The sequence below is a fragment of the Cribrihabitans pelagius genome, assembly GCF_048820915.1.
Classification (GTDB): domain Bacteria; phylum Pseudomonadota; class Alphaproteobacteria; order Rhodobacterales; family Rhodobacteraceae; genus Cribrihabitans_A; species Cribrihabitans_A pelagius.
Window position 1 is genome coordinate 101,407 of sequence record NZ_JBMERR010000004.1, and the last position, 55,705, is coordinate 157,111.

Here is a 55,705-nt window from a genome sequence, read left to right on the forward strand (position 1 = left end):
TTGCTGCCGCTGCCGGTGAGCTGGTCATCGCCGTCGCCGCCGTAAGCCCTGCCGCCATCCGCACCGGTGAGGATCACGTCATCGCCAGCCTCACCGTAGAGGTAGTCAAACCCCGCGCCGCCGTCGATCTGATCAGCGGCAGGCCCGCCGTGGATAGTATCATTTCCGGCGCCACCGGAGATTGTATCTCCCCCGATCGTGCCTTCAAGATTTTCGGAGGCGTTGGTACCAGTGATCACGGTCCCGGCGGGAACGGACCCGTCCGGCGGATACGGCGGATCAAAATTAGCGGCTGTAAAGTCAGCGGTATTCGTATTCTCGAACCTGACCAGCCCGAGATAATTGTCGCCGCCGCCATTCAGGTCGGCTTCCAGCAGCACGTCGGCGCCGTCTTGGACCAGGCGCATGAAGCCCGCCCCGAAGGGGTTGGAGGCGCCGTCCCAGCCACTGAGGCGCTGGTTGACGAAATAGTCGATGTCGACGCTGTCTTCCGCCGTTGAGAAGTCGGTGACCAGCAGCTCGCTGATCGAGCTTGGGGTAGAGTATTGCAGACGCAGGACATCGGCGCCGGCGCCCAGCGTGATGCTGGTCACCTCGGGGATATAAGTGCCGGTTCCGCTGTCGTAGACTTGGCTGCCATTGAAATAGGCCTCGACGGTGTCGTTACCGGCCCCCGCGTCGATCAGATCCGCGGACCTGTAGCCTGCATTCCTGATGTAGTCGTCGCCGTCTCCGGCCGTGACTGTGTCGTTGAAGTTTGCATCCGTCGAAACATCAATTCTGTCGTTGCCATCGCCTCCGGACATGCTGTTGGCGCCACTGCCGCCAGAAATGAAGTCGTTCCCGCCGCCGCCTTCAATCGTATCGGCGCCGTTGCCGCCCTGAAGGTAGTCGTTGCCCAAGTCACCTGCAAGCTGGTCATTGCCGTCCCCGCCATAAAGCGAGTCGTTGCTGCCGCTGCCGGTGAGCTGGTCATCGCCGTCGCCGCCGTAAGCCCTGCCGCCATCCGCACCGGTGAGGATCACGTCATCGCCAGCCTCACCGTAGAGGTAGTCAAACCCCGCGCCGCCGTCGATCACATCGGCTCCTGGGAGGCCCGTAATTGTATCGTTGCCCTCCAAGCCTGAAATCAGATCTCCCTGTATGGTGCCCGTCAAGTTATCGTTGCCGGATGTACCGAGGATCAAAGACCCATCCAGAACCGTTAGGCTGAACGTGGCCGAATTTGATTGGCCATCGTCTTCCGTCGCCGTCACCCGCAGATTGTAGAGGCCGACATCACCTGCTTGCGGTGCATTTGCATCGAACCCGATTGTCCGGCTCGCGGCGTCATAGCTCATGAAGGACGGCAGGGGAGATCCGTCAGCCAATGAAACAGTATAGCTGATCGTGCCGCCTTCATCGTGATCCGAAAACAGATCCCCGGGAATCTGATAGCTGAAGTCTTGGTTGGTGAAGCCGGACTGAGCAGAGACAGCCCCCGTTAGGACTGGCGGATCTCCCACACCTGACACGCTCATTGTTACCGTTGCCGTATCAAACAGGCCTGTTCCATCTGAGACCGTATAGGTAAAGGTATCCTCAAGTGTCTCTCCACCAGCCATTTCATCCAAAGTGGTGGAGGAGGTGGGATCATAGATGACCGAACCGTCTGAATTGAGCGTCACGGTGGCTCCGAGCGCACTGGTGGCCGAGACACTACTGATCGACAGCGGATCGCCGCTGCCATCTGTGTCATTGGCAAGCAGGTCAGCAGCCGGAATCACGTAGATTGTGTTCTCATCCCCGGTGAGGATATCATCATTTGCATCGGGGCCCGGATTGTCGGTAGATCCGCTGACAGTCACGGTAATGTTGTTGACCGCGGTCGCTCCATGCTTGTCAGACGCGGTGACTTCGATCGTGACATCCCGTGTTTCTCCATCATCCAGGTCCTGGAAGTCTGTGCCGGGATCAAAGCTCAGTGTGGTGCCGCTGATCGAGGCCGAGCCCTCGGACAGCGCGCCGGTGATCGCATATGTCAGCGTCTTTCCGTCATCGTCGCTGTCGATGTCATCGCCCAGAGCGGCGAGATCCACATCGATGCTCGGGCCGTCTTCTTCGGCCGCGCCAATGCCAGTCGCCAGAGTTGGCCCATCATTGGTGCCGGTCACCGTGATCACCACATCGTTCACGGCAGTGGCGCCGTGGCTGTCGGTGGCCTCGACGGTGATCGGCACGTCCCGGGTCTCGCCTTCAGCCAGATCCTGGAAGTCAGCGCCGGGATCAAAGCTTAGGGTGGTGACGTTGATTGAGGCTGTGCCTTCGGACGGCGCGCCAGTGATCGCATAGATGAGCGTCGTTCCATCATCATCGCTGTCGATGTCATCGCCCAAACTGCCGAGATCCACATCGATGCTTGGGCCGTCTTCTTCGGCCGCTCCCATGCCAGCCGCCAGAGTGGGCTCATCATTGGTGCCGGTCACCGTGATCACCACATCGTTCACGGCGGTGGAGCCGTGGCTGTCGGTGGCCTCGACGGTGATCGTCACGTCCTGGGTCTCGCCTTCAGCCAAATCCTGGAAGTCGGCACCGGGATCAAAGCTCAGCGTGGTGCCGCTGATTGAGGCCGCGCCCACGTAAGGTGCGCCAGTGATCGCATAGGTAAGCGTCGTTTCGTCATCATCGCTGTCGATGTCAGCGCCCAGAGCAGCGAGATCCAGATCGATGCTTGAACCATCTTCTGCGGCCGCCCCCATGCCAGCCGCCAGCGTGGGTCCATCATTGATTCCGGTCACGGTGCCGCCCACAATAGCGGTGGCCGTCGATCCACCAGGGGCTTGGCTGGTATAGGAGAATGCAAAATTCACCGCAGCCCCTTGGGCAAGCCCGTCCACGTCAGCGCCGTCGGCGGTCAAGCTTACGGTGCCATCAGATGCTACAACCAGGGTTGCCAACTGGGCGCCGCCAATCACGACACTCGCGCTGTCGCCTGCCGCATAGCTCGTGCCGTTCAGCTCAAAGCTGATGACAGAACTGGCAGGGTCAGCTTCGTCGTTGGCAAGCGCATTGATGCTCGCGCTGCTATTCTCAGCAACTGAGATGAGATCGTTCTGCGCCACGCCGCTGGCAGCTCCTCCGATTTTGGTTGAATCAGACCGGGTGCCATCCCACTCTCCAACCGACGTATACCTCAGCCCCATGTTGGAAAAGCTGAGCATATCCAGAGTAAGTAAGTCGCTTTCATGCGAAAGGATGAAGCTTGTCGACTGGATGTCATCATCACCGATCCCGGAAGTTCCGAAGGACACAGCGGCATCGAATTTTCCGAGTGTTTTAACTACGTCGCCATTGATGTTCACGTCCTTGACGACACGTTCAATGGAATCCTCGCCGTAGTTTTCGCCGGTCACGTCAGCTCCGGTGGCGGTTAAACCGCCGTCCACGGTATAGCCATCAAGGTTAAAGAAGAGCCCGCGCAAGTCGCCAATACTGCCGGTTCCCAGAACTTCGATGTCAAATTTCAAAGTGCCATCGCTGAGTTCTGTAACGGTGATTTCAGTGTCGACCACACCTTCGATGATAAAGATTACGCTGCGTTCCATCTTTTCCCCACCCTGACGCTATTAGCCCATTGCCCGGGCATTGTCCCAAAGGGGAAAGCAGGCGGGTAGGTGAAGATATTTTAACCTTCACAGGGTGATCAGCCGCTCACGAATCGCCATCGCCACTGCCTGAGCGGTGGTATGTGCTCCCAACTTCTTTCGGGCGTGATATATGTGCTTAGACACCATATTGTCCGAAATACTCAGAGCCTCGGATATCTGCCCGTTTTGCAGGCCTGAGGCCAGATAGCATAGAACGTCGCGCTCCCGTGGCGAAAGTATACGCTTGTTGATGTGAGTGAAATCTTTGGCGGACTTAATGCCTTGCCAGCTGAGCCAGGGAAGAAAGATCTTGCATGATTGCAATATCCTGGCTTTACTCTCATCCGACAGGACTCTGTTGATTGAGTAATTGGAGCAATAGGTTACCGCGTAGCGAGAGTGTCCCGAGCTGTCTGAAATGGACGAGCTGACGATGGATCGAAAACCGGATTCGGAGACAAAGCCTGCAAAACCAGCATTGTCAGTTACGTCTTCCGCTTCCCATCCGTCCTGCGGGCGCCAGACCAGATCCTGGGGCTTGCAGGCAGCGTGGCGCGCAATCAAGTCGTGGTTCATAAACCCTTCTGACAAATAGTCGAGAATGACCCTTTGAGGGAGATTGCTTTGCATCCAGTCAATGATGCCAGAAGACTTTCTTACTTTTGCTGCGATTACTGCACTTGCTCCGAGGTCGCCGAGTGTTTCCTTCACTGTTGTCCATCGTTGCTCGGAACATGAACACTCGGCGAGCCGGAAAACGAACTTCTTGACAAAATCTCCATTGGAGCCTGACATAACTCCCCTCCCCCGCGGCGAGACCAAATGTACCTCGCAGAACTTCATACCACACAAAGCAGTTTTAATTAAGTTTTACTGTCCGCCCCGGCTCGGTTGCACCGATCACGTGAGGGTTTTGTCTCCTGAAGCCATGAACCGCACCGGGTTTGCTGGAGGCTGATTGCAGTTAGTTACGCGGCTCGTTCCTCAGTTTCCATAGCCGCATAGAAATTGGCCTCTGCTTCGGCCGGCGGAATGTTCCCGATGGGCTCAAGCAGACGGCGGTTGTTAAACCAGTCCACCCATTCGAGTGTTGCGTATTCCACTGCCTCGAAGTTGCGCCAAGGGCCGCGGCGGTGAATGACCTCGGCCTTGAACAAGCCGTTGATCGTCTCGGCCAGGGCATTGTCGTAACTGTCCCCGACGCTGCCGACAGAGGGCTCGATACCAGCTTCTCCCAACCGCTCTGTGTACTTGATCGACAGGTATTGGGCGGATTCAAACGGTCGTCGCAACGGTTACGAATTGGAGGTTGTGATGACAAAACGCAAACGCGCATCAGAGCGCAGTACACGAGGTAAACTGCATTCACCGGGGCGGCCACGGGCGGCACTGCGCACCCAGCAAGTCATGTTTTGGCAACTCATCAAGCAAGGCGTTTCCAGCGAAGAAGCTGGCGTGCAAGCTGGCGCGTCTGCCCCAGTTGGCAGTCGTTGGTTTCGGGAGGCCGGAGGCATGCCGCCATCCAAGTTTGCAAATGCATCTCAGCCGCTTTCCGGCCGGTATCTGTGTTTTGCTGAGCGCGAAGAGATCGCCTTGTACAGAGCGCAAGGCTTCGGTGTCTGTGCGATTGCAAGGGAGATTGGACGATCCGCCTCGACCGTTTCCCGGGAACTTCGGCGGAATGCAGCGACACGCTCAGGGGGCTTTGAATATCGCGCGACAACAGCGCAATGGCATGCAGATCGCGCGGCACGTCGGCCAAAGCTAACAAAACTGGCGCAGAACGACGCCTTGCGGCAGTATGTTGAAGATCGGCTCTCAGGTCAGCTCTCTGGTCCAAACGGGGACATCGTGGCCGGTCCTGACGTGTCTTGGACGAAGAGACGGTCTGTGCGCCGGCAACATCGCAGATGGGCAACGGCCTGGAGCCCTGTGCAAATCGCCCGCCGTTTGCTTCTTGATTATCCGGATGACCCGATGATGCGTATCAGCCATGAGGCCATCTATCAGTCCTTGTTCATTCAAGGCCGTGGTGCGCTGCGGCGGAAGTTGGTTGCCTGCTTGCGTTCCGGACGGGCGCTACGTGTCCCGCGAGCGCGGCGAAAGGGCAAAGGCAAACCGTTTGTGTCCGATCAGATCATGATCAGCGAACGCCCCGCCGAAGCAGAAGACCGCGCTGTGCCGGGTCACTGGGAAGGCGATCTGATCCTCGGCCTGAAGAGCTCGGCGATCGGCACTCTGGTGGAACGCAAAACACGGTTCACGCTCCTGCTGCATCTGCCCCCGATGCCCGGCCATGGTGCAGGCCCGCGCAAAAAGAACGGTCCCGCGCTTGCAGGTCACGGTGCTGAGGCTGTTCGAGATGCCATTACCAAATCAATTCAGAGCCTTCCAAGCCACTTGTGCAAATCACTCACATGGGACCAGGGGGCTGAGATGGCACAACATGCGAAGCTGAAGACAGATACCGGCATCCAGGTGTTCTTCTGTGAGCCTCAAAGCCCCTGGCAGCGCGGTAGCAACGAGAACACCAATGGCCTACTGCGTCAGTACTTTCCCAAGGGCACGGATCTCAGTGTACATGATGAGAATACCCTCGATGCCGTCGCATACACCCTGAACAATCGGCCTCGAAAAACGGCTCTGAAGCAGGTTTGGTGCAGCCCAACCTGCTAAGCGCTATATATCGGTAGGTTTTGGAGGAGGTTGCCGATGGCGTCACAGTTTTCACGGCGGGATTTCCTGCCAGCAGGTCTCAAGGCCAGCCAGGTTGAGCTTGTCGGGAACACGGTCCGGATCCACTCGCGTTCCGCCAAAGCCACGGCGGCGTGCCCGCGCTGCGGCACGGCTTCACGCCATGTTCACAGCAGGTACCGCCGACGGCCTGCCGATCTTCCTGCGCATGGCCGGAAGGTGGAACTGGTCCTGCTGGTTCGCCGCTTTCGCTGCCGTGCTCTGCGTTGCCCAGCCAAGATATTTGCGGAGCATTTCCACCGGACGTGACCCGGCCGCATGCGCGGCGTACCTCCCGTCTGCAAGGACTGGTCCGGCACCTCGGCCTGGCACTCGGCGGGCGTCCGGCACAGGCGCTCGCCGCACGGCTCCTGCTGCCAGTCAGCAAGGATACTTTCCTCCGAAGCATCCGGGACACGGCCGAGGCCTCAAGCAGTGATCTCCGCGTTATAGGCATTGACGATTGGGCTTGGCGGAAGGGGCAGCGATACGGCACTTTGATCTGCGATCTGGAGCGGCGCCGGGTTATTGACCTCCTGCCAGACCGGGAACCGGCCACGGTCGAGGCCTGGCTGCGGGCCCGTCCGGGGATTGAGGTCGTCGCCCGCGACCGCAACGGAGGCTATGGCGGTGCCGTCTCACGGGCCTTGCCAAAAGCGGTTCAGGTTGCCGACCGCTGGCACCTGTTAGAAAACGCGAGCGCGGCTTTTCTGGCCGCCGTACAACGTAACATGCCTGCCATCCGCAAAGCGATCGGAGCAAAGACACTGGATCCAAAGCTGCTGACGGCCGCTGAAAAGCTGCAATACGAAGGCTATCTCCGCCGCCAGCAAACCAACCGGATGGTTCGCCAAATGGCTGATGATGGCGTGCCGATCCGGCGGATCGTTCGCCAGACAGGGCTCAGCCGCCAGCTCGTCCGGCAGATTTTGCGTGGGGAACGCGAGGATGTTTTCCGCATCCGTGAGAGCAGTCTGACCCCTTGGCTGCCGCGACTGGAGCGGGATTGGGCGGGCGGCTGCAGGAACGGTGCCGAACTCTGGCGCCGGCTGCGGGCCGATGGTTTCCAGGGCAGCCTCTGTGTCGTCGGGGAATGGGCCACGCGCCAGCGCCGTGCCGAGCGGGCTGCGCCATCAGGCACAGAAAAATCGCCGCCCGCGCGCAAGATTGCCGGCCTCATGACCTTGGGCCGGGATCATCTGTGCCAGGCGGATGCCATCCAGGTCGCAAGGATCGAAGCTTCTTTGCCTGCTCTCGCCACAGCCCGAAGGCTGACCGACCGGTTTACGGACATGGTACGCAATGCTCGCGAAGACGAGCTGGAAGGATGGCGGAATGAAGCGGAAGACGGGCTGCTCGGTGCCTTTGCCCGCGGGCTGCGGCGCGATCAGGCAGCCGTCGCCGCGGCGCTTCGGGAACCATGGTCGAACGGGCAGACTGAAGGGCAGATTAACCGCCTCAAGACGCTCAAACGCCAGATGTATGGAAGGGCGAACATCGACCTGCTCAAAGCGCGGCTCGTTCAAGCGCTCTGATCTGAGGGAGGCCGAAGTTGCACCAAAACTGAGTCAGAGCCCAAAAACCATCCTGCGGGTCAGTTGGTCAGGCGCCCCATCCGAGATTCTTCCGGCTCGATCCGTCTGACGATCAGCCGACACTGCTGGCGCCGCACCAACCGGACGCGCGAGGAAGCCCGGCGGAACGTGTTCGACTACAACAAGATGTTTTACGACCCGAAGCGCAAGCACGCGCGGAACGGAATGCTGTCGCCCGTCGACCTCGAGTGGCAGCAGAAACTGAGGCACGAGGGCGTCGAACAAACTCGAGGCTATTCAAAGAGTAAGCTTCAGCACTGCCGCGATTGATAGCTATTTCTTCGGCCGCGCGTGGATCAGCCTGCCCTCGTCATCGAGGCCGACACCCAATCCCAGCTTGCGGCGACGAGCAAAGAAGGCCTCTTCCTCAGGGCCTGGTTCGCCCATGAGGTTGTTGAAGGCCTTCACCCAAGCGGCGTGTTCTTCATCAGTCAGCTCGCAGGGATCCAGCCGACCTTCCAAGGCGTCGGTGAGGCGATCCTCTTTTTGCATCCTGCAGGTCCTCCTACGATTGCTCCAGCCCCCTTCCGTTCCACTGATTACAGATCAGTCGTTCTGACACGAGGTAGACGCTGAAACGGCGCCCGCGCTCGGACATCCGTTCTCCTGGTCCTATCGGCCCATATCCTCGAGCAAGTGTAGGGCGCGTCACGCACGCGTTTCTCTACATCAATGTTGGCTTAACCTGGCACCGCGGCCGCATGGCACAGTTGACCGTGATGACGACGATTAAGCTTGGTCCGATCCGGTCTACGTCGGCGATCACTTCTCTGGTGATGGTGGCGAGCATCGTGTTTCCTTGTCAGGACGGCGCTTCAACGCGTCATAGGGCGCATTCGCTATGAAACGGCGCAGACGCTCCGGATCATGGGGGCGGTCACGGCCCGAGATCTTGCCAAGGTGGCTCATATACGCGATCACGACCGCACTGACGATCACAGCAGTGATCGAGAAGATGGCTTCGAAGGTGGTCATGGACTGAGGGGACCGGTCAGTTGGTCCAAACGGGATCCCGTCGTCGCCTTGGGACCACCAGTGCATCCTGTGGTTACAGTCTATGGTGATGGCGTAACCTTCCTTCTGGGACAAGCGGATACCTTTGGGATGAGCATGGTCTACCGCCCGGAAGCTGCGCTCTCCAAATTACGGAGCTAAATCACCTGTTGCGACCGGGGGGGCTTGTTTTGATGCCTCGGCGAGGCTCTTTTTTTCAAGCCACCTGAGAGATTCATCTCGTAAAGCCAGCACGGTAACCGGGTTCCATGAGCAGGCCGAAATACCCAACTGACAGTGCCAGTCTTTGCCAGCCTACAACGAATCGCTAAGGCGCTGAGGTTCTCTGAAGAGCTGATTCGAACCCGAGATGATCTGGGAAGCTGCCCCGACTGGTAGGCATGGCAGCCCCCCACGGCTGCCAACGCAAAAGGAGCGCGCTCCCGGCGGGCGGAATGCCAGCGGCCCGCAGCGGGTTGAAAGACTGTATTGATGAGGCTGCCAACCCGGAAGGCCCACAGGCGCGGCAACAGCCTCAGCTCAGCCGCACAAGCCGCGGGCCCGCCCTGCACGGTGCCCCGGATCGTCTGACGCGGCAAGGGGCCTTAGGGTTATGCACCGCCCGAAATCTCACCACGGCACGTTAGGCCCTTCGACAGGCTGAAGCGCGGGGCCGGACCGCCAGGGCACGGATTGGCGCTGCGGCCCCGGCCTTGCCGCGCTGGCAGTTCCGTGTGGCACCTGCAAACAAGGTCCGAAGGATCTTTCGCCCGGCACAAAGAGCGGCAATGCAGCCGCCCCACCAACTGCCCCGCGCACTGCCTCTCCCGCTTCGTCCCCTCTTTTGCCCGGCGCCCCCTCGTCCGCCCTGAGCGCCCCTTCTGCCCGGTCCGCAGGCGGAAATGCCGCCGGCCGGGCTGACGGGTGCGCAGCGGCGCACGGGAGCGCACATCGGTGAACAAGGGTGCGCAGGGGCGCATGCCGGCGCACCAGGCGCTGACGGAAGCGCACCGGAAGGCACTGGAAGGCGCGGGGCGGAAAGAAGGCGGTCCCGTTATGCAAAAGCCGCGGACAGAACGCGGTGCGCGATCGAGCCGGATAGCGGCTTGCCCTGCGCTTCAGCCGCGCAAGCCGTTGCGGCGCACTCACAGAGCTGGAACCTCCAAGACGCCCCTCCGGCCCCTCCGCCCGCGCCGCCGAGACCGCGGGTTCAGCCGGCGGCGGCCTGGCTGCCGCTGCCGTCCTTCTCCATGCCGCCGCGGTAGAAGCAATGCTGCGCCCGGCCCGCCCGCTTTGCGGCATAAAGCGCCAGGTCGGCCTGGTTCAGGAGCGTCGCCGCATCCGGGTATTTGTGCCAGGTGGAGAGCGTGGTGCCGGCGCTGGCCGAGATCCGGCAGGTCTTGCCGGCAAAGGGAATCGGCTCCTCCAGGCGGCGGATCAGCCGCTGTGCCACCGCCTCCAGCTTGGCCTGGTCCAGCACGCCTTCGAGAATCATTACAAACTCATCGCCGCCGACGCGCGCGATGGTGTCGGTCTGCCGGGTGCACTCCACCATGATCCGCGCCGCCTGCTGCAGCACCGCGTCGCCCGCGGCATGGCCGAGCGTGTCGTTCACTTCCTTGAAGAAGTCGAGATCCACATGCATCAGCGCAAAATCCCGGCCGCTGCCGATCAGCCGGGCCAGCACGTGATCCATCGCGCGGCGGTTCTTCAGTCCGGTCAGCGTGTCGGTGAAGGCCTGCTCCTCGGCCGCGATCTTGGCCCCCTGCAGGCGCAGGTTCAGCTGGCGCGAAGCCTCCATCGCGGCGGATTTCGCCTCCACCAGATAGAGCATCTCGATGGTGAGGTCGGTGGGCGCAAAATCGGCGCCGGTGAGGTCGTAGTCGCGCACTGCCTCCAGCACGGAAATACCAAAGGAGAGGTTGATGAAGGCGCCCTGCCCGTGCGGCAGCGGCGCAAAAACACCCTTGAGGCTGGTCTGCGGCGTGTCGCGGAAATGCAGGTGCAGCTTGCTGCCCGCAGTGCGTTCCAGATCCTCCATCGAGCGCACCCAGCGCGGCCGCGACAGGTCGAAGATGCGGAAGAACCGCCGCCCTTCCCACCGCAGGTCCGGGCGCAGCTTGCGCAGCGTCGGCCCGGCCCGGGTGATGCGCCCCTTGGCGTCCACCATCGCATGCATCGGGCACACGGTATCGGCCAGAACGCCGAGCTCGTGCATGTCAGTCATAACGAGTGCGCCCCCAGGTCGAAGGCCCGCCCGGCGGTGAACTCGGTTTCCACCAGGCTGATCGAGATCACCTCGGCACCGTCCTGGCTGCCGCTGTGGTCGAGGAAGACCAGATCACCGTAATCATCGGCCATGGCACGCAAAACTCCCATCATCACCCGGGCATAGCCGGGCAGGCCAGGCTGACAGATCAGTTCGAACTGCCCCGGCGCCTGCTCCACCAGCTCCAGCCCCGGCAGCTCCAGATCGGAAACCGCCAGCCGGGCGCGGTCCGGCAGGTCGTCCAAGGAATGCAAAAAATCAACGTAGTTCACCCCGCCAAAGCGGAGCAGGCGCCGAAGCGCCTCAAGCTGCGGGTTGGAGACCAGAAAGGTGCCAAGATCCTCCAGCATGCCGGGCAGCGGGCGCAGCAGCACCGCTTCCATCGCCGCCAGCATGCGGTTGGACTGATCATCGCTGTAATACAGCATCGCCTCGAAGTCGGTGAAGCCAAGTCCCGCCGTTTCCATCACCGCCTTCCAGCGGTCCGCGCCATAGGTACTGGTCACAAAAGCCTGGATCGCCCTGTTGATCAGACCGTGCATGTTCTGGCCCCTCTTTACCCATGCCGCAGTTTTGGCGCGCGTCTCTTAAAAAAGGCCCAACAAAACGTCTTTGCCAGCGAATTTATTCGCTTTTTGCAGAGCGTCCCGCAACACGCCGCCGCCGCTTGGCCTCTTGGGCGGCGGCATCTTGCTTGCAGGCCGGGGCTCTAGTGCACCGGACGGCGCAAAGACGCAAGCCCGCGGCAGGCCGCAGGCTTGCAGGGCCGTCCCCGCGGACGCCGGCCGGAAGGCAGCCGGAAACCGCTCAGAAGTCGGTGGGCGCGCCGCCTTCGGCTTTGCGGCGGGCCACGAATTCACCCAGCTCGTCGCGGATGCCTGCGTCGATCGGCGGCGCTTCGAACTCGTTGATGATCGCCTTGAACAGCTTGTGCGCGCGCTCCGCGGTCCAGGTCGCGCCCGCCGCCTCCCAGGCCTCGTAGTTGCGCCAGTCGCTCAGGAAGGGCTGGTAGAAGGCCTCGGTGTAGCGGTCCTGGGTGTGCTGGATGCCGAAGAAATGCCCCTCGTTGCCGACCTCGCGGATTGCATCCAGCGCAATCTCGTCGGGACCCGCTGCAGTGATCTGCGGCTGCATGTAGCGCTCGATCTGCTGCAGGATCTCGCAGTCCATGATGAACTTCTCCGGGCTGGCGATCAGCCCGCCCTCCAGCCAGCCGGCCGCATGGTAGACCATGTTGGTGCCCGATTGCACCGCCGCCCAGAGCGAGTTTGACGTCTCCCAGACCGCCTGCCCGTCCGGCACATTGGCAGCACAGACCCCCGAGGCGCGCATCGGCAGGCCATAAAAGCGCGCCATCTGCCCCGTCATCTGGGTCGACCGCATGTATTCCGGCGTGCCGAAGGCGGGCGCCCCGGTCTTCATGTCGACGTTGGAGGTGAACGTGCCGATCACGCAAGGGGTGCCGGGGCGGACGTATTGAAACAGCGCAATTGCACAAAGGCTTTCGGCAATCGACTGCGCCACCGCGCCCGCCATCGTCACCGGCGCCATCGCGCCTGCGAGGGTGAAGGGCGAGACAACAATGGCCTGCCCGCGCCGCGCCATGCGCAAACACCCGTCGATCATCGGGAAGTCGTGCTTCAGCGGCGAGGTGGAGTTGATGTTGGTATACATGTGCGGGCGCGCCTCGAACTCCGCGTGGCTGAGCCCGCCCGCGATGCGCACCATTTCCATCACGTCCTCGACCCGCTCCTTGCCGAGCGAGTAGGCATGCATCACCTTGTCGGTGAGGGTCAGCTTGTCAAAGAGCACATCCAGATGCCGGGTCGAGGCATGCAGGTCCACCGGCTCCACCGGGTAGCCGCCGGCGAAATGGATGCAGTTGAAATACTGCGTCAGCTTCAGCAGGTTGGCGCAATGCTCGCGGGTGCCCGGAACCTTCTTGCCCAGCGCCATATCCCAGTAGTTCGGCGGCGAGGAAACGTTGCCGAACAGCATGTGCTTGCCGCCGAACGGCAGCTCGCGGGCCGGGTTGCGCGGCGTGATCGAGAATTCGCGCGGCGCCTTGCCCACCATCTCCATCACGAAGCCGCGGTCCATCTTGACCAGCTCGCCCTCGACCTTCACGCCCGCCTGCTTGAAGATCTGGATCGCCTCGGGGTTCAGGAACAGGACGCCGATCTCCTCCAGAATGCGCATGGCACCGTCGTGGATCGCCTGCACCGCCTCCTCGCTCAAAGGTTCGGTCGGCCGGTCGGCGTTGACCGGTATCTGCCAAGGCATCTGCTCCAGCACCGCGCTGCCGCGCCGCGCCGCTGCCCCTGCCCGGCCGCCGCCGCGCTTTCTGCGAAGGCCTGTCTCTGTCATGGTCCCCTCCCGCTGGTCCAATCTGGGTGTTCTAGACGCCCCACGTTGGACCGGGCGGGAGCCGGACTAGCTGTCCGTTCCCGACGTCTTCTGTCGTTTTTCTTTCAAGAAGCGGCGGAATTTTCCGATCCCGCCCGCGCCCTCTCAGAGCTCCGGACCGCGGCCTTCCCGGCTCCGGACCCGCGCCCTGCCCTCAGCGGTCGAGCCAGGCCGGGATATGGCCGATATCGGGCAGCACCGTATCGGCATGCGGCGCCAGCTCGTCGTGCAGCGCCATGCCGGTCAGCACAGCAATCCGGAGCATTCCGGCCGCCGCCCCGGCCTCCAGGTCGTGACAGCTGTCGCCCACCATCGCGGTGCGCCCCGGCGCAACCCCGGCGGCAGCGCAGAACGCCAGCAGCGGCTCCGGCGCGGGTTTGGCGCCGTGGCCGCTGTCACAGCCCGCGATGAAGGCAAAGCGGTCCATGATACCGGCCCGCTCCAGCTGGCTGCGCGCCGAAAGCTCGGCATCATTGGTCATCACCCCAAGCTTGAGCCCGCGCGCCAGCAGGCCGTCGAGGAACTCCGCCAGCGGCACCGCGGGCGCAAGCTCCGCCTCTGCCGCGCTGTGTGCAAGGAACTCCGCCAGCTCCGGCGCTTCCATTCCGGGCACGAAGGGCGCCAGCACCGCCGCGACCTCGTCATTCGTACCGGCAATCACCAGACTGTCGGGGTTGAAGGCCCGGCGGTCCAGATCATAGCTGATCGCAGCCGCCATCGCCTCCTTGCGGTCCCGGTCGCCGCCCGAGAGGCGCTCCAGCACCCCCGCGGCCCAGCCGTTCCAGGTGGCGGCGAAATCGAACAGGGTTCCGTCCTTGTCGAACAGGAAGGCATCAACGGGCATGGGGTGTCCTTTGGCAGAAATGTGTCCGGCGCGGGCCCGCGCCGTCAGGCGCCACGCTACCCGCGGATTGCCGTCAGGTCCAGTTCACCTGCGCGCCGCCCGGCAGCGCCATCCGCGCCTGCATCGGCATCTCGTAGGCCAGCCCCTGCGCGTCGCAAAAAGCCATCACCCAGGCGTCGTCCATCGTTAAGAAATCGAGCACCGAGCCGAGGAACTCCGGCTCCGCGGCACGCGCCCTGAGGTCGGCCTCGCTGGCGCCGGTTGCGCCCAGAAACACCGGCAGCAATTCATCATTTGCGGCCAGCCAGGCCAGCGCGGTCAGTGCCAGGGTCTCTGCTTTGTCGGCGGAAAGCTGCATCTTCACCTTATTCCCGGCACATTGCTGCCAAATTAGTAAAAATCCGAAAGAGTTTCTTAACCAGTCTCAGAAAGACTTCCAAGCAGAGGAATTGCAAGGGGCGAAAGGATACCGCGTGCAAGGCACCATCCTGCTCATCGGCGCAGCCGGCACCAGCCGCATCATGCTGAAGGCTCAGCTTGCCGCAGCCTATTACGACGTCGTGCAGGCAGACACCGCGGCCGCGGCGCTTGAGGCCGCCCGCCGCTGCCGCCCCGACCTGGTGATCTCCGCGCTTGAGCTGCCCGACGGCAGCGCGGTCTCCCTCAAACAGGCGCTGAGCCACGAGGACGCGCTGGCCGGTCTGCCCGTCATCGCCGTCACCTGCACCGCTGCCCCGCAGGCGCGGATCGCAGCGCTGACGGCAGGCATCGACGACGTGCTGCAGCTGCCGGTCGACGAAGGGCTGCTGCAGGCCCGCCTGCGCGGCCTGATGCGCAGCGCCAGCAGCAGCGAGGAGCTGACCTTGCAGCGCGCCGCCTCGCAGGACTGGCTGCCGCCCCTGCCGGAGGGCGACCCGGCCGCGGCCTCCCCGGACTTGATCGCGCCTGCGCTCACCGCGGTGGTGACCAGCAGCAGCGCCAAGGCAGAAGACTGGAAGGCGGCGCTGGCGCAGGCCCTGCCGCACGCGATCCGCTGCCACCCCTTCGGCGACATCCAGCCGCTGATGGACGCGCCGGTGCCGGAGGTCTTCGTGATCGGTCTCGATGCCGCCACCGCCGCCCCCGGCCTGCGCCTTCTGGCCGAGCTGCGCGCCCGCGCCGCCACCCGCCGCTCGGTGGTGATCGCCGTCACTGCCCCCGAGGACGCCCAGACCGCCGCAGAAGCGCTGGACCGCGGGGCCCATGATGTGCTGCACGCGGGCTTCGACGCTGCCGAGCTGGCGCTGCGCCTCTCCGCCCGGCTCACCCGCAAGCGCCACGACGACTGGCTGCGCGACAGCGTCCGCAACGGCTTGCGCGCCGCGGTGGAGGACCCGATGACCGGGCTCTACAACCGCCGCTACGCTACGCCCTTCCTGGACCGCGTCGCCCGCGGCGCCGAGGCGAGCGGCAGCAAGTTCGCGGTGATGCTCGCCGATCTCGACCATTTCAAGCGGATCAACGATCTCTACGGCCACCCGGCGGGCGATGCGGTGCTGGTGGAAACAGCGCGCCGCCTTACCGCGGAGCTTGGGCCGCAGGACATGCTGGCGCGGATCGGCGGCGAGGAATTCATGATCGTCCTGCCCGGGGCGGCCGAGGCCGAGGCGAGCCTTGCCGCGCTGGCGCTCTGCAACGCGATCAACGCCACCCCCTTCGAGGTGCCCGGCGCCGATGCCCGGGTGGAGATCACCATCAGCATCGGCGCGGTGATCGGCGGCGGCCCCAAGGGGCGGCGCCACCCGGCCGCGCGGCTGATCGAGGAAGCCGACCAGGCGCTTTATGACGCCAAACATGCCGGCCGCAACCAGGTGACACTCAGCCCTGCAGGCCCCGGCTGCACCGCAGCGGCCTGACCTGACGGCAGAAGGCGGCGCAATAACCTTCGCAATCAGGCGCGGGGAAAGCCGCCGTCCAGGCGGCTTTCCCCGCGGCGGCCTCACCAGCCGGCATCAACTGCGCCGCAAGGGCGGGCCTCAGCCCCCGCCCTCGCCCGCCTTGCCGCCTTTCCTGCCGCGCCGCTCCAGCCGCTCCTGCATCCGCCCGGCAAAGGCTGCGCGCTCTTCCGGCGTCATCGCGCGCACCTGCTCCACCCAGGCCTCCTGCATCGTCAAATGGAACCGGTGCCGCACCGCGGCCTGCTCCTGCAGCAGCCGCAACAGCTCCGCCGCTCCGAACGGCTCGCTGCGCAGCGCCGCGATCACCGCCTCCGCCTCGGCCCGGCGCCGCGCCGGGAAGCTGCCGTGTCCGCCGCCCGCCTCGCGGCGCAGCGCCGCCCGGGTGTCCCGGTCCAGCTCGCGGAAAATCATCGCCCCGACCGAGGGCGGCCTGTGCCAGCCCCGCTGGTGGCCCGCAAAGCGGATCGCCGTCCCGGCCGCCAGGCCGATCACCGCCAGGTTCAGCGCCAGCGACAGCGCCAGCAGCCACTTCTGCCAGGGTTTCATGCCGGTCTTTCCTTTCTCGCTCATTGCAGATCCCCGTCAAGCACGATGGCGAGGTCGAAGCCGTCGTAAGGCAGATCCGCCTCCGTTTCCGCGCTGCCGAGCCCTGCCAGCGCCACCGGGTCGGGCACGAAACCGGGCGGCGACAGCCCCAGCCACAGCCCCGCCACGCCTGCCGCCGCCAGCCCGCCCATCGCGGGCCAGCCGCCGACCGCGGCCGCAAGCTGGCGCCAGCCGGGCCGCCGGGACGCGGGCCGCGCCCGTGGGCCCGCAGAGTCACAGCTGTCTCGCGCCCGGCGCTCCTGCGCCCAGCTTTCCTGCACCCGCGCGGCATCGCCCAATATCGCCGCCTCAAGATCCCGGGGCAGCCCGGGCCGCTGTGCGCGCGCCGCGGCGAACAGGCCGTCGAGCTCCCGCTGGCCCGTGCCGGACCCTGCGTCAGCACCCTTGCCGCTCCCCTTGTCCATGTCAGCCATCGCCATACCCCAACTCTTCGCGCCGCCCGGCCAGAGCCGCCGCCAGCGCGCGTTTGCCCCGGGCAGTGAGACTCTCCACCGCCTCGGTGCTGATGTCCATGATCCCGGCAATCTCCGGGTTCGAAAGCTCCTCCAGATGCCGCAGCACCACCGCCTGCCGCTGCCGCTCCGGCAGCTGCATCAGCGCCGCCTGCAGCGCGTCCCGGCGGGCGCCCTCCTGCAACTGCTCCGCCGCCGGGAGGCCCGGGTCCGGCGGTTCCGGCACCGCGTCGAGGTCGACATGGCCGCCGCGCGCGCGCCGCTTGCGGTCGATGCAGAGGTTCATCGCCACCCGGTAGAGCCAGGTCGAGACCTGCGCCTGACCCTCCTGCCACCGCGGCGCAATCTTCCAAAGCCGCAGCATCGCCTCCTGGGTGATGTCCTCGGCCTCGGCCCGGTTGCCCAGCACCCGCATCGCGACCCCGAAGACCCGCGGCCCCAGGCGCCGGGTCAGCTCCGCCGCCGCGGCGCCGTCCCCGCCGGCAAAGCGCGCCAGCAGCGCCGCGTCGTCCAGCTCCCCCGGCGGCGCGCTCATCGCAGCCGGCCTCCGCGGGGGAGGCCGGCGCGTGTCGGGATTTGCCTTTTGCAGCACGTCCGGCCGATCAGTTCTGCTCCGTCTCCATCTCACCCGCCTTTTCGTGGCCGGGCTTGCTGCCCCCGCCGCTGCGGTCCGCATGACGCTCGCGCGCCGCATCGAACTCCGCCTTCGACAGGCCGCCGCTGTTATCCTTATCAGCCCGGTCGAACATCTTGCCCGCCCGGCGCGGCGACGGCAGCTCGGCTTCAGTCAACGCGCCATCGCCGTCGCTGTCAAAGCGTTCCAGCATCCGCGCGGCGCGGGTATCGGCCATCTGGCGTGCCTGGGCCTGCATCTCCGCAAGGGTCAGCTTGCCGTCGCCATCGGCATCGGCCTTGGCAAAATGCGCCTGTTTCAGCGCCTGCATCTCGGCCTTGGTGATCTCGCCATCGCCGTCGGCGTCGATCTCCCCGAAGCTCATCCCGGCGCCGTGGCCATGCCCATGATGGCCCGCGCCGGCCATCCCGGCGCCCGCGCCGATGGTTCCGGCAGCGGCAAGGATCATCGCGATGAATGCGGTATGTTTCATGTGCTCTTTCCTCTCGTCCTGCGGCAGCCCCGTGCTGCCCGTTACAAGAAGACAAACGCGCAGGACCCGCAAATCCGTCGCAGGCGGAAAGAAAAAAATCCGCCCTCCTTGCGGCATCCCGCCGCTGCGCCGCTGCGCGCCGTTTGCGCAGCGGGCCTCTGGCTGCGATGATCCGGGCGCAGCCCGCGCGAAGGAGCCCGCCGAATGACCGCACCCCAGCCCCCTTCGGACGCAGCCGAGCGCCCCGCCCTGCCTGCGCTCGCCAAGGGCTGGCGGCGGCGCTGCCCGCGCTGCGGCGAGGGCGCGCTGCTGCACAGCTACCTCAAGATCCACGAGTGCTGCGGCCACTGCGGGCTGGCGCTGCACCATGCCCGCGCCGACGATGGGCCCGCCTATCTCACCATCCTGCTGGTCGGCCACCTGATGGCGCCGCTCATGCATGTGGTCTATTTTGCCTGGCGCCCGGCGCCGCTTGTCACCTTTTCGGTCTTCGCGATTGGCTGTCTCGCCGCTTCGCTGTATCTTCTGCCGCGGATGAAGGGCGTGGTGGTGGCCTGGCAGTGGGCCCGCCGCATGCACGGCTTCGGCAGGGAGGCTCCCGCAGAGGCCGCCAGCGCGGGCAAAACTCCACCAGGCCCAGAGGCCGCGGCACAGGAAGGACAGGCAGACTCATGACAGGCAGCACCAAGGCGCCCCCTCCGTTGAGCGGGATCACCACCACCGACAAGACCGCAATCCGCAACGCCGCCACGGTGATCGCCGTGCGCGGGCGGATGAGCGGCGACCCGCAGGTGCTGATGGGCCAGCGCGGCGCCAAGGCGGCCTTCATGCCCAACAAGTTCGTCTTTCCCGGCGGCGCGGTGGACCCGGAGGACGCCAGCGTTCCGCTCGCCGCCCCCATCGGCGGGGTCTGCCGCGCGCGGCTCTCCGATCATGCCCCCTCCTGCACCGCCCACGCGCTGGCGGTGGCCGCCGTGCGCGAGCTCTGGGAGGAGACCGGGCTCATCCTCGGCGCGCCCGGCACCTGGCCCGGCCCGGTGCCCGCCGATTGGCAGGGCTTTGCCGCAACCGGACACCTGCCCTCGGCCGAAGCGATGCAGTTCGTCTTCCGCGCCCTCACGCCTCCGGGCCGGCCGCGCCGGTTTGACGCGCGCTTTTTCCTGGTGGACGCGGACCGGATCGCAGGGAGGAACGACGATTTCTCCCAGGCCCAGGACGAGCTTGCGCATCTGCAATGGATTCCCCTGAGCAAAGTGCGCAGCTTCGATCTGCCCTTTATCACAGAGGTCGTGCTGGCCGAAGTCACCCGCCGCATCCGCGACGCCACGCCGCCGCAGAGCGTGCCCTATTTCCACAACAACGACGAAGCCAGCCTGTTCCTGCGGCTCAAAGGCTTCCCGATGCCTGCTGACGGGTAACGTTTTCCGGCACGGAAAACGTCACGGAAATCATATGATTTCCGGGCCGGAATTCCCGCGGAATTCCGGCGCCCGCTGCGGGCGGAGCGGGCGGAGCGGGCGGAGCGGGCGGAGCGGTTCAGACCGCGAGCACCAGCGCCAGAATCGACAGCACCAGCAGCGCCATGCCTGCCGCTTCGCGCCCGGTGATCCGCTCCTTGAAGAACAGCACCGAAGCCAGCAGCGACAGCACCAGCTCGACCTGGCCCAGCGCCTTCACATAAGCGGCGTTCTGAAGCGTGAAGGCCCAGAACCAGCAGAACGAGCCGCCCATGCTGGTAAGCCCCACCCAAAGCGCCACCTTCCGCGCCCGCCAGACCCGGGTGATCTCGCCGCGTTCACGCAAGGCAAGCCAGACCAGCATCATCGCCGTCTGCAGCACCACCACCGCTGCCAGGGTGATCCCGGCGCGGAAGGCAGGCTCCAGTTCGCCCAGCTCAAGCGACGCCCCGCGGTAGCTCACGGCAGAAAACGCAAACAGCACCCCCGAGCCCAGCCCCAGCCGCGATGCCCGGCTGGTCAGGTGCCGCCACCACGGCCCCGCCATCCCGGGCGTGCGCGACAGAACCAGCACCGCCAGCAGCCCGGTGCAGATCGCCACCCAGCCCCAGGCGCTGACCGCATCGCCCAGCACCACGAGGCCGACCAGCGCGGTCTGGATCACCTCGGTCTTCTTGAAAGTGATGCCAACGGCGAAGTTTCGCGCCTTGAACAGCGCCACGACGCAGACGGTGGCGAGGATCTGCGCGAGGCCCCCCACCGCCGCAAAGCCCCAGAAGGCGGCCGGCAAAGCAGGCAGCGACCGCCCCGACAGCGCCAGATAGGCCGCCAGCGCCGCCAGGATAAACGGCGCCGAATAGGCAAAGCGCGCGAAGGTCGCGCCCCCCGGCGACAGGGTGACGCTGCTCAGAACCTTCTGCAGCATGAAGCGCACGGTCTGGAACGCCGCGGCGGCGATGGTGACGGGGACCCAGGTGATCATGCCCCCGCTTATCCGCGCTTACTCTCCCCGAGGCCAGAGCGGATGCGGCACCGGGTCTTTCGCCCGCAGCAGGTAGTTGCGGAAAATCTCCATGTAGCTGCGGTAGACATAGCCGCCATTGGCCGCAAGGAAAGCCGCCCGCCGCGCGCGGTAGAGCCGCGGCAGCGCGTACCAGGGCACGCCCGGATGCCGGTGATGCACCGCGTGAAGGTTGTTGTTGAGGAAGAGGAAAGCCAGAAGCCCGCGGTCCTCGATCACCACGCTGCGGCCCTCCGCGGCCTCATCGGCGCGGTGCTCGAGGAAGGTGCGGATCTTCAGCAGCCCCAGCCCGCCATAGGCGCCCAACAGCACAGCCCAGAGCGGCGCGGGCGAGAGCCACACCAGCCCAAGCACCACTGCGGCGCCCGCCAGATGCAGCAGCCAGTCGCGCAGCACGCCCCGGTCGCCCGCCCGGATCAGCCGCCAGTCGCCGCGCAGGAAAGCCACCTGCCCGATCAGCGGCCCCAGCACGATCCGCCCCAGCAGCGTGTTGTTCACCGCGTGCAGCCGCCGCTTCCAGCGCGGCAGCCCCGCCCAGACCGCCGGGTCCAGAAAATTGCTTTCCGGGTCGTCATAGGGATCGGTCAGCCGCTCGTCCCGGTGATGCGCCAGATGGGTGTCGCGGAAACGGCCATAAGGCACCGCGAGGCTCAGGGGCAGGAACATCAGCGCCTCATTCGCCCAAGCCCGCCGGAACGGGTGACCGTGCAGCGCCTCATGGGTGAGCGAGGAATGCAGTGCCGCCAGCAGCACCAGCACCGTAAGGGTCAGCATGAGGCTCACCCCCGGCAGCAGCCAAAGCGCCGCCAGCCAGCCGCCGTAACAGCCAAAGGTCAGCGCCAGCGTGCCCCATTCCACCCCGCTCGGCAGATAGGCGCGCGGCAGCGCCAGCACAGGCAGGGCCTCAGCCACGGTCCATTCGCGGGCGGTGTGCTCAGACATGGCGCCGCCCCCAGCCAATCTGCGCCCAGAGCCGCTCATAGAGCAGATAGGCCGCAAAGCCGATGCCGGTATTGACCAGCGCCATCGCGCCGCCCGCCTTGGCCGAGCCGGTGGCGGCAAGCCCGACCAGCGTCATCGACATGAGGCCGATGAGGTTCCAGATCACTGCCTTCACAATGGAGCGCTTGCGCGTTTCCATGCTGCCTCCCTAGGGTTTTGGGTATAGATTTATGGGATACGTCCTGCACTCAGGGTACGCTTGCCGCGGGCTGTGCGGAATTCCGAATGCAGTTAACAAAATCCAGCAGATGTGATATTAGTAAACATATGCAGGCAAATATCGACAAACGAGTGCGCGCCGAACAGTTTCGCCAGCGGCTCAACACCGCGCTGCGCGACAGCGGCTTGAGCCAGAGCGCCTTGGCCCGGCATGTGGGCGTCGACCGCTCCACCATCTCGCAGCTGCTGACCGGTGAGGGCGCGCGGCTGCCGAACGCCCATGTGGTGGGCGCCTGCGCCGCAGCGCTTGGGGTCTCGGCCGATTGGCTGCTGTCGCTGTCGGACCGGCCCGAAAGCGCCGCCGAGCTGCTGGCCGCCAGCCTCACCTTGACCGAGGCGCCGCGGGCGCTGGTGGACGAGCGCATCTTCGAATGGCACCAGGAGGCCGTGGGCTACAAGATCCGCCACGTGCCCGCCGCACTGCCCGACATGCTGAAGACCCGCGCGCTGCTGGAATGGGAATATGCCCCGCACCTCGGCCGCACCGCCGATCAGGCCATCGGCGCCTCGGAGGACCGGCTGACCTGGATGCGCCGCTCGCCCTCGGATTATGAAATTGCCATGCCGCTTTACGAGTTCGACAGCTTCGCCCATGCCACGGGGTACTACGAAGGGCTGCCGCTTGAGGTTCGGCTGGAGCAGCTGGCGCAGTTTGAGCGGATCTGCGAGCAGCTCTATCCCCGGCTGAGGATCTACCTGTTTGACGCCAGGCGGCTTTATTCCTCGCCGCTGACCATCTTCGGGCCGCTCCTGTGCGTGTTCTATCCGGGCACGCATTACATGGCCTTCCGCGACAAGGAGCGGATCGAGACCTTCACCAGCCATTTCGACCAGCTGGTGCGCGAGGCGACGATCACCGCGCGCCAGCTGCCGGGCCGGCTGCGCGCGCTGAGGGCAGCAATCGGGGGCTAAGCGCGCTCTCGCGGATGCGGTATTCCGAAACCTTGCAGGTGCATCTGCCCGCACCCTCTCAGGCCCATCCTCCAAGCGCAGAAGGCAGCGCCCGTCCGCGGGCGGAAGCGAAGCGCCCGCCCATGGGGGCGGACGGGCGCTGCCCGGCGTGCCGCCGGGCGGAACAGTACGCGGGCCGGACTATACCGTGGTCTGCGGTGCGCTCGGGCCCGTCCGTTTCTTTTTGCAACCGCTAGACCTTCGGATCCGGATTCACCGTGTGCCCGTCCACCGCAATCACCTGGCCGGAGACCAGCCGCGCCGCGTCCGACCCCAGGAACACCGCCATATCGGCAATGTCGCGCGCCTCCACGAAGCGCCCCATCGAGGTGCCCGCGGCATAGCCCGCATAAACCTGATCGCGGGTCATGCCCTTGGCGGCGGCCTCGCGCTCCAGCACGCCCTCCATGCGCGGGCCTTCGACCGCGCCGGGGCAGATCGCATTGGCGCGGATGCCGAAGGGGCCGAGTTCCATCGCCAGCGTCTTCATCAGGCCAATCACCGCCCATTTCGCAGCCGCATATGGCGCCCGGTTCGGATAGCCGTGCTGGCCCGCCGTCGACGACGTGATGACAATCGAGCCGGCCCCCGCCGCCTTCATCAGCGGCACCGCGTATTTCGCCGCCAGAAAGCAGCCCTCCAGGTTGACGCTGACGCATTTGCGCCAGTCCTCCAGCGCAATGTCCTCGACCCGCGCGGTCGGCCCGGCAATGCCCGCATTGGCGCAGAGCACATCCAGCCCGCCCCAGACTTCCGCAATCTCGGCAAACAGCCCCATGACACCGGCCTCATCGGTGGCATCCACCGCCGTGCCGCGCCAGTCTGCCGGGAGATCCGACAGGCTGACGGCGCTGACATCCGTCACCCAGACCTGATGACCGGCGGCGGCAAAGCCCTCGGCCATCGCCCGGCCGATGCCCGACCCGCCTGCGGTGATCAGGACGCGCGCCATCAGCGCGGCGCGCCGATGGCGCGGCCCAGACCCTCCGGCGCGGGCAGGGCCGCATGGGCTTCGGCCAGCTTGACCAGATTGGCCTCCACATGCGGCGCAGGCGGCGCCGAGCGGCGGGTCGCGAGGTCCACATGCAAAAGCATGTGCTCGCCCGTCGCCAGCAGGCGCTCGCCCGCAAACATCTCGTGCCACAGGTGCATCTTCTTGCCTTGCCCCAGGATCACCCGCGTGCGAACCTGGATCGCTTCTCCCGCATTCACCTCGTCGAGATGGCGGATATGGGTCTCAGCGGTGAAATAGCTGCCGCCCGAAGCGATGTATTCCGCATCGCAGCCAATGATCTCCATCAGCCGGTCGGTGGATTGCGCAAAGGCATCGAGATAGCGGCTCTCGGTCATGTGGCCGTTGTAGTCGGTCCAATCGAGCGGCACCACGCGCGACTGGGTGAGCACCGGCTGGCCGAGGTCCGCGACCTCCTCCAGACGGCGCGCAAGGCCCGCCTCGCCCATGCGGCCCGCGTCATGGGCATTCTGCAAGGCCCCGGCGCCCCAGTCATTGGCAGAGAGCGCCCGCATCATGCCCACCAGATTGTCATCCCGGATCCGCTCCAGCGCGCGGATCGAGTGCTGGCCGGACTGCGCATCCGACTGCCCCGCGATCAGATCGACCAGCTCCTCGGTGTATTCCGGCACATCCATCAGCTTGGTCCAAGGCCAGCTGAGGCAGGGGCCGAACTGCGCCATGAAATGCTTCATCCCCGCTTCGCCGCCCGCCACGCGGTAGGTCTCGAACAGGCCCATCTGCGCCCAGCGGATGCCAAAGCCGTAGCGGATCGCGTTGTCGATCTCCTCGGTGGTGGCGATGCCGTCCTTGACCAGCCACAGCGCCTCGCGCCAGACCGCCTCCAGGAAACGGTCGGCCACATGCGCGTCGATCTCCTTCTTCAGGTGCAGGGGATACATGCCGATGGCGGAGATGATCTCCTTGGCGCGCGCGATCGTGCCCTCCGGGTTCGCGGCAGTGGTGACCAGCTCGACCAGAGGCAGCAGGTAGACCGGGTTGAACGGATGCGCGACCACGATCTGACCGGGGCGCGCGCGCCCTTCCTGCAGTTGCGAGGGTTTGAAGCCCGAGGTGGAGGAGCCGATCACCGCGTCGCCCGTGCAATGGGCCTCCAGTTCAGCGTAAACCCCCTGCTTCAGGTCCAGCCGTTCCGGCACGCTTTCCTGCACCCACTGGGCGCCCTTCACGGCCTCCGCAATGGTGTCGTGGAAGGTCAGGTTGCCCTCCGGCGGCAGCGCCACATTGCCAAGACCCGGCAGGCTGCGCCGCGCGTTCTCCAGCACCTCGCCGATCTTGCGCTCAGCTTCCGGGTCCGGGTCGAACACCCGCACGTCCCATCCGTTGAGCATAAAGCGCGCGGCCCAGCCGCCGCCGATCACCCCGCCGCCGATGATTGCTGCTGTTTTCATGTGACTTCCTTTGAGATCCGCCCGGCACTTCTTCTGGCCGTAAATATCCTGGGGGTTTGGGGGCTAGCCCCCGATCAGCCCGTTTTACCGCAGCGCGGCTGTGCGCCGGGGGTGTACAGACGGTGCCCGCATGTCCCCTGCCGCGCATGCGCCTACTTCGACGCCGGCGCCCGCTTCACCAGCCCCAGCTTCTCGCGCACCTCCTGCGCACCGATCACCCGGGCGCCCATGTTCTCGATGATGCTTCCTGCCCGCTCCACCAGCTGCCAGTTCTGCGCCAGCTCGCCCTTGCCGAGCCACAGGTTGTCCTCCAGCCCGACCCGCACGTTGCCGCCCGCCAGCACGCTTGCCGCGACATAGGCCATCTGGTTGCGGCCCAGCGCAAAGGCCGAAAAGGTCCAGTCCCCGGGCACGTTGTTGACCATCGCCATGAAGGTGTTGAGGTCATCCGGCGCCCCCCAGGGCACCCCCATGCACAGCTGCACCAGCGCCGGGCTGTCCAGCACGCCGTCCTTCACCAGCTGCTTGGCATACCACAGATGGCCGGTGTCGAAGGCCTCGATCTCGGGCTTCACACCGAGATCCGTCATCATGCGCCCCATCGCCTGCAACATGCCCGGCGTGTTGGTCATCACATAGTCGGCCTCGGCAAAGTTCATCGTGCCGCAGTCGAGCGTGCAGATCTCCGGCAGGCACTCCGCCACATGCGCCACGCGTTCGGCAGCGCCAATCATGTCGGTGCCCGCCTCCTTCAGGGGCAGCGGGTTTTCGGTATCGCCAAACACCATGTCGCCGCCCATGCCGGCGGTCAGGTTCAGCACCACATCAACCTCGGCATCCCGGATGCGATCCGTCACTTCGCGGTAAAGCCCGAGGTCGCGCGACGGTGCGCCGCTTTCGGGATCGCGCACATGGCAATGCACCACCGCGGCGCCGGCCTTGGCCGCGGCAATGGCGCTATCGGCAATTTCCTTGGGCGAACGCGGCACATGCGGGCTGCGGTCCTGGGTGCTGCCGGAGCCGGTGACGGCACAGGTGATGAAGACCTCACGGTTCATGGTCAGAGGCATTTTGCCTTTCCCCTCGATGTACAGGGTTTTGCCACGGGTTATCCCCAGGCTCCTCCCCAGATTCTGATTTGCGCTGGCGCTGACTGTGCCGCAGCCTTGGCGCCTGAACTTCACAACATGCGAATCGAACTTGATGAAATCCGCAAAAAACATCCTTCAGCCCGAACACCGCCCGCTGAAAACCGCGGTGCTGGTGCTGGACGAGTGCAACACGCTCTCCTTTGCCGCCGCCGTCGACCCGATGCGCGCAGCCAACCGGCTGGCGGGCCGCGGCGCGTTCGATTGGGACTACGTAAGCGCCGCCGCCGAGCCGCCGATGCTGACCAGCGGCCTCACCGTGCCCAGTATCCCGCTGGCGCGGCTGGAGGGCTGCGAGCTGTTGATCGTGGTCGCAGGCTTCCAGCTCGCCCGCCACGCGACCCCCAGCCTGCTGGCCGGCCTCAGGCGCATTGCCGCCACCGGTGCCACGCTTGCAGGCATCGACGGCGGCCCGTGGCTCCTGGCTGAAGCCGGGCTTCTGGACGGCCACGCCGCCACCACCCATTGGGAGGATCTGGAAAACTTCGCCGCCCGCTTCCCCGAGGTCAACTGCCGCGACGACCGCTTCACCGTCTCAGAAGGCCGCCTCACCTCCGGCGGCGCCACCCCGGCGATCGAGATGATGCTGCATATTATCGCCGCCCGCCACGGCGCGGGTTTTGCCTCCCGGGTGGCCGGGCTGTTCCTCTACGACGGGCTGGCATCGGGACCGCGGCCGCAAAGCCGCCTCGGCGGCCAGAAGCACAGCGCGCTCACCGCCAAGGCCAACGCGCTGATGGAAGCGGCGCTGGACGAGCCGATGCCGCTGGCGGAGATCGCCGAGCGCCTCGGCACCAGCCCGCGCAGCCTGCAGCAGCAGTTCCGCCTGCGGCTCAACACCACGCCGCAGGACCACTACCTGCAGCTGCGGCTGGCCGAGGCGCGCCGCCTGGTGTCCGACACCGACCTGCCGCTGATGGAGGTGGCGATGGCGACCGGCTTTTCGTCGCAATCGAGCTTCGCGCGCGCCTTCCGCACCGCGCATGGCACCTCGGCCCGCGAGCTGCGCCAGAGCCGCGAGGGCGCAGGCGCCTTTGGCCGGACCGGCGGCACCACCGCCGGGACGCAGCCCTTGCCGCGCTCCACCGCGCATTAAGCGCCGGGGGGTGCGGGCAAGGCGCGGGCGCGGTCCGGACCGGGCCAGCGCAGGCGGCCTTGCGCCAGACCGGACGCAGCCGGCATACGGCCCGGCTGCTCCCCTGATCGCAGCAGCGCGGCGGGGGCGATTCCGGGTCGAACTGGCTCCGCTGGCAGCTCATCGCCAAAGCCTCGCCCCAAAAGACCGCTGCGCCAAGCCGCGGGCAAATTCTCCCGCCCGTCGCCAGAGCCCTGTTCGGGCTCCGCTTCCGTTGGGCCTGGCCCGGCGCAAGGCCGCCAAGCGGTGCCGGCATTTGCCGGCGCAGCTGCGGGCGCGGGAGCCGTCCCTTTCCGGTTCCGGTTCCGCCCCCCGCAGGCTGCGCCCTCAATAGGGCATCGGATGCGCCTTGTGCGCCGCATCGAGCTCGCCGCGCAGCTCCGCGCTGAGGCTCAGCTCCGCCGCCGCCAGCGCATGCTCCAGCTGCTGAAGCGTCGTCGCCCCGAAAATCACCGATGCCATGAACGGCCGCTCCCGGCACCAGGCCAGCGCCATATGCACCGGATCCAGCCCGTGCCGCGCCGCGATCTCCAGATAGGCCCCGACGGCGCCGTGCACCCGCGGCCCCTCGCGCCCGCCCAGCTCCGGGCTGATCGCCTTGCGCGACCCCTCCGGCACCGCGCCGCCCTCGTATTTGCCCGTCAGCAGCCCGGTCGCGAGCGGCGAAAACGCCAATAGCCCCACGTCCTCATTCACGCTCAGCTCCGCCAGGTCGGTGTCGAACATCCGGCACAGCAGCGAGTATTCGTTCTGGATCGACGCCACCCGGGGCCAGCCCCGTTCTTCGGCAATGCGCAGCCATTGCGCCGTGCCCCAGGCGCTTTCGTTGCTGAGACCGAAGGCGCGGATATTGCCCTTCTCCACCTGCCGCTGCAGCGCCTCCAGGCAGTCTTCCATATTGGCCAGCGTCTGCGCCCGGTCCTGCAAGGATGGATCATAGCTCCAGTTCTTGCGGAACATGTAGCTGCCGCGGTTGGGCCAGTGGAACTGGTAGAGGTCGATGTAATCCGTCTTCAGCCGCCGCAGCGAGCCTTCGATGGTGGGCGCGATGGTTGCAGAGCTGATCGGCGCGCCGCCGCGCACCGCCTCCAGCCCCTCGCCCGAGTGCTTGGTGGCCAGCACATACTCGCCCCGCCGCCCGGTCTTTGCATTCCAGTTGCCGATGATCTCCTCGGTGCGGCCGATGGTGTCCTTGCTGATGGGGTTCACCGGGTACATCTCCGCGGTGTCGAGGAAGTTTATCCCCGCCGCCAGCGCTCTCTCGATCTGCTGATGCGCCTCGCCCTCCGGCGTCTGGGTGCCGAAGGTCATGGTGCCCAGGCACAAATCGGGGACGACGATTCCTGTGCGCCCCAGCGGTTTCCTCTTCATCGTCGCCTCTCCCTGTCCGGCTCTGCCGCCGACCCTAACCGGCCCGGCGCCAAGTGCAAGCCGCCGCCGGGCCGCGGGGGCAGCGTTCGGCGGCGGCATTCAAAGTCTCGCGCAATCAGAGCGGGGCCGTGCCAGCAAAAGATTTGATTAAAGCCCTCAGAAACCGCTGACTCAGCGCGCATGGAAGCACCCTGTTTCAGCCGGCATAAAAAGGAACCCCGATAACGACCGCCTTTACCAAGAGCTGCAGACACCTGGTTGCGGAGGCGGCAGCGGCAGTGCCCCGCTTCGCCAGTCCGGACGCGCCGGCAGCGCAGGGCTGCGCAGAGACTCTGTTTGCGGACCTGCGGGTCATCCGCGAGGTGGGGAAAACCGCCGCTGTCGGCGGGCCTTTTCCTGCCCCCCGGCCTGCTGGAATTCTGGATCGGCCCGGTCAGCCCCTATCACAAGCCGGTGTTTGCCGAAGACAGGGTTTTCACCTTCTGCTGCGGCAATGGCTGGCGCCCGGCCCTGGCGGCGAAGGCGGCGAAGGCGGCGCCGGAGATGGGCCTGCAGCGGGCGTTCTGTCTGCACGGCGGCTTTCATGCCTGGATCGCGGCAGGCGGCGCCGCGGCAGCGGCGGAGCTTGCACCGGCGCGAAAATCCCGGCAGCCTGCGCGGCAATCACTTGGGACGCCAACAAAGGGGAGCCGACAGCGTGCCGCAACAGATAATCAAGGGCGTCAAGGCGCTCCTCGGCGAAGCAAACCAGACCGTCAAGACCATGCCGGTGGCCGAAGCCCTGCAAAAGGCACAGGACGCATCTTATGTCTTCGTCGATCTGCGCGACATCCGCGAGCTGCAGCGCAGCGGCATGATCCCCGGCGCCTTCTCCTGCCCGCGCGGGATGCTGGAATTCTGGATCGACCCCGAAAGCCCCTACCACAAGCCTGTGTTCAACCAGGACAAGACCTATGTCTTCTACTGCGCCAGCGCCTGGCGCTCGGCCCTCAGCGCCAGAACGGCGATGGAGATGGGGCTGCAGCCGGTGATGCACCTCGAAGGCGGTTTCACCGAATGGGTCAAACAGGACGGCCCGGTGGTCCCGCGCGAGGGCTGAGGCGCAGCCCGCGCGGACGCCCTGCGCCGGGGATGGGCGGCGGATGGGCGGCGGAAACCGCGCCGCCGGAGCCGCGCACAGCCGCACCACACAGGTCACTGCGATGAAACCGTCAGCCGAGACCACCCGGCGCCACGGCGCCCCGCCCTTCAGCGCAGCACTGCTGCATGGCGGCCCCGGCGCCGCGGGCGAGATGGCGCCGGTGGCGCAGACGCTTGCCGCCCGCGGGCACTGCGTGCTGGAACCCTGGCAGAGCGAAATTTCGGTGGCAGGCCAAGTCGCGGAACTGCGCCGCCAGCTCGAATCCGCCTTTGCGGGCCCCGCGGTGCTGATCGGCTTTTCCTGGGGCGCCTGGCTCGGCTGCCTCCTGGCGGCGCAGCACCCGGGCCTGGTCTCGAAACTGGTGCTGGTGGGCTGCCCGCCCTTCGAGGCGCGCTGCGCCGCAGAGATCGCCCCCGCGCGCCGGGCCCGCCTGCACCCCGCCGAATGGCAGGCGCTGACGGCGCTGCTGAAAGGCCCGGGCATGGAGACCGCAGACGGCCTCGCCCGCGCCCTGCACCTGTTGGAGAAAGCCGACGCCTTCGCCCCGCTGCCGGACCTGCCCCGCCCCGCCCTCTCCTTCGACCGCCGCATTTTCGCAGCCGTCTGGGCCGAGGCCGGCGGGATGCGCCGCTCCGGCGCGCTGCTGCGCGCGGTGGCGCGGATCCGCTGCCCGGTGCTGGCCCTGCACGGCAGCCATGATCCGCATCCCGCCGAAGGTGTCCGCCGGCCGCTGCAGGACCTGCTGCCGGAGGCCCGCTTCCGCCTGCTGCCGCGGCGCGGCCACCGCCCCTGGAGCGAAACCCACGCCCGCACCGCCTTTTTCCGCGCGCTGGATCAGGCGCTGGCCCCAAGCTGACACCCCTCTGCTGGCATCTGACCGCCCCGGGGATCTGCCCCTCCCGCCAGCCGCAAGCGCTGCCGCGCCGCGCGCAAGCCGCGGCGCCCGACCCAACCGGCCCCGTGCCGCCCGCGGCGGTGCAGGGCCGGGCGGGAGCGCCGCCTCTGCCTGCCCCGCGCGCACGCCCTCAGCACCGCCATTCCGCAATTGAGAACAAAACACGAACATATTAACATGCCCCCATGCCGACTCACCTGTTCCCCGCCTCCAGCCGCCACGCCCGCCCGCAGCTCTCTCCGCTGAAGGGCGTGACCCTGGCGCAGGGCCGCGCGCATGAGGCCTGCGGCCCCGCCCGCCACCGCTTTGCGCTCTGGCTGGCGGCGGCGGTGCAAGGGCCGGTGCTGTGGATCGCCCCGGCCTGGAACAGCACCCGGCTGAACCCCGACGGCATGTCTGAGTGCACCACCCCCGGCCGCTTCCTCTTCGTGCAAGCCACCCGGGCCGAGGATCTCTTGTGGAGCATGGAGGAAGCCCTGCGCAGCGGCGCCGCGCCGCTGGTGGTGGCCGAGCTCCCCGAGCCGCCCGCGATGACCCCGGTGCGGCGGCTGCATCTGGCCGCCGAAAGCGCAAGCGAAAACGCAGGCGCAGCCGGGCGCGCGCAGAGCCTGCCGCTGGGGCTGCTGCTCACCCCGGGCGGCGGCGGCGCCCGGGGCATCGAAAGCCGCTGGCACCTGGCCCCGGCCCATCCGGCGGCAGCGCCTCAGGCCGCAGACGCCCCCAATTCCGCCCCCTGCGAGGCTCACGCGGGAGTTCCGCGCACTCTGGATGCTCCCGCGGCCGCGCCCGCACCCGCCCCGGGATGGGCCCCGGGATGGGCGCAGCCGCGGCAGTGGCAGCTGCACTGCCTGCGCGCCCGCACCAGCCCGCCGCGCCGCTGGCAGATCCGCCAGGCCGCCCCCGGCGCACCGCTGCAGGCCACCCCGGTCCCGGCCCTTGCAGAAACACAACCGCCAGCCGCCGCCGCGCAAGCGCCGCACAGTTCCAGCCCGGCGCAGCCGGACCCAGCCCTCCCGCGCCCGCGGCCCGCTCCGGCGCTGCCGGGCCAGTCCTGACGGCCTTGGGCCGCGCAGCCAGCCGCTGCGCCCGGGGCAATGCCGCGCGCCGCAAGGGCGCAAGCAGTTTCCCAGACGCTGGCAAGCCGCCCCAGGGCCGCGCAACACGGCCAATGCGCCAGGGACACAACTGCCCCGGTCCGCCTGCACAGCCGCACACCCGAACCGCCTGGCGCACCACGCCGCGGGCAGACTTGCACGCCAGTTCCGGCTGATACGCGGCAGACGCGCTTATCAATTCAGCCCCCGCCGCGGCCCCCAGAACCGGGCCTGCGATCCCGCTCCTGCGGCAGGCGGCAGGCCTCTGCCCGCCCCCCGTCCCCAGCCCGCCAGCCCTCCGCCGCCGCCGCGAACCGCGACCCGGCCCGCACCTCCGCCCCCGGCAGGAGCAACACGCCTCCGCGCACCACCCGCACCTTGCCCCGAGGCCCCCGCCGGCGCGGCCGGCAGACACCGCCCGCAACCTGCTCCCGGCCCGCCCCCTTCCCAGGGCCCGCAAGCTGCCCCCGCCGGGCGCGCGCCCGGCTGGTGGCAGCGCGCCGCCAACGCACGCCCCCCCAGCAACGTGATCCGCGCCGCAGCACATTTGAGCTACAATGACTCTCCGGAGCTATTTTGACGCGCCGCTCCCGCCGCAGGAAGGACAGCCGCCGATGCCGCACCGCAGGAGGTTTCTGAAACAGACCGCCGCCACCCTCGCCGCCGCGCTCGCCGCGGCAGCCCTCCCCGCGCCCGAACTCTGGGCGGTGCCGCGGCCCTACCGGCTCGACCCCGCGGCCACACACGCGGACTTCATCTTCACCCTGAACGGCGTGGCGCAGCGCGGCAGTATCCCCGTCGCCGCCGCCCGCATCAGCATCGACGCGCAGGACCTCACACAGAGCCGCGCCGACGTCACCCTCGCCGCAAACCAGGCCCGCACCGGGATAACATTCGCGACGGACGCTCTGCGCAGCCCGCAGGTGCTGGACACGGAGCGCTTTCCGCATATCCGCTTCGTGACCCGGCGCGTGCAGCTGGGACCGGGCGGGCGGCTCTCGGGCGGGGCGCGGCTTCATGGCCTGCTCACCCTGCGCGGGGTGACCCGGCCGCTGAGCCTCGCCGCGGCGCTCTACCGCCCGCCGGGCAGCGCGCCCACCGACCTTGCGCTGCTCGACATCCGCCTCTCCGGCGCGCTCAGCCGCGCGGCCTTCGGGGCCGGCGGCTACCCCGATCTGGTAGGCGACCGCGTCGGCCTGGATATCCGCGCCCGGCTGCTGGCCGCGGGCTGAGCCGACCCCGGCTTTCCCCCGAAAGCCCGCCGCAAAACCCGCGCCAAAAAACCCACAGCCCGCCCGAAACCGACATCCCAAGGACGCTGCCGGGGTGGCTTTGCCCGGCCAGGCTGCCATGGTCACCCCTGTCATGCGCCTGATCGTCTCCTTCGCCGCCCTGTTCCTTTCCGTCATCCTGCTGCAGCTCTCCACCGGAGGCGTCGGCCCGCTCGATGCCATCTCCGGCCTGACGCTGGGTTTCAGCAAGGAGCAGATCGGCCTCCTCGGCTCGGCGCATTTCTTCGGCTTTTTCATCGGCTGCTGGTGGGCGCCGCGGCTGATGGGAGACGTGGGCCACGCCCGCGCCTTCGCTGTCTGCACCGCGCTTGGCGCGATGGGTATCCTCGGCCACACCCTGAGCGAAAACCCCTACGTCTGGGCGGTGCTGCGGATCGCCTCCGGCGCCTGCGTTGCGGGCTGTTACACGGTGATCGAGGCCTGGCTCAACGCCAAGGTCACCAACGCCACCCGCGGCCGCGCCATGGGCACCTACCGGATCGCCGACATGAGCGCCTCACTCAGCGCGCAGCTGATCATCGCAGTGCTGCCGCCGGCCTATTACGTCTCCTACAACCTGCTGGCGATCCTGTGCTGCGCCGCCCTGCTGCCGCTGACGCTCACCAAGGCAAACCAGCCCGAAACCCCCGAGGCGCCGCGGCTGCGCCCGAAACTGGCCTGGCGCTGCTCGCCGCTGGCGGTGGCGGGGGTGATCGTCTCGGCGCTGAGTTCGGCCTCCTTCCGCATGGTCGGCCCGGTCTACGGCCAGGCGGTCGGGCTGGAGATCGGCCAGATCGCCTTTTTCCTTGCCGCCTACGTGCTGGGCGGCGCGCTGGCGCAATATCCGATGGGCTGGCTCGCCGACAAGTTCGACCGCCGCTGGGTGCTGATCTGGCTCTCCGCCGCCGCAATCGTCAGCTGCGCCATCACCATTGCCGCCAGCACCACAGGCATGCTCGGGGTAATGCTGGCAGCGATCTTCTTCGGCGTGACCACTTTCCCGATCTTCTCGGTTTCCGCCGCCCACGCCAACGATTTCGCCTCCTCGCCCGAGCGGGTCGAACTCGCCGCGGCGCTGATGTTCTGGTACGCGCTCGGCGCCATCGCCTCGCCCTATGTCTCCTCGGCCCTGATCGAGGCCTACGGACCCGGCGCGCTGTTCGCCTTCGTCGCCCTCGGACATGTGCTGCTGATCGCCTTTGGCCTCGGCCGGATGCGCGCCCGGCCGGCCCCCGAGGCGCGCACCCACTACGTCTACGCGCCGCGCACCTCCTTCACCATCGGCCGCCTGCTGAAACGCGCCCGCGAGACCCGTTAGACCCGCCAGGCCCAGGCCGCCGTTATTTGCCCCCGCAAACCGGGCCGGGGGTTTCCGCGCCCCTCTGCATGCGCTAGACGGGCGGCTGACCTATTACTCGGATGGATGGCATGGCACGCATTCTGATTACATCGGCGCTTCCCTACATCAACGGGATCAAGCACCTCGGCAACCTGATCGGCAGCCAGCTGCCCGCTGATCTCTATGCCCGCTTCCAGCGCGGCCGCGGCCACGAGGTGATGTTCCTCTGCGCCACCGACGAGCACGGCACCCCGGCCGAGCTGGCCGCCGCCAAGGCAGGCCAGCCGGTGGCGGAGTACTGCGCCGAGATGCACGGGGTGCAATCCGGCATCGCCCGCGGCTTCGGCCTCAGCTTCGACCACTTCGGCCGCTCCTCCAGCCCGCAGAACCACGCGCTGACCCAGCATTTCGCGGGCAAGCTCGCTGACGCCGGACTGATCGAGGAAGTGACCGAGAAGCAGGTCTATTCCAACGCCGACGGCCGCTTCCTGCCCGACCGCTACATCGAGGGCACCTGCCCCAACTGCGGCTACGAACGCGCCCGCGGCGACCAGTGCGAGGAATGCACCAAGCAGCTCGACCCGACCGACCTGATCAACCCGCGCTCGGCGATCTCCGGCTCCACCGATCTGGAAGTGCGCGAGACCAAGCACCTGTTCCTGCGCCAGTCCGCGATGCGCGATCAGCTCGACGCCTGGATCGACACCAAAACCGATTGGCCGGTGCTCACCACTTCGATCGCCAAGAAGTGGCTGCATGACGGCGACGGGCTGCAGGACCGCGGCATCACCCGCGATCTGGACTGGGGCATCAAGGTGAAGAAGGGCGGCGCGGACTGGCCCGGCATGGAAGGCAAGGTCTTCTACGTCTGGTTCGACGCGCCGATCGAATACATCGCCTGCGCCGCCGAATGGGCCGAGGCCAACGGCAAATCCGAGGACGAGTGGCAAAGCTGGTGGCGCACCGACAAGGGCGCCGAAGACGTGCGCTACGTGCAGTTCATGGGCAAGGACAACGTCCCCTTCCACACGCTCTCCTTCCCGGCGACGATCCTGGGCTCGGGCGAGCCATGGAAGATGGTCGACCACCTGAAAAGCTTCAACTACCTGAACTATGACGGCGGCCAGTTCTCCACCTCGCAGGGCCGCGGCGTCTTCATGGACCAGGCGCTGGAGATCCTGCCCGCCGACTACTGGCGCTGGTGGCTGCTCTCCCATGCGCCCGAAAGCAGCGATTCCGAATTCACCTGGGAAAAGTTCCAGCAGTCGGTGAACAAGGATCTGGCGGATGTGCTCGGCAACTTCGTCTCCCGCATCACCAAATTCTGCCGCTCCAAGTTCGGCGAGCAGGTTCCCGAAGGCGGCGAATACGGGCCGCAGGAGCAGAACCTCCTCGCGGAACTGTCCACCCGCATCTATGCCTATGAAAAGCACATGGAGGCGATGGAGGTCCGCAAATCGGCGCAGGAGCTGCGCGCGATCTGGGTGGCGGGCAATGAATACCTGCAAGCCGCCGCGCCCTGGTCGGTCTTCAAGGAAGACCCCGAACGCGCCGCAGCCCAGGTCCGCCTCGGCCTCAACCTGATCCGCCTCTACGCGGTGCTGTCTGCCCCCTTCATCCCGCACGCGGCCGACCGGCTGATGGCGGCGCTGGGGAGCGGGGACCGCAGCTGGCCCGAAGACGTGGCTGCCGCGCTCGACGCCCTGCCCGCGGGCCACGGCTTCACGGTGCCGGAGGTGCTTTTTGCCAAGATCACCGACGAGCAGCGCGAGGACTGGCAGTCCCGCTTCTCCGGCACCCGCGCCTGAACGCCGCTGCCCGCAAGCCAAAAGGCCGCCTCCTCCGGGCGGCCTTCTTCGTTGCGGCTCAGACCGCGATCTGCGCGCCCTCCGCTGGCATCAGCAGCTGCCAGGCGGGCTGCGCCGCCGCATGATGCGCGCGCAGGCCTTCCGGCCCTTCCTGGTAAAGCGCATAGGTCGAATGATGCACCGGCAGCACCGCCCCGGGCGCAAGCTGCGCGGCAAACTCCGCTGCCTCTGCCCCGCTCATCGAGATCGGCCCCAGCGCACCGCTGCCGCCCACCGCACCGATATGCGGAATGAACAGATCCGGCGCCGGCTGCGCGTCCAGCGCCGCGGCAACCGGACCGGCCAGGAAACTGTCGCCCGCCCAGTAGATCCGCTTGCGCACGCCTGCCGCCTCCACATCGATCAGGTAGCCGTTGCCCAGCCCCAGGATCTGCGAGACCCGCGGCGACAGCGAATGCACCGCGGGCAGCGCCGTCACCGTCACCCGGCCTGCCGGAGCCTCGAACCTCCGCGCCGCGCCATGCGCAAGCGCTTGCGCCGCAAACCCCTTCTGCGCCAGCGCCCCGGCATCGTGGGCGGAACACAGAAGCGGCAGCTTGCGGCCGAGCCAGGCTTGCGCCTTCTGGTCGAAGTGATCCTCATGCGCATGGCTCAGCAGCACCAGGTCATAAGCCGCGTGCCCCAGCCCGGGAAACGGCGTCAGCCGCGCGTGCATCTTCACCTCCGGTCCCTTGGCAAGGTCAAACATCTCGTTCGGGTCGGGCATCCGGAAGGCCTCAGCCCCCTCCCCCAGGCAGGGATCGGTCAGGATGCGCAGGCCCGCCGCCTCGATCTCCAGCGTCGCTCCGCCCAGCCAGCGCAGTTGCACCTCGGAGCCCGCACTGCGCGCCGCCGCAGGCAGCAGCCCCGCTGCCAGCCCCGGCACCATGCCCGCCGTACCCAGTTTCAGAAAATCCCGTTTGTTCATGCTCGCTCTCCAATTGCTCTGCTGTAGAGCTACCCCCTCGCTTTCCCGGGAATAATCCGCTTAAAATCGAAGTGATTAAACGGAGTTTCCGCGCAATGAGCCGCCTTGAGACGATCGAGACCTTCGCCGAAGTCGCCAGCCAGCTGAGCTTTGCCAAGGCCGCCCGGCGCCTGCGGCTGCCGCCTTCAACCGTAACCACGCGGGTCCGCGCGCTGGAGGACAGCCTTGGCGTGCGCCTGCTCACCCGCACCACCCGCAGCGTCGCCCTGACGCCGGAGGGCGCGGTTTTCCTGGAGCGCTGCCGCATCGCGCTGGACGAAATCGAGGCCGCCCGCAGCCTGGTCTCGGCCGGGGGCAGTGCGCGCGGCCCCGTGCGGGTGTCGATCCCCACCGCCTTCCCGATGGCGCAATTCGCTGCCCTCAGCCGCCGCTTCCTGGCCCGCCACCCGGAGATCTCGCTCGATATCGCGGTCAGCGACCAGCCCGCCGATTTCGTCGCCGACGGCATCGATGTGGCCCTGCGCGGCAACCGCCCCGGCGGCCCCGGGCTGATCGCGCGCGAACTGCTGCGCACCCCCGTGGTGCTGGCCGCGCCGCCCGGCCGCCTTGAAGACCCTGCGCTGCCGGTGCTCGGGCCGCTGGCTGGTCCGCTGCAGCAGCCGCTGCGGCCCGGCTCGGTGCGCTGCGAGTCCTTCGACCTCACCCTTCAGTTGGTGCTGGAGGGGCTCGCCCGGGCCTGCCTGCCGCTGCAGGTCTGCGAAACCGACGTCCGCCGCGGTGCGCTGGACTGCGGGCCGGCGCCGGAGGGCGCCACCCAGAGCCTCGCGCTCTACCTCGTCTATCAGGACCGCCGCCACCAGCCGCAGCGGGTGCGCCTGTTCATCAACCATCTGGTGGAGGAACTGGCCCGCCGCCCGGCTGCCGGGCCGCAGGCGGAATTTTTTCCTGACTAAAAAACTCGGATTGACAATCCCGAGCAAACCAATCAGAAATAACCCATTCCAGCCAGCCTGCTCCGCGTCAGGCGAGCCCGAATTGTGCAAACAAACCGAGATCGCCCCATGCCGGACCAGTCCCGCCGCCCGCGCGGCCCGCAGCCCGCCGTTCAGGAGTTCGAAGACACCCGCCAGCTCTGGCGCGCGGTCTTTGCCGCCTCTGGACCGCTGTCCGGCTTCTGTCTGGAATGGCTTCTGGACCGGGCGGAATTCAGCAACGGATGCCCGTCATGAATCAGATTACCCCAATGAACCAGATTTCCCCCGCCCCCGCGGCCTCCGCGGCCGCCCCGGCCGCCGCGGAAGTCTACCCCACCTACCACGCCGAGGACCTGACCCGCGGCGGTGTGCAGGCCCGCATCCTGCTCAACGGCCAGATCTACGCGCTGCGCATCACCCGTGCGGGCAAGCTGATCCTCACCAAATGAGCCGGCCCCGCACCCAGCCCCGCGGCGGCGCTGCGGTCGGGCTCCTGTCCGAACTGCCGCCGCTGGAGGCCGGCGCCGTGGTCTCCCTGCGCCACTGGTTCTCCGGCCCCGATGCGCGCGCCCAGCTGCGCGAGGATTTCGAGGCGGCTCTCGGCCCCGATGCAGGGCTTGCCGCCTTCGGGGCCTTCGGTACACTTTGCAACTTCTGCGCCACCCACGGCCGCCGCCCGCTGGTGCGCCACGGGCTGAGCTGTTCCTGCCTCGGCGCGGACGAGAACTGTTTTGCCAGCCTCCTCGCCGCCGCCGCCGAAAGCGAGGAGGACGACGCCCGCCTGCTCGCCGCGCTGATCGTGCGCCCGGCCGAGGCCGCCGCGCTGGCGGAGCTTGCCGGGCGATACACGCGGCTGCTGCACCAGACCCTGCCGCTTGTGCCCGCAACAGCGGCGCCCGTGGCCCGCACCCTGCACTGAATTCACTTCAAACCACTGCAACCAGGCCATATACGATGAAACCGCTTTTCCGCGCGGGCACCGCGCTCGCCGCGCTGGCCCTCGCCGCCCCGGCCCTTGCCGCCACCAAGGCCGAGGTGCTGGCCAATTACGCCAACATCGCCGAAGCCAAGTACCAGGACAGCCTGACCGCCGCCCAGCGCCTGCAAGAAGCCGTCTCGGCGCTGACCGCCGCCCCCTCCGCCGAAAACCTGACCGCCGCGCGCGCGGCCTGGATTGCCGCCCGGGTGCCCTACCAGCAGTCCGAGGTGTTCCGCTTCGGCAATGCCATCGTCGACGGCTGGGAAGGCAAGGTGAACGCCTGGCCGCTGGACGAGGGGCTGATCGACTACGTGGATGCATCCTACGGGGGCTTGGGCGGGGAAAACGCGCTGGCCGGCCTCAACGTGATTGCCAGCCCCGTGTTCGAGCTCTCGGGCAAGCAGATCGACGCCGCCCGGATCACCCCCGAACTGCTGGAATCCACCCTGCACGAGGCCGACGGCATCGAGGCCAACGTCGCCACCGGCTACCATGCCATCGAATTCCTGCTCTGGGGCCAGGACCTGAACGGCACCGGACAAGGCGCGGGCAGCCGCCCCTGGACCGACTACGCGGCAGGCGAGGACTGCACCAACGATAACTGCGCCCGCCGCGGCGCATACCTGAAGGCCGCAACCGATCTCCTGGTCAGCGATCTGGAGTGGATGGCCGCGCAATGGGGTGAAGACGGCGGCGCGCGCAGCACCCTGCTGGCGGACGAGGACGCAGGCATCACCGCGATGCTCACCGGCATGGGCTCGCTTTCCTACGGCGAGCAGGCGGGCGAGCGCATGCGCCTCGGCCTGATGCTGAACGACCCCGAGGAAGAGCACGACTGCTTCTCCGACAACACCCACAACAGCCACTACTACGATGGCCTGGGCGTTCAGAACGTCTATCTCGGCGAATACGTGCGCCTGAACGGCGAAAAGATCTCCGGCCCCAGCTTGAGCGATCTGGTCGCCGCCAAAGACCCCGCGCTGGACGCGCAGATGCGTGGCAAGCTGTCCCATACCATGCGTGCGCTCGGCGGCATCAAGACCGCCGCCGAAGCCGGCTTCTCCTACGACCGGATGCTGGCGCAGGGCAATGATGCAGGCGAAGCGCTGATCATGGCGGGCGTAGACGGGCTTATCGCGCAGACCCGCACGCTGGAACAGGTTGTGGCGGCGCTGAAGCTGGAGGGGGTCGGCATCGAAGGCTCCGACAGCCTCGATAATCCGGGCGCGGTGTTCGAGTAGGCGCCGCCTCTGCCCGGACCCTCGCCGCATCCCCCTTCCCCCCCGCGGCCAGGGTCAGGGACCATCTGTCGCGCCATACCCAAGCACTTCACTCTGGATCATCCTTGAATCCTCAGCAAAACTGTCAGATATAAGCCCAACGGAATCACTCGCCCGCCGGGCCGCCCTGCAAGGACGCCGCGACATGATCGTCTGCCACTGCACCAACATCTCGGACCACGACATCCACGCCGCGATCGACTGGATGCGAAGTGCAGACCCCGCAACGATAATTACCCCCGGCAAGATCTACCACGCCCTGGGCAAGTCCGCCGATTGCGGCGGCTGCATGCCCCTTTTCCTCGACACGATGCGCACCAGCGCTAGTCTGGAAGTGCCTGCGCACCTTCAGAATTTGCGCGCAGGCCATATTCGGGAGGAAGTACATGAAGGGCGATACCAAGATCATCGACTACCTTAACAAGGCCCTGCGCCACGAGCTGACCGCGGTCAGCCAGTACTGGCTGCATTACCGCATGCAGGAGGACTGGGGCCTCGGCAGCATGGCCAAGAAAAGCCGCGAAGAAAGCATCGAGGAGATGGAGCACGCGGACAAATTGATTGAACGGATTTTGTTTCTGGAAGGCCACCCGAACCTGCAAAAGCTCGACCCGCTGCGGATCGGCCAGACACCCAAAGAAACCCTGGAATGCGACCTGGCCGCCGAACGCGAGGCCCGCGACCTCTATAAGGAGGCCCGCGATGCCTGTCACAGCGCCGGCGACTATGTCTCGATGAAACTGTTCGAGGAGCTGATGACGGACGAAGAGGGCCACATCGACTTCCTCGAAACACAGCTCGAGCTGCACGACCGGATCGGTGCAGAGAACTATGCCCAGCTTAACGCCACCAAAATCGAAGAGGCCGGCGGCTAGCGCCCTGATGGCGGCCGCGCTCGCGGCCGCCGCCTGCTCCCTTGCAGCCTCGGAACCCGTCCCCGCCCCTGCAGCCGCCGCTGCCACTGCCACTGTTGCACCTGAAGCGCCCGCCGCCGCAACTGCACCCGCAACCGCCGCCGGCATCGCGCTCTCCGACCCTCACCTTTCCACCCTGCCCCGCAGCGCCGCCGAACACGCCCGCATCAAATCCGTGACCGCGCCCGCGAAGAACTTTATCGCCCCCGAAGCATTTGAAACCCTGTCCGCCGGCGCCGCCACCCAGCGCGCACGCCAGGATGCCGAGGCTTTCTCGCAGCCCTCCGCCAATCTCAGCTTCGAGCAGGAACTAGCCTTTCGCCTCGGCAACGGGCTGTTCAAGAAGATCTGGGTATTCTCCCCCGCCTCGACCCTCGCCTCCGACGGGCTCGGCCCCCTCTACAACGCCCGCTCCTGCCAGCGCTGCCACCTGAAGGACGGCCGCGGCCACGTGCCGGAGCAGCCCGAGTATGCCTCCGCCGCGATGTTCCTGCGTGTCTCTATCCCCGGCCCGGTGCCGGAGGATCTGCGCGCCATCGGGGACTACATCGGCACCGCGCCCGACCCCGCCTACGGCGGCCAGCTGCAGGATTTCTCGGCCCCCGGCCTCGCACCGGAATACCGCCTGCAAGTGACTTACGAGGAAGTCACCGTTTCCCTCGCAGGCGGCGAGACCGCCACCCTGCGCCGCCCTGCCTATTCCGCAACGCACCTCGGCTACGGCCCCCTGCACCCGCGGGCAATGCTGTCGCCCCGCTTGGCTCCCCCGATGATCGGCCTGGGCCTGCTGGAGGCGATCCCCGCCGCAGACATCCTCGCCCATGCCGACCCGGAAGACACGGACGGCGACGGCATTTCAGGCCGTGCAAACCTGATCTGGTCACGCGAATTCAACCGCATCATGCTGGGCCGCTTCGGCCACAAGGCCGGGATGCCTACGGTCCACGAGCAATCGGCGGCCGCCTTCGCGGGCGATATCGGCATCTCCACCCCGCTGTTCCCCGCCCACGCGGGCGATTGCACCGCCGCGCAAAGCGCCTGCCGGACCGCCCCTCACGGCGGCGGTGATGCGCGCGAAACCGAGATCGACCAGCCCAACATGGATCTGGTCACCTTCTATGCCCGCAACCTCGCAGTACCCGCCCGCCGCGAAGCGGACGCCCCCCAGGTGCTGCGCGGCAAAGAGGTCTTCTACGGCAGCGGCTGCGCGTCCTGCCATGTGCCGAAGTACGTGACCCACCGGCTTGAAGACCGCCCCGAGCAGTCCTTCCAGCTGATCTGGCCCTACAGCGACCTGCTTCTGCATGACATGGGCGAAGGCCTCGCCGACCACCGCCCCGAGGCCCGCGCCACGGGCCGCGAATGGCGCACACCGCCGCTCTGGGGGATCGGCCTCACCAGCCGAGTATCCCCCCGCGCCAGTTACCTGCACGATGGCCGCGCCCGCAGCCTGCTCGAAGCCATCCTCTGGCACGGCGGCGAGGCGGAGGCCGCGAAGTCCCGCGTCGTGGAACTCGGCCCCGAAGACCGCGCCGCCCTGATTGCGTTTCTCGAAAGCCTTTGAATGACCCGCATCCTTGCGTTCTGCCTCGCACTCGCCAGCGCGCCTGCCGCAGCCTCCGAGCTCTCCGCCGGCATCACGGACAACCAGATCCTGCCCGCCTTTGCCGAACTGGAAGCCGGCAGCGCCGCGCTGGCGAAAGCCGCCGAAGCCGATTGCACCGCGCAGTCCGAAACCCTGCGCAGCGCCTACCACGCGGCCTACGACGCCTGGATCGCCGCCAGCCCCTACCGCTTCGGCCCCGCCGAGGCAGAGAACCGCGCCTTCGCCCTTGCCTTCTGGCCCGACAGCCGCGGCAAGATTCCCCGCGCGCTCTCCGCCCTGATCCGGCAGGAGGACCCGGGCGTCACCGACCCCGCCCGCTTCGCCAGCTACTCCATTGCCGCCCGCGGCTTCACCGCGCTGGAATACCTACTCTACGACCCGCAGCTCTCCACCGCGGGCAGCGCCGCCTACCGCTGCACCCTTGTGCAGGCTGTCAGCACCGGCATCGCCGCCACCGCCCGCGCCATCAACAAGGACTGGACCGGGGGCTATGCGGACAAGCTGCGCACGCCAAATGAGCGCTACACCAGCGAAGCGGAGATCACCCGCGAGCTGTTCAAATCCCTCACCACCACCCTGCAGGTGCTGGCAGACATGCGCCTGGGCCGGCCGCTTGGCACCTACGACGCTCCCCGCCCCCTGCGCGCCGAGGCCCGCCGCTCCGGCCGCAGCCTGCGCCATGTCGAGCTGTCCCTCGCCGCGCTGGAACCGCTGGCGCTGGCATTGGCCGAGGGCAGCCAGACGCTGCAGTCCCAGCTCGCCACCAGCTTCGCCAAGCCCCGCGCCCGCGCCGCCGCGCTGGAAGACCCCGCCTTGGCGGGCGTCACAGACCCCGCCAGCCGCCTCCGCATCGAAGCCCTTCATCAGGAGGTGCAGGACATCCACATCCTCGCCCTCACCGCCCTCGGCCCGGCGCTGGGGGTGGCGGCCGGGTTCAACGCGCTTGACGGCGACTGAGCGGAGACCGCGATGAACTCCCGCCGCACCTTCCTCGCCGGTCTCCTTGCCACCGGGCTCGCCCCACAGGCCAGCTGGGCCGACGCCGGCGCCCCGGCCTTTCTGTCGGCAGGCCGCGACGAACAGGGCCGCTTCCTGCTTGCAGGCCTCACCCGCGACGGCCGGGCGCTGTTCCGCCCCCCGCTGCCCGCCCGCGGCCACGCCGCCGCCGCCCACCCTGCGCGCCCGGAAGCCGTCGCCTTCGCCCGCCGCCCGGGCCGCTTTGCCAATGTGATCGACTGCCGCAGTGGCGCCGCCCTCGCCCGGCTGGAGCCGCCTGCGGGCCATCACTTTTTCGGCCACGGCACCTTCTCCGCCGATGGCCGTTTTCTTTACACCACCGAGAACGCCTACGAGACTTCCCGCGGCAGGATCGGCGTCTGGGACACGCGCAAAGGCTACCGCCGCATCGGCGCCTTTGCCTCCGGCGGAACCGGCCCGCATGACATCCTGCTGCGCCGCGACGCGCCGGGGCTGGTGGTGGCCAACGGCGGCATCAGGACCCACCCCGGCAGCGGCCGCGCCAAGCTGAACCTCGCCACCATGCGCCCGAACCTCAGCTACCTCAGCTCCGGCGGCACGCTGGACGCGCAGATGGAGCTCCCCGCCGCCCTGCACCAGAACTCGATCCGCCACCTCGCCATGCGCGCCGACGGAACCGTGGGCTTTGCGATGCAATGGCAAGGCGGTGCAGGCGAGCTTGTGCCCATCGCCGGCCTGCACCGCCCCGGCACCCCGCCGCGGCTGATGGCGGATGGCGACCCGCGGGTGCTGAACCTCCAGGGCTACGGCGGCTCCATCGCCTTCTCCCCTGACGGCACCCGGGTGGCTGTCACCTCTCCCCGCGGCGGCGTTCTGCAGGTGATGGATTGCGCAGGCGGAGAGCTGCTCGCCGAGCACCGCATGGCCGACGTCTGCGGCCTCGCCCCCGGCCCGGCCAACGCAGGTTTCACCGCCAGCACCGGCACCGGCGCCTTGTTTGAGATCACACACGCAGGCCCCCGCCTGCTGCACCGCACCGCCCTGGCGTGGGACAACCACCTGATCCCGCTCGTCTGAGACCCCGAGCAACAAGCCGCCCATCGCCGGCGCACGCGGGGGCGATCCGAACAGAGCTGACTGGCAGTTTATCCCTGCCAACCCCGTACACCTTTTCGAGGGACCGCCAAGCAGCAACCAAATCGCCGCCGCGTGGGGACGCGCCGGCGATGCGCGGCGGCCTCTCGGCCTTGTCCCGCGCGGGCGATCCATAAATGCCGCCTGACAGCACAAACGAAAACGCCGCGTGACATTCCGAGCGTGATACGCTAATAAATCGCAGCTAAAGGAAAGCAAATGGACGCTTCACGCCGCCAAAACGAAATCATCACGCTCCTGAACCAGCACGACCGGGTCGAGGTGGAGGAGCTTGCGCACCGCTTCGGCGTCTCGCTGCAGACCGTGCGCGCCGACCTGCGCGACCTCTCCGCCCGCGGCGCGCTTTCGCGGGTGCATGGCGGCGCCGTGCGGCTTTCCTCCGCCGCGAGCCAGGGTTACGCCGACCGCCGCAAGCTGAACGCCGCCGCGAAACAGGCAATGGCCCAGGCCGCGGCCGAGCTGATCCCCGACAACTGCTCGCTCACGCTCAACATCGGCACTTCCACCGAACAGGTCGCCCGCGCCCTCTCCGGCCATCGCGGACTTACGGTGATCTCCAACAATATCAACATTATCAACATGATGCTTGGCGGCCAGCCGCAAGAGCTGATCCTCGTAGGCGGCACCGTCCGGCAAAGCGACGGCGCCATCGTGGGCGAGGACGCGGTGGAGTTCATCTCCCGTTACAAGGTCGACTTTGCGGTCATCGGCGCCTCTGCCCTCGATGCCGACGGCGCCGTGCTGGACCATGACGCCCGCGAGGTTTCCGTCGCCCGCGCGATCCTGAAGAACGCCCGCCAGAAGGTGCTGGTCTGCGACGGCAGCAAGTTCACCCGCTCCGCCCCCGTGCGTATCTGCGACGTCGCCGATCTCGACGTGGTGATCACCGACCGCCCCGCCCCGCAGGAGTTTGCCGCAGCCGCCCGCGCCGCCGGCACGCGAATCCTTACCGCCTCTCCCGAAACCGCCGCCCCCGGCACGACGGGTCAAAACGAAAGCAGCGAAAATGCCTGACGACTCCCAACTCACCGATCTCTTCATCATCGGCGGCGGCATCAACGGTTGCGGCATCGCCCGCGACGCCGCCGGCCGCGGCCTCACGGTGAGCCTGGCCGAGATGAACGACCTCGCCTCCGCCACCTCCTCGGCCTCCACCAAGCTGTTCCACGGCGGGTTGCGCTATCTTGAGTATTTCGAGTTCCGTCTGGTCCGCGAAGCGCTGATCGAACGCGAGGTGCTCCTCAAGGCGATGCCGCACATCTCCTGGCCGATGCGCTTCGTGCTGCCCTTCCACAAGGACATGCGGTTTGACAGCGACACGCCAACCTCCAAGCTGCTCACCACCTTCATGCCGTGGATGAAGGGCCGCCGCCCGGCCTGGCTGATCCGACTCGGGCTGTTCCTTTATGACAGCCTCGGCAAACGCGGCATCCTGCCCGGCACCGCCAAGCTGGACCTGCGCAGTGATCCCGCAGGCGCGCCTTTGCAGGACAAGTTCCAGACCGCCTTCGAATATTCCGACTGCTGGATCGAGGACGCCCGCCTGGTGGTGCTGAACGCCCGCGACGCCGAGGCCCGCGGCGCCGAGATCCTGACCCGCACCGAGGTCACCGGCGCCGAGCGCAAGGCCGGCCACTGGGTCATCCGCCTGAAGAACCGCGCCACCGGCGAGACTTATGAGCGGCGCGCGAAGATGCTGGTCAACGCGGGCGGCCCCTGGGTTGCCGACGTGCTGCGCCAGAAGCTCGGCCAGAACAGCCGCGAGAACGTCCGCCTGGTGCGCGGCAGCCACATCGTTGTGCCCAGGCTCTTCGACCACGGCCGCTGCTATTTCTTCCAGGGCACCGACGGGCGGATCATCTTCGCGATTCCCTACGAGACCGATTTCACGCTCATCGGCACCACCGACGCCGACCACCCGGACCCGGAGACCGCCCCCGAGTGCACACCGGAGGAACAGCAGTATCTGGTTGATTTTGCATCCGGATATTTCAAACAGCCGGTCAAGCGCGAGGATATCCTCTGGACCTACTCCGGCGTGCGCCCGCTTTATGACGACGGCGCCAGCTCCGCCACCGCGGCGACGCGCGAATACGTGCTCACCCTGGACCAGGCGCAGGCGCCGCTGCTGAATGTCTTCGGCGGCAAGATCACCACCTACCGCAAACTGTCGGAGGCGGCCCTGGCCAAGATCGGCGAGGTCTTCCCCCAACTCTCCGGTGACTGGACCGCGGGCGTTGCGCTCCCCGGCGGCGATTTCGCGGTGGCCGAGGTGGAGGCGCTGACCCGGAAACTCGCCGCCGACTACCCCTTCCTGTCCCCCTATTGGGCCGGCCGGATGATCCGCGCCTATGGCACCGAGGCTTGGCAGGTCCTTGGCGAGGCAAGCGCGGCTGCCGACCTGGGCCGGGACTTCGGCGCCACCATCACTGCCCGCGAGCTGGATTGGGCGGTGCAGAAGGAATGGGTGCGCAGCGGCGAAGACTATCTGTGGCGCCGCACCAAGCTCGGGTTGCGGCTGGATGAGGCACAGCGCGCGGCGGTGGATGCCTATGTTGAGGGCAAGGCGGCGCAGCTGGCCGCTTAAGGCGAAAGGCGCGCGCGGCTCCGCGCGGGTGCGAAGTGCCTGCAGCGTATCGCGGGCGCACGCCCCCGGTTTAGCGTCGGGCGCGCGGCGCTTTCGCCCCGCCAAAACGCCCTCCTCAAGGGCGGGCCCGGCATTGAGTACCGGCCCGCGCCGAACAAGGCCGCAGGCCGGCGCGCATCGCCGCCGCCCCCCCACGCGGCAGCCGCACCCGGCCCTGTCATCTTGCCCCAAATACTCCCGCCGGAGGCATCCGCCTCTCACCACCATTTCCTCGGCGCGGAACAAGGCCGAAGGCCGCCGCGCACCGCCGCTGCGCCCCCACGCGGCGGCGATTTGGCCGAGGCTTGGCACTCACTTCCGCCCTTTCGGCGAAGCCGGGCCTTGCCGATCCGCCTGCCGCCCGTTGGCGAACCGTCAGACCGGAACATCACCCGCCCCCGTTGCGCTCACGCCAGATATCCGCGCCCGCGCGCCCGGCAACGCCCGCAAAAAGTATCAGCCCGCCTGACCCGATGTTTCGCGCGCGAAACAACAAGGCAGCATTTTTGACCCAAAGCTCCGCAGGAACGGGGAGGGCTCCCGCCCCTTCCGGCAGGCGCCTCACGGCACCTCCAGAAGCGTTGGGCCGCCCCCGCCCCCCGCGATTTGCAAAGCAAAGCGCAAAGCCTCAAGCCCGCGATTTGCGCAGCAGACCCTCGCCTTCCGCCGCGGCAGACGCTTCAGAACTCCACGCCTTTCTGCGCTTTCACGCCTGCGCGGAACGGGTGCTTCACCTGGCCCATCTCGGTCACCAGATCTGCGATCTCGATCAGCTCCTCCTTGGCGTTGCGCCCGGTCAGAACCACATGGGTCATCGGCGGTTTACGCTCCACCAGGAACTCCAGCACCTCCGCGGGATCCAGGTACTCATAGCGCAGCGCGATGTTGATCTCGTCGAGCAGCACCATCGTGTTCTTCTCGTCCAGGATCATCTCCTTGGCCTTCTCCCAGCCCTTCTGCGCCGCGGCGATATCGCGGGCCTTGTCCTGGGTCTCCCAGGTGAACCCCTCGCCCATCGCGTAGAACTGGCAGAGATCGCCGAAGTTCTCCTCGATTAGCGTGCGCTCGCCGGTGGCCCAGGCGCCCTTGATGAACTGCACCACGGCGCAGGGCATCTTGTGGGCAATGCAGCGCATGATCATCCCGAATCCGGACGAGGACTTGCCCTTGCCCGGCCCGGTATGGACGATGATCAGCCCCTTCTCGCCTTCCTTCGTCTTCATCATCCGGTCGCGGGCGGCCTTTTTCTTGGCCATCTTCGATGCGTGGCGGGCGGCTTCCTCTTCCGAGATGCCGGTTTCAGACTTTTCACTCACGGGCGGGCTCTCCTGCTGTTTGACCCATGTCTTGACAAAGAAGCCCGCGATAGCGCAAGGGGGTTTTGCTGGTTCCTGCAAACGCAGGCGAAGAGGGAATGTGAAGGCCCGCCTCCTGTAGCTTGGGAGAGGGCTCAAGCACAGCCGCCCCCGCGACCGTGACCGGAGAGGTTGCCATGCCACTGGCTGCGCTATCGGGCGCGCCGGGAAGGCAGGATGACCGTCAGGGCCAGATGGCTCTGGGATCCGCAAGCCGGGAGACCTGCCAGCAGAGTGATTTCAACGGGCGGACGGGGTGCGCCGCGACCGGTTGAGGGGCCTGCACGCACACGCCCCTTTCTGGCCGTCCCCGCCTGCCTGCCGCGACAGGAGACGCATGAGATGGCTGAAGACCAGGCGGCAAGCCCCGCCAGCCCCCAGGAACCACAGGGACCGCAAGGACCCGTGACGCTGACTGTCTGCCTCACCTGCCGCCGCGAAGGCACCGACCCCGAGGCGCCGCGCCCCGGCAGCATCCTGCTGGCAGCACTGAAGGAAGCAGGCATGCCCGAGGGCGTCACCTTGCGCGGCGTCAGCTGCCTTTCGGCCTGCAAGCGCGGCTGTTCGGTGGCGCTGACCGGCGGCGAAGACCGCTGGAGCTACATCTACGGCGACATGGACCCCGACCAGCACGTGGGCGAGATCCTCGACGGCGCTGCCGCCTATGCCGCCACCGCCGACGGGCTCGTGCCCTGGCGCGAACGCCCCGCCGCCTTCCGCAAACAATCCGTTGCCCGCATCCCGCCGGCCGCCTTCCCGTCCGAGGAGTAACCATGAGCGATCTCAACAAGATCCCCGTCACCGTCATCACCGGCTTTCTGGGCGCGGGGAAAACCACCCTGATCCGCCACCTGATGCAGAACCCGCAGGGCAAGCGCCTGGCCGTGGTGGTGAACGAGTTCGGCACCGCCGGTGTCGACGGCGACATCCTGAAATCCTGCGCCGATGAAAACTGCCCGGCGGAAAACATCATGGAGCTCGCCAACGGCTGCATCTGCTGCACCGTGGCCGATGATTTCATCCCCACCATCGAACAGCTGATGGCGCTGCCCGAAGCGCCCGATCACATCGTGATCGAAACTTCGGGCCTGGCGCTGCCCAAGCCGCTGCTGAAAGCCTTCGACTGGCCCGCGATCCGCTCCCGCATCACCGTCGACGGGGTGATCGCGCTGGCCGATGCCGAGGCGGTCGCCAAGGGCCAATTCGCCCCCGATCTGGACGCGGTGCAGGCCCAGCGCGAGGCGGATGACAGCATCGACCACGAAACCCCGCTTTCCGAGGTGTTCGAGGATCAGATCTCCTGCGCCGACATCGTGCTGCTGTCCAAAGCCGATCTGGCCGGCGACGCAGGGGTGGAGAAGGCCCGTGCCGTGATCGAGGCCGAGGCACCGCGCAAGCTGCCGATCCTGCCGATGAGCGAAGGCGTGATCGACCCGCGCATCATCCTCGGGCTGGGCGCCGCTGCCGAAGACGATCTCGACGCGCGACCCAGCCATCACGACGGCCACCACGATCACGAGCATGACGATTTTGAGAGCATCGTGGTCGAAATGGGCGAAGTCTCCGACCCGCAGGCGCTGCAGAATGCCATCGTGAAACTCGCCCGCGAGCGAAACATCCTGCGCGTGAAGGGCTATGTGGCAGTGGAAGGAAAACCGATGCGGATGCTGGTTCAGGCCGTGGGCGAGCGTCTGCGCGCGCAATATGACAAACCCTGGGGGGCGCAAGCGCGCAAGACCCAGCTGGTGGTCATCGCCGAGCATGACGACATCGACGAACAGGCCATCCGCGCCGAGCTGGGGGCGTAAGTCCTTGCGGGCGTGGGGCGATGGTAGCTTCTGTTTTGTCCGGCCCCTGGGCCGGACAGTCCCCGGCCCCGGGCGGGGGACTGTCCTCCGCGCTTCGAAGCAGCGTTCGCGAAAGGCCTGACCCATGCACGTCGTATTCCGCGAAAGCCACGGCCTTGACGAGACCGACACGCCGCAGGACCTCGCCCAGAGCCCTGCCGACCTCGTGGTGCTGTCCTTCTCCGACAGCGACCTCGGCGCCTTTGCGGCGGGCTGGCACCGCGCCGCGGGCAAGCTGCCCTCGCTGCGCCTTGCAAACCTTGTTGCGCTGAAACACCCGCTGTCGGTCGATGTCTACGCGGAACAGACGCTGGAGGGCGCCAAGGGCATCCTGGTCCGCCTGATCGGCGGCGAAAGCTACTGGCCCTACGGGCTTGCAACGCTCCAGGACCTTGCCCGGCGCAAGGGCATTGCGCTGGCGATCCTGCCCGCCGACGGGCGCGAGGACGCACGGCTGGACGCGCTCTCCACCCTGCCCGTATCCACCCTGCGCCGGCTGCAAAGCTTGTGCGATGCGGGCGGAGCGGTGGCTGCACAGGCCGCCCTGGCGCAGCTGGCGCTGGCGGCGGGGCTTTATGCGGGCCCGGTCACCGGGCTGAAAACGGTGCCGCAGTTCGGCTTCTACGACCCCGAGCGCGGCGTGCTGGCTGATCTGGCCGTGCAGGACAAACCGCTGGTGCTGGTCAGCTTCTACCGCTCTTATCTGACCGCCGCTGACACGGCGCCCGTGGATGCGCTGATCGCGGAACTGCGCGCCCGCGGCTATGCCGCCTTCGGCGCCTTTGCCGCCAGCCTCAAGGCGCCCGCCGCCGCCGGCTGGCTGCGCGAAAAGCTGCCCGCGCTGAACCCCGCGGCCATCATCAACGCCACCGCCTTTTCGGCGCAGGGCAGCGACGGCAGCGCCTCGCCGCTTTCCGCCACCGGCTGCCCGGTGTTCCAGGTAGCGCTTTCCACCGCGCGCAGAAAAGACTGGGCCGAGGCAGACCGCGGGCTGTCGCCTGCCGACCTCGCCATGCATGTGGTGCTGCCGGAAGTGGACGGACGCATCTTTGCCGGTGTGGTCAGCTTCAAGTCGCCGGGCCGGAAGGACCCGGATTTGGAGTACTCCCGCTTTGCCCACCGCGCCGATCCGGACCGGGTGAAAGCCGCGGTCGACCGGGTGGAAGGCTGGCTGCATCTGGCGCAGCGCCCGAATGCGGAGAAACGCCTGGCGCTTGTGCTCTCCACCTATCCGGGGCGCGACCATAATTTGGCCCATGCGGTGGGGCTGGACGCGCTGGCCTCCTGCGAGGAAATCCTGCGCGCGCTGGCGGCTGAAGGTTATGCGGCGGACGCGCTGGAAAATACCGGCCAGCGGCTGATGCAGGAGACGCTGAGCCTGCCTCTGGCGGAGTACCAAACCGCCCTCGCCACGCTGCCGCAGGATTTGCGGAACAGGCTGGCCGAGGCCTGGGGCCGCCCTGAAGAAGACGCCGATTGCCGCGACGGCGCCTTCCATTTCAAGGCTCTGCGCGCAGGCAACGCTTTGGTCGCCCTGCAGCCCGAGCGCGGTGAGGTGAAGACGCGGGCGGATGACTACCACGACCTCGACCGCACGCCGCGCCACGCCTATGTGGCCTTCTACCTCTGGCTGCGGGCGCAAAGCGGCGCGATCGTCCACATCGGCGCCCATGGCACGCTGGAATGGCTGCCGGGCAAGGCGGTAGCGCTGTCCTCCGCCTGCTGGCCCGAAGCGCTGACCGGCGCGCTGCCGGTGATCTACCCCTTCATCGTGAACGATCCCGGAGAGGCGGCGCAGGCCAAGCGCCGCATCGGGGCGGTCACGGTTGGCCACCTGCCGCCGCCGCTGGCGCAGACCACCCTGCCCGAGGGCATGGCGCGGCTGGAGCATTTGCTGGATGAGTATTCCACCGCCGACGGGCTCGACCCCGCCCGCCGCGACCGGCTGATCGGTGACATAAGGGCCGAGGCGCAAGGCACCGGCGTGGAAGCCGACCTGGGCCTCGCCCCCGAGACCTCGCCCGCGGAGGCGATCACCCGCATCGACGCCTTTGTCTGCGACATCAAGGAAAGCCAGTACGGCGAGGGGCTGCACATCTTCGGCAGCGGCCAATGCGGCGCGCAGGAACGCGCCGGGCTGATCGCTGCGTTGGACGGGCGGATGGTCGCCCCCGGCCCCTCCGGCTCGCCCTTCCGGGGCCGCAGCGACGTGTTGCCCACCGGGCGCAACCTCTTTACCACCGACCCGCGGGCGGTGCCATCGCGGGCGGCGCAGGCGCAAGGGGTCAAGCTGGCGGAAGAGCTGCTGCGCCGCCACCTGCAGGACCATGGCGACTGGCCCCGCGGGCTGGTGATCGACCTCTGGGGCTCGGCCACCATGCGCACCGCGGGCGAGGAATTTGCCATGGCGCTGCACCTCGCGGGGCTGGCGCCGAAATGGGACGAGGCTTCCGAGCGGGTTTCCGGCTTCGAGGTGCTGCCGCTTTCGATGCTGAACCGGCCGCGCATCGACGTGACCTTGCGCGTCTCCGGTCTGTTCCGCGATGTGTTCCCCGGCCTTGCGCAGATGTTTGAAACTGCCGCAGCCGCGCTTGCCACACGCGAGGAGGCGGCAGAGGACAACCCCTACCGCACCGAAACCCCTCGCGTCTTCGGCCCCAAGCCCGGCCAGTACGGGCTGTCGATGGGCGCACACCTGGATGACTACTCGGACGAAGCACGGCAGGCCGCGGGCGAGGCCTGGCTCAGCGCTTCATCCCATGCGATCGACGCCAAGGGGGCCATCCGCGATGCCCGCGAGGCGCTGGAGCTGCGGCTGCAAGGCGCGGACAGCTTCGTGCACTTGCAAGATCTGCCGGAAACCGATGTGCTGATGGCTTCAGATTATGCCGCGCATGAAGCGGGCTTCGCGGCTGCCATGGCGCGCGTCGGGCAGCAGGCGCCCGCGCTCTATCACCTGGACGCCACCCGGCCCGACAAGCCGCAGGCGCGGTCGTTGGGCGAGGAAATCGCCCGCGTCACCCGCGCCCGCGCCGCCAACCCGGATTGGGCCACGTCGATGATGGCGCATGGCTTCCGGGGCGCCGCCGAGATTGCCGCAACACTCGACCATATGGCGGCCTTTGCGCATCTGGCGCAGGTGGTGCAGCCGCATCTGTTTGATCTCTATTTCGAGGCCACGCTGGGCCGCGAAGACCTCGTGGCCTTCATGGAGGATGAAAATCCGCAAGCTCTGCAGGCAATGCGCGACAGGTTCCGGGCGCTGCATGAGGCCGGGCTCTGGGTGACACGCCGCAACTCGATCATGGCGGATCTGGAGGGCGCCGCATGAGCGCCGCTTCGCCAGTGCCCAAGGTCTATGGCTGGTGCCCCGGCGCGCTGAGGCCGATGAAGTCGGGCGACGGGCTGGTGGTGCGGGTGCGCGCGCCGCTGGGGCGGCTCACCCCGGCGCAGGCACGCGGGCTGGCGGCCCTGTCGCAGGACCTTGGCAACGGACTCCTGGACATCTCCGCCCGCGCCAGCCTGCAGCTGCGCGGCATCCGGGAAGATGCGCATGAGGCGCTTCTCGCAGGCCTGCGCGATCTTCACCTGCTCGACCCGGATGCAAGCGCGGAGGCGCGGCGGAATGTGCTGGTGCAGCCGTTCTGGCAGACGGGTGATGACACTCACACCATCGCCGCCAGTCTGAGCGCGGCGCTGACCGGGGACAGTGACCTCAGCCTGCCGGGCAAGTTCGGCTTTGCGGTCGATTGCGGCCCGGCGCCGCTGTTGCAGGAGGCGGCTGCCGACATCCGCATCGAACGCGGGCGGGATGGCCTGATCCTGCGCGCCGACGGGGCGGAGGCCGGCCTGCCGGTGACGCCTGAAACCGCAGCCGAAGCGGCGCTGGCGCTGGCCCGCTGGTTCCTGGCCCAGGGCGGCGCGCCGGAGGGGCGGGGCAGGATGCACTGTCTGACTGCGCGCCGCGGGCCACCGGCATCGCATGGCGCGGCCCGGGGCACCCCCGCACCGCAGCCCGCCCCCGGACCTGCCGCCAGCGGAGTCCTCGCGGCCCTTGAATTCGGCCAGATGCCAGCCGCCACCCTGGCGCAGCTTGCAGGCCTCGGGCCTCTGCGGCTCACCCCCTGGCGGATGCTCCTGGTGGAAGGCGCAAGCCGCGTTCCGCCCCTGCCCGGCCTGAT

At 67.3% G+C, this 55,705-nt stretch carries 50 protein-coding genes, 3 pseudogenes and 1 riboswitch (1 of these 54 cut by a window edge); of the genes and pseudogenes, 30 read left to right on the forward strand and 23 right to left on the reverse strand.

Annotated features, from left to right (window positions below; all coding sequences use genetic code 11):
• The 3 genes and pseudogenes from ACOHX0_RS05160 to ACOHX0_RS05170 form a co-directional block, all read right to left on the reverse strand.
• The coding region (locus ACOHX0_RS05160; RefSeq protein WP_420675620.1) for an Ig-like domain-containing protein at nt 1-3,584 on the reverse strand (3,584 nt) is incomplete at its 3' end.
• A gap of 87 nt (nt 3,585-3,671) precedes the next feature.
• Nucleotides 3,672-4,421 carry a response regulator transcription factor gene (locus ACOHX0_RS05165; RefSeq protein WP_420675621.1) on the reverse strand — a complete coding sequence of 250 codons (750 nt, stop codon included), beginning with the start codon at nt 4,419-4,421 and terminating at the stop codon, nt 3,672-3,674.
• A 173-nt stretch (nt 4,422-4,594) separates the two neighbouring features.
• Nucleotides 4,595-4,897 (reverse strand): annotated as a pseudogene (locus ACOHX0_RS05170) (integrase core domain-containing protein); the annotation flags it as partial.
• A 43-nt stretch (nt 4,898-4,940) separates the two neighbouring features.
• On the opposite strand from ACOHX0_RS05170, the gene ACOHX0_RS05175 reads away from it, so the two are divergent.
• The 3 genes and pseudogenes from ACOHX0_RS05175 to ACOHX0_RS05185 form a co-directional block, all read left to right on the forward strand.
• Nucleotides 4,941-6,302 carry an IS30 family transposase gene (locus tag ACOHX0_RS05175; protein WP_420675622.1) on the forward strand — a complete coding sequence of 454 codons (1,362 nt, stop codon included), beginning with the start codon at nt 4,941-4,943 and terminating at the stop codon, nt 6,300-6,302.
• Between the two features lie 36 nt (nt 6,303-6,338).
• Nucleotides 6,339-7,894: pseudogene (locus ACOHX0_RS05180) on the forward strand (ISL3 family transposase).
• Nucleotides 7,895-8,023: 129 nt separating this feature from the next.
• Nucleotides 8,024-8,224 (forward strand): annotated as a pseudogene (locus ACOHX0_RS05185) (hypothetical protein); the annotation flags it as partial.
• 3 nt (nt 8,225-8,227) lie between these two features.
• On the opposite strand, the gene ACOHX0_RS05190 reads toward ACOHX0_RS05185, so the two are convergent.
• From ACOHX0_RS05190 to ACOHX0_RS05220, 7 genes are all read right to left on the reverse strand, one after another.
• Nucleotides 8,228-8,446: a hypothetical protein gene (locus ACOHX0_RS05190; protein ID WP_420675623.1), complete on the reverse strand. Its 219-nt coding sequence runs from the start codon at nt 8,444-8,446 to the stop codon at nt 8,228-8,230.
• A gap of 270 nt (nt 8,447-8,716) precedes the next feature.
• Nucleotides 8,717-8,929 carry a hypothetical protein gene (locus ACOHX0_RS05195; protein WP_420675624.1) on the reverse strand — a complete coding sequence of 71 codons (213 nt, stop codon included), beginning with the start codon at nt 8,927-8,929 and terminating at the stop codon, nt 8,717-8,719.
• A 1,228-nt stretch (nt 8,930-10,157) separates the two neighbouring features.
• A complete protein-coding gene (locus ACOHX0_RS05200) occupies nt 10,158-11,174 on the reverse strand; it encodes a diguanylate cyclase domain-containing protein (protein ID WP_420675625.1) in 1,017 nt (338 codons plus the stop codon).
• Nucleotides 11,171-11,758 (reverse strand): heme NO-binding domain-containing protein, encoded by a 588-nt coding sequence (locus ACOHX0_RS05205; protein ID WP_420675626.1) that lies wholly within the window; start codon nt 11,756-11,758, stop codon nt 11,171-11,173. The genes ACOHX0_RS05200 and ACOHX0_RS05205 overlap by 4 nt, the downstream gene beginning before the upstream one ends.
• A 265-nt stretch (nt 11,759-12,023) precedes the next feature.
• A complete protein-coding gene (locus tag ACOHX0_RS05210) occupies nt 12,024-13,583 on the reverse strand; it encodes a trimethylamine methyltransferase family protein (protein ID WP_420675627.1) in 1,560 nt (519 codons plus the stop codon).
• A 193-nt stretch (nt 13,584-13,776) separates the two neighbouring features.
• On the reverse strand, nt 13,777-14,466 hold the full coding sequence (locus tag ACOHX0_RS05215) for an HAD family hydrolase (RefSeq protein ID WP_420675628.1): 690 nt from the start codon (nt 14,464-14,466) through the stop codon (nt 13,777-13,779).
• 73 nt (nt 14,467-14,539) lie between these two features.
• Entirely contained in the window at nt 14,540-14,824 is a 285-nt protein-coding gene (locus ACOHX0_RS05220) for a DUF3572 domain-containing protein (RefSeq protein ID WP_420675629.1), read from the reverse strand.
• 115 nt (nt 14,825-14,939) lie between these two features.
• On the opposite strand from ACOHX0_RS05220, the gene ACOHX0_RS05225 reads away from it, so the two are divergent.
• Entirely contained in the window at nt 14,940-16,361 is a 1,422-nt protein-coding gene (locus tag ACOHX0_RS05225) for a diguanylate cyclase (protein ID WP_420675630.1), read from the forward strand.
• 120 nt (nt 16,362-16,481) lie between these two features.
• Here the strand turns inward: ACOHX0_RS05225 and ACOHX0_RS05230 are convergent, their stop codons facing one another.
• From ACOHX0_RS05230 to ACOHX0_RS05245, 4 genes are all read right to left on the reverse strand, one after another.
• Complete coding sequence (locus ACOHX0_RS05230) at nt 16,482-16,973, reverse strand: periplasmic heavy metal sensor (RefSeq protein ID WP_420675631.1); 492 nt, start codon at nt 16,971-16,973, stop codon at nt 16,482-16,484.
• Nucleotides 16,970-17,428 carry a hypothetical protein gene (locus ACOHX0_RS05235; RefSeq protein ID WP_420675632.1) on the reverse strand — a complete coding sequence of 153 codons (459 nt, stop codon included), beginning with the start codon at nt 17,426-17,428 and terminating at the stop codon, nt 16,970-16,972. Before ACOHX0_RS05235 ends, ACOHX0_RS05230 begins: the two co-directional genes overlap by 4 nt.
• Complete coding sequence (locus ACOHX0_RS05240) at nt 17,415-17,996, reverse strand: RNA polymerase sigma factor (protein WP_420675633.1); 582 nt, start codon at nt 17,994-17,996, stop codon at nt 17,415-17,417. The genes ACOHX0_RS05235 and ACOHX0_RS05240 overlap by 14 nt, the downstream gene beginning before the upstream one ends.
• A gap of 67 nt (nt 17,997-18,063) precedes the next feature.
• The gene (locus tag ACOHX0_RS05245) at nt 18,064-18,567 is read right to left on the reverse strand and encodes an EF-hand domain-containing protein (protein ID WP_420675634.1); all 504 of its coding nucleotides are present in this window, start codon (nt 18,565-18,567) and stop codon (nt 18,064-18,066) included.
• A gap of 204 nt (nt 18,568-18,771) precedes the next feature.
• Here ACOHX0_RS05245 and ACOHX0_RS05250 point away from each other — a divergent pair, with 204 nt between their 5' ends.
• Both ACOHX0_RS05250 and ACOHX0_RS05255 read left to right on the forward strand, forming a co-directional pair.
• A complete protein-coding gene (locus ACOHX0_RS05250) occupies nt 18,772-19,242 on the forward strand; it encodes a DUF983 domain-containing protein (RefSeq protein WP_420675635.1) in 471 nt (156 codons plus the stop codon).
• Nucleotides 19,239-19,985: an NUDIX hydrolase gene (locus ACOHX0_RS05255; protein ID WP_420675636.1), complete on the forward strand. Its 747-nt coding sequence runs from the start codon at nt 19,239-19,241 to the stop codon at nt 19,983-19,985. Before ACOHX0_RS05250 ends, ACOHX0_RS05255 begins: the two co-directional genes overlap by 4 nt.
• A 118-nt stretch (nt 19,986-20,103) precedes the next feature.
• Here ACOHX0_RS05255 and ACOHX0_RS05260 read toward each other — a convergent pair whose 3' ends face one another.
• From ACOHX0_RS05260 to ACOHX0_RS05270, 3 genes are read right to left on the reverse strand one after another with little or no spacing between them, the layout of a single operon-like run.
• Nucleotides 20,104-21,006, reverse strand: coding sequence for an EamA family transporter (locus ACOHX0_RS05260; protein ID WP_420675637.1), 903 nt, complete (start codon nt 21,004-21,006; stop codon nt 20,104-20,106).
• Nucleotides 21,007-21,024: 18 nt separating this feature from the next.
• Nucleotides 21,025-21,987 (reverse strand): fatty acid desaturase, encoded by a 963-nt coding sequence (locus tag ACOHX0_RS05265; RefSeq protein ID WP_420675638.1) that lies wholly within the window; start codon nt 21,985-21,987, stop codon nt 21,025-21,027.
• Nucleotides 21,980-22,186, reverse strand: a complete 207-nt coding sequence (locus ACOHX0_RS05270) for a DUF2061 domain-containing protein (RefSeq protein WP_420675639.1) — start codon at nt 22,184-22,186, stop codon at nt 21,980-21,982. The genes ACOHX0_RS05265 and ACOHX0_RS05270 overlap by 8 nt, the downstream gene beginning before the upstream one ends.
• Nucleotides 22,187-22,314: 128 nt before the next feature.
• Here ACOHX0_RS05270 and ACOHX0_RS05275 point away from each other — a divergent pair, with 128 nt between their 5' ends.
• Entirely contained in the window at nt 22,315-23,178 is an 864-nt protein-coding gene (locus ACOHX0_RS05275) for a helix-turn-helix domain-containing protein (RefSeq protein WP_420675640.1), read from the forward strand.
• 232 nt (nt 23,179-23,410) lie between these two features.
• On the opposite strand, the gene ACOHX0_RS05280 is transcribed toward ACOHX0_RS05275, so the two are convergent.
• The 3 genes from ACOHX0_RS05280 to bcoG form a co-directional block, all read right to left on the reverse strand.
• The gene (locus ACOHX0_RS05280) at nt 23,411-24,169 is read right to left on the reverse strand and encodes an SDR family oxidoreductase (RefSeq protein WP_420675641.1); all 759 of its coding nucleotides are present in this window, start codon (nt 24,167-24,169) and stop codon (nt 23,411-23,413) included.
• A complete protein-coding gene (locus tag ACOHX0_RS05285; RefSeq protein ID WP_420675642.1) occupies nt 24,169-25,641 on the reverse strand; it encodes a carnitine 3-dehydrogenase in 1,473 nt (490 codons plus the stop codon). The genes ACOHX0_RS05280 and ACOHX0_RS05285 overlap by 1 nt, the downstream gene beginning before the upstream one ends.
• Before the next feature lie 152 nt (nt 25,642-25,793).
• The gene (bcoG, locus tag ACOHX0_RS05290; RefSeq protein ID WP_420675643.1) at nt 25,794-26,711 is read right to left on the reverse strand and encodes a 3-dehydrocarnitine:acetyl-CoA trimethylamine transferase BcoG; all 918 of its coding nucleotides are present in this window, start codon (nt 26,709-26,711) and stop codon (nt 25,794-25,796) included.
• A gap of 133 nt (nt 26,712-26,844) precedes the next feature.
• On the opposite strand from bcoG, the gene ACOHX0_RS05295 reads away from it, so the two are divergent.
• Nucleotides 26,845-27,885, forward strand: a complete 1,041-nt coding sequence (locus tag ACOHX0_RS05295; protein WP_420675644.1) for a GlxA family transcriptional regulator — start codon at nt 26,845-26,847, stop codon at nt 27,883-27,885.
• A gap of 366 nt (nt 27,886-28,251) precedes the next feature.
• Here the strand turns inward: ACOHX0_RS05295 and ACOHX0_RS05300 are convergent, their stop codons facing one another.
• The gene (locus ACOHX0_RS05300) at nt 28,252-29,295 is read right to left on the reverse strand and encodes an aldo/keto reductase (RefSeq protein ID WP_420675645.1); all 1,044 of its coding nucleotides are present in this window, start codon (nt 29,293-29,295) and stop codon (nt 28,252-28,254) included.
• 697 nt (nt 29,296-29,992) lie between these two features.
• Between ACOHX0_RS05300 and ACOHX0_RS05305 the strand changes: the two genes are divergently transcribed.
• From ACOHX0_RS05305 to metG, 6 genes are all read left to right on the forward strand, one after another.
• Nucleotides 29,993-30,394: a rhodanese-like domain-containing protein gene (locus tag ACOHX0_RS05305; protein WP_420675646.1), complete on the forward strand. Its 402-nt coding sequence runs from the start codon at nt 29,993-29,995 to the stop codon at nt 30,392-30,394.
• A gap of 103 nt (nt 30,395-30,497) precedes the next feature.
• A complete protein-coding gene (locus tag ACOHX0_RS05310) occupies nt 30,498-31,292 on the forward strand; it encodes an alpha/beta fold hydrolase (RefSeq protein ID WP_420675647.1) in 795 nt (264 codons plus the stop codon).
• Nucleotides 31,293-31,516: 224 nt separating this feature from the next.
• Complete coding sequence (locus tag ACOHX0_RS05315) at nt 31,517-32,386, forward strand: hypothetical protein (RefSeq protein WP_420675648.1); 870 nt, start codon at nt 31,517-31,519, stop codon at nt 32,384-32,386.
• Nucleotides 32,387-33,039: 653 nt separating this feature from the next.
• Entirely contained in the window at nt 33,040-33,657 is a 618-nt protein-coding gene (locus tag ACOHX0_RS05320; protein ID WP_420675649.1) for a YceI family protein, read from the forward strand.
• A 133-nt stretch (nt 33,658-33,790) separates the two neighbouring features.
• Nucleotides 33,791-35,014 (forward strand): MFS transporter, encoded by a 1,224-nt coding sequence (locus ACOHX0_RS05325; protein ID WP_420675728.1) that lies wholly within the window; start codon nt 33,791-33,793, stop codon nt 35,012-35,014.
• Nucleotides 35,015-35,124: 110 nt separating this feature from the next.
• Nucleotides 35,125-36,843 (forward strand): methionine--tRNA ligase, encoded by a 1,719-nt coding sequence (gene metG, locus ACOHX0_RS05330; protein WP_420675650.1) that lies wholly within the window; start codon nt 35,125-35,127, stop codon nt 36,841-36,843.
• A gap of 58 nt (nt 36,844-36,901) precedes the next feature.
• On the opposite strand, the gene ACOHX0_RS05335 is transcribed toward metG, so the two are convergent.
• On the reverse strand, nt 36,902-37,810 hold the full coding sequence (locus ACOHX0_RS05335) for an MBL fold metallo-hydrolase (protein WP_420675651.1): 909 nt from the start codon (nt 37,808-37,810) through the stop codon (nt 36,902-36,904).
• A 95-nt stretch (nt 37,811-37,905) separates the two neighbouring features.
• Between ACOHX0_RS05335 and ACOHX0_RS05340 the strand changes: the two genes are divergently transcribed.
• The 12 genes from ACOHX0_RS05340 to glpD all read left to right on the forward strand — a co-directional run bounded on the left by ACOHX0_RS05340 (nt 37,906) and on the right by glpD (nt 48,283).
• Entirely contained in the window at nt 37,906-38,763 is an 858-nt protein-coding gene (locus tag ACOHX0_RS05340; protein WP_420675652.1) for a LysR family transcriptional regulator, read from the forward strand.
• A 108-nt stretch (nt 38,764-38,871) separates the two neighbouring features.
• On the forward strand, nt 38,872-39,039 hold the full coding sequence (locus ACOHX0_RS05345) for a hypothetical protein (protein WP_420675653.1): 168 nt from the start codon (nt 38,872-38,874) through the stop codon (nt 39,037-39,039).
• Between the two features lie 14 nt (nt 39,040-39,053).
• Nucleotides 39,054-39,233, forward strand: coding sequence for a hemin uptake protein HemP (gene hemP / locus ACOHX0_RS05350; protein WP_420675729.1), 180 nt, complete (start codon nt 39,054-39,056; stop codon nt 39,231-39,233).
• A complete protein-coding gene (locus ACOHX0_RS05355) occupies nt 39,230-39,703 on the forward strand; it encodes a hypothetical protein (protein ID WP_420675654.1) in 474 nt (157 codons plus the stop codon). The genes hemP and ACOHX0_RS05355 overlap by 4 nt, the downstream gene beginning before the upstream one ends.
• A 35-nt stretch (nt 39,704-39,738) precedes the next feature.
• The gene (locus ACOHX0_RS05360) at nt 39,739-41,004 is read left to right on the forward strand and encodes an imelysin family protein (RefSeq protein WP_420675655.1); all 1,266 of its coding nucleotides are present in this window, start codon (nt 39,739-39,741) and stop codon (nt 41,002-41,004) included.
• 184 nt (nt 41,005-41,188) lie between these two features.
• Entirely contained in the window at nt 41,189-41,464 is a 276-nt protein-coding gene (locus ACOHX0_RS05365; protein ID WP_420675656.1) for a (2Fe-2S)-binding protein, read from the forward strand.
• On the forward strand, nt 41,430-41,918 hold the full coding sequence (gene bfr, locus ACOHX0_RS05370; RefSeq protein WP_420675657.1) for a bacterioferritin: 489 nt from the start codon (nt 41,430-41,432) through the stop codon (nt 41,916-41,918). The genes ACOHX0_RS05365 and bfr overlap by 35 nt, the downstream gene beginning before the upstream one ends.
• A 7-nt stretch (nt 41,919-41,925) precedes the next feature.
• Nucleotides 41,926-43,521 (forward strand): di-heme oxidoreductase family protein, encoded by a 1,596-nt coding sequence (locus ACOHX0_RS05375; protein WP_420675658.1) that lies wholly within the window; start codon nt 41,926-41,928, stop codon nt 43,519-43,521.
• A complete protein-coding gene (locus tag ACOHX0_RS05380; protein ID WP_420675659.1) occupies nt 43,522-44,520 on the forward strand; it encodes an imelysin family protein in 999 nt (332 codons plus the stop codon). It begins immediately after the preceding gene.
• 12 nt (nt 44,521-44,532) lie between these two features.
• Nucleotides 44,533-45,618: a DUF1513 domain-containing protein gene (locus tag ACOHX0_RS05385; RefSeq protein ID WP_420675660.1), complete on the forward strand. Its 1,086-nt coding sequence runs from the start codon at nt 44,533-44,535 to the stop codon at nt 45,616-45,618.
• Nucleotides 45,619-45,894: 276 nt separating this feature from the next.
• A complete protein-coding gene (locus ACOHX0_RS05390; protein ID WP_420675661.1) occupies nt 45,895-46,710 on the forward strand; it encodes a DeoR/GlpR family DNA-binding transcription regulator in 816 nt (271 codons plus the stop codon).
• On the forward strand, nt 46,703-48,283 hold the full coding sequence (glpD, locus tag ACOHX0_RS05395) for a glycerol-3-phosphate dehydrogenase (RefSeq protein ID WP_420675662.1): 1,581 nt from the start codon (nt 46,703-46,705) through the stop codon (nt 48,281-48,283). Before ACOHX0_RS05390 ends, glpD begins: the two co-directional genes overlap by 8 nt.
• Before the next feature lie 719 nt (nt 48,284-49,002).
• On the opposite strand, the gene cobO is transcribed toward glpD, so the two are convergent.
• The gene (gene cobO, locus ACOHX0_RS05400) at nt 49,003-49,638 is read right to left on the reverse strand and encodes a cob(I)yrinic acid a,c-diamide adenosyltransferase (RefSeq protein ID WP_420675663.1); all 636 of its coding nucleotides are present in this window, start codon (nt 49,636-49,638) and stop codon (nt 49,003-49,005) included.
• A gap of 52 nt (nt 49,639-49,690) precedes the next feature.
• Nucleotides 49,691-49,922, forward strand: a riboswitch (cobalamin riboswitch).
• Between the two features lie 97 nt (nt 49,923-50,019).
• Between cobO and ACOHX0_RS05405 the strand changes: the two genes are divergently transcribed.
• From ACOHX0_RS05405 to cobG, 4 genes are all read left to right on the forward strand, one after another.
• Complete coding sequence (locus ACOHX0_RS05405) at nt 50,020-50,448, forward strand: DUF1636 family protein (protein ID WP_420675664.1); 429 nt, start codon at nt 50,020-50,022, stop codon at nt 50,446-50,448.
• Between the two features lie 2 nt (nt 50,449-50,450).
• The gene (gene cobW, locus ACOHX0_RS05410; RefSeq protein ID WP_420675665.1) at nt 50,451-51,485 is read left to right on the forward strand and encodes a cobalamin biosynthesis protein CobW; all 1,035 of its coding nucleotides are present in this window, start codon (nt 50,451-50,453) and stop codon (nt 51,483-51,485) included.
• Between the two features lie 124 nt (nt 51,486-51,609).
• Nucleotides 51,610-54,855: a cobaltochelatase subunit CobN gene (cobN, locus tag ACOHX0_RS05415; RefSeq protein WP_420675666.1), complete on the forward strand. Its 3,246-nt coding sequence runs from the start codon at nt 51,610-51,612 to the stop codon at nt 54,853-54,855.
• Nucleotides 54,852-55,705, forward strand: the 5' portion of a protein-coding gene (gene cobG / locus ACOHX0_RS05420) for a precorrin-3B synthase (RefSeq protein ID WP_420675667.1). 313 nt of this gene lie beyond the right edge of the window; the window shows 854 of its 1,167 coding nt (coding positions 1-854); it begins with the start codon at nt 54,852-54,854; its stop codon lies off the right edge, out of view. Before cobN ends, cobG begins: the two co-directional genes overlap by 4 nt.

What these genes read in the sequence shown, in the direction of transcription:
- ACOHX0_RS05340 (WP_420675652.1), top strand. Translation starts at nt 37,906, where the DNA reads ATGAGCCGCCTTGAGACGATCGAGACCTTCGCCGAAGTCGCCAGCCAG.
- glpD (WP_420675662.1), top strand. Translation starts at nt 46,703, where the DNA reads ATGCCTGACGACTCCCAACTCACCGATCTCTTCATCATCGGCGGCGGC.
- ACOHX0_RS05260 (WP_420675637.1), bottom strand. Translation starts at nt 21,006, where the DNA reads ATGATCACCTGGGTCCCCGTCACCATCGCCGCCGCGGCGTTCCAGACC.
- ACOHX0_RS05280 (WP_420675641.1), bottom strand. Translation starts at nt 24,169, where the DNA reads ATGGCGCGCGTCCTGATCACCGCAGGCGGGTCGGGCATCGGCCGGGCG.
- ACOHX0_RS05210 (WP_420675627.1), bottom strand. Translation starts at nt 13,583, where the DNA reads ATGACAGAGACAGGCCTTCGCAGAAAGCGCGGCGGCGGCCGGGCAGGG.
- ACOHX0_RS05285 (WP_420675642.1), bottom strand. Translation starts at nt 25,641, where the DNA reads ATGAAAACAGCAGCAATCATCGGCGGCGGGGTGATCGGCGGCGGCTGG.
- ACOHX0_RS05245 (WP_420675634.1), bottom strand. Translation starts at nt 18,567, where the DNA reads ATGAAACATACCGCATTCATCGCGATGATCCTTGCCGCTGCCGGAACC.
- ACOHX0_RS05205 (WP_420675626.1), bottom strand. Translation starts at nt 11,758, where the DNA reads ATGCACGGTCTGATCAACAGGGCGATCCAGGCTTTTGTGACCAGTACC.
- ACOHX0_RS05275 (WP_420675640.1), top strand. Translation starts at nt 22,315, where the DNA reads ATGCAGGCAAATATCGACAAACGAGTGCGCGCCGAACAGTTTCGCCAG.
- hemP (WP_420675729.1), top strand. Translation starts at nt 39,054, where the DNA reads ATGAACCAGATTTCCCCCGCCCCCGCGGCCTCCGCGGCCGCCCCGGCC.
- bcoG (WP_420675643.1), bottom strand. Translation starts at nt 26,711, where the DNA reads ATGCCTCTGACCATGAACCGTGAGGTCTTCATCACCTGTGCCGTCACC.
- ACOHX0_RS05295 (WP_420675644.1), top strand. Translation starts at nt 26,845, where the DNA reads ATGAAATCCGCAAAAAACATCCTTCAGCCCGAACACCGCCCGCTGAAA.
- ACOHX0_RS05335 (WP_420675651.1), bottom strand. Translation starts at nt 37,810, where the DNA reads ATGAACAAACGGGATTTTCTGAAACTGGGTACGGCGGGCATGGTGCCG.
- ACOHX0_RS05240 (WP_420675633.1), bottom strand. Translation starts at nt 17,996, where the DNA reads ATGAGCGCGCCGCCGGGGGAGCTGGACGACGCGGCGCTGCTGGCGCGC.
- ACOHX0_RS05355 (WP_420675654.1), top strand. Translation starts at nt 39,230, where the DNA reads ATGAGCCGGCCCCGCACCCAGCCCCGCGGCGGCGCTGCGGTCGGGCTC.
- ACOHX0_RS05380 (WP_420675659.1), top strand. Translation starts at nt 43,522, where the DNA reads ATGACCCGCATCCTTGCGTTCTGCCTCGCACTCGCCAGCGCGCCTGCC.
- ACOHX0_RS05300 (WP_420675645.1), bottom strand. Translation starts at nt 29,295, where the DNA reads ATGAAGAGGAAACCGCTGGGGCGCACAGGAATCGTCGTCCCCGATTTG.
- ACOHX0_RS05345 (WP_420675653.1), top strand. Translation starts at nt 38,872, where the DNA reads ATGCCGGACCAGTCCCGCCGCCCGCGCGGCCCGCAGCCCGCCGTTCAG.
- ACOHX0_RS05270 (WP_420675639.1), bottom strand. Translation starts at nt 22,186, where the DNA reads ATGGAAACGCGCAAGCGCTCCATTGTGAAGGCAGTGATCTGGAACCTC.
- ACOHX0_RS05310 (WP_420675647.1), top strand. Translation starts at nt 30,498, where the DNA reads ATGAAACCGTCAGCCGAGACCACCCGGCGCCACGGCGCCCCGCCCTTC.
- ACOHX0_RS05220 (WP_420675629.1), bottom strand. Translation starts at nt 14,824, where the DNA reads ATGCAGCTTTCCGCCGACAAAGCAGAGACCCTGGCACTGACCGCGCTG.
- ACOHX0_RS05405 (WP_420675664.1), top strand. Translation starts at nt 50,020, where the DNA reads ATGGCTGAAGACCAGGCGGCAAGCCCCGCCAGCCCCCAGGAACCACAG.
- ACOHX0_RS05315 (WP_420675648.1), top strand. Translation starts at nt 31,517, where the DNA reads ATGCCGACTCACCTGTTCCCCGCCTCCAGCCGCCACGCCCGCCCGCAG.
- ACOHX0_RS05385 (WP_420675660.1), top strand. Translation starts at nt 44,533, where the DNA reads ATGAACTCCCGCCGCACCTTCCTCGCCGGTCTCCTTGCCACCGGGCTC.
- ACOHX0_RS05250 (WP_420675635.1), top strand. Translation starts at nt 18,772, where the DNA reads ATGACCGCACCCCAGCCCCCTTCGGACGCAGCCGAGCGCCCCGCCCTG.
- ACOHX0_RS05195 (WP_420675624.1), bottom strand. Translation starts at nt 8,929, where the DNA reads ATGACCACCTTCGAAGCCATCTTCTCGATCACTGCTGTGATCGTCAGT.
- ACOHX0_RS05190 (WP_420675623.1), bottom strand. Translation starts at nt 8,446, where the DNA reads ATGCAAAAAGAGGATCGCCTCACCGACGCCTTGGAAGGTCGGCTGGAT.
- ACOHX0_RS05325 (WP_420675728.1), top strand. Translation starts at nt 33,791, where the DNA reads ATGCGCCTGATCGTCTCCTTCGCCGCCCTGTTCCTTTCCGTCATCCTG.
- ACOHX0_RS05255 (WP_420675636.1), top strand. Translation starts at nt 19,239, where the DNA reads ATGACAGGCAGCACCAAGGCGCCCCCTCCGTTGAGCGGGATCACCACC.
- ACOHX0_RS05365 (WP_420675656.1), top strand. Translation starts at nt 41,189, where the DNA reads ATGATCGTCTGCCACTGCACCAACATCTCGGACCACGACATCCACGCC.
- ACOHX0_RS05375 (WP_420675658.1), top strand. Translation starts at nt 41,926, where the DNA reads ATGGCGGCCGCGCTCGCGGCCGCCGCCTGCTCCCTTGCAGCCTCGGAA.
- ACOHX0_RS05200 (WP_420675625.1), bottom strand. Translation starts at nt 11,174, where the DNA reads ATGACTGACATGCACGAGCTCGGCGTTCTGGCCGATACCGTGTGCCCG.
- ACOHX0_RS05320 (WP_420675649.1), top strand. Translation starts at nt 33,040, where the DNA reads ATGCCGCACCGCAGGAGGTTTCTGAAACAGACCGCCGCCACCCTCGCC.
- bfr (WP_420675657.1), top strand. Translation starts at nt 41,430, where the DNA reads ATGAAGGGCGATACCAAGATCATCGACTACCTTAACAAGGCCCTGCGC.
- ACOHX0_RS05215 (WP_420675628.1), bottom strand. Translation starts at nt 14,466, where the DNA reads ATGCCCGTTGATGCCTTCCTGTTCGACAAGGACGGAACCCTGTTCGAT.
- ACOHX0_RS05165 (WP_420675621.1), bottom strand. Translation starts at nt 4,421, where the DNA reads ATGTCAGGCTCCAATGGAGATTTTGTCAAGAAGTTCGTTTTCCGGCTC.
- cobN (WP_420675666.1), top strand. Translation starts at nt 51,610, where the DNA reads ATGCACGTCGTATTCCGCGAAAGCCACGGCCTTGACGAGACCGACACG.
- ACOHX0_RS05265 (WP_420675638.1), bottom strand. Translation starts at nt 21,987, where the DNA reads ATGTCTGAGCACACCGCCCGCGAATGGACCGTGGCTGAGGCCCTGCCT.
- cobW (WP_420675665.1), top strand. Translation starts at nt 50,451, where the DNA reads ATGAGCGATCTCAACAAGATCCCCGTCACCGTCATCACCGGCTTTCTG.
- ACOHX0_RS05390 (WP_420675661.1), top strand. Translation starts at nt 45,895, where the DNA reads ATGGACGCTTCACGCCGCCAAAACGAAATCATCACGCTCCTGAACCAG.
- ACOHX0_RS05360 (WP_420675655.1), top strand. Translation starts at nt 39,739, where the DNA reads ATGAAACCGCTTTTCCGCGCGGGCACCGCGCTCGCCGCGCTGGCCCTC.
- ACOHX0_RS05230 (WP_420675631.1), bottom strand. Translation starts at nt 16,973, where the DNA reads ATGAGCGAGAAAGGAAAGACCGGCATGAAACCCTGGCAGAAGTGGCTG.
- metG (WP_420675650.1), top strand. Translation starts at nt 35,125, where the DNA reads ATGGCACGCATTCTGATTACATCGGCGCTTCCCTACATCAACGGGATC.
- ACOHX0_RS05235 (WP_420675632.1), bottom strand. Translation starts at nt 17,428, where the DNA reads ATGGCGATGGCTGACATGGACAAGGGGAGCGGCAAGGGTGCTGACGCA.
- ACOHX0_RS05175 (WP_420675622.1), top strand. Translation starts at nt 4,941, where the DNA reads ATGACAAAACGCAAACGCGCATCAGAGCGCAGTACACGAGGTAAACTG.